Genomic DNA, 49,522 nt, shown 5'->3' on the forward strand with positions numbered 1-49,522 from the left:
CAGATAGGATTTGATATCTTTTGAGGCTTTCATGGATTTAAACTGCTCCAACTGCCTGTACTCCTCTGAGTTTTTAAACTTGGCCGTTTTCAGGAATTGCACTTTCTTTTCAAAGTCTCCTGAATGAACCAGTTGATCCAATTCATTATATCGTCTTAATGTTTCTGATTGATCCAATTCGTTGAATCGTTCAAAATCAACTTTTTCCTTAATTAGTTTTGATTCAAATTTTTTGGTAGAGCCAAATTTGCTTCCAAACTGAATTCCAAATATTATTGCCATTCTTTCGAGGTTTAAAAATCAATGGGTTTAGTTTGTTACGAAAATAAAAGCAAAGAGTTTTTATTTTTACCGTGGAAAATTAAGAAAAAAAGATCAAATAATTGTATTCATAAAGAAATAGATGATTTTATGAATCTATTAGATCTTTGTATTTTTAATTATTAATATTAGTTTGTGGATTGAAATGTGTTGAAAATAACACGATTAGGTGCGGAATTTTGGATTGACAACCAATTGGTTGTCAGCACCTGATCTGCCTCATTTTCTAATTTTCTAAAAATCTATTGCTCTCTTACCATTCGTAATCTTAAAAAATTATATATTTGCAACCGCGAAAGCAATAGATATTGCCCAGATGGTGAAATTGGTAGACACGCCAGCTTGAGGGGCTGGTGCCGGTTTTCGGCGTGCAAGTTCGAGTCTTGTTCTGGGCACAAAAAAAGGAAGTCGTAAGACTTCCTTTTTTTTATTTTTTGAATTCTTCAAAATGAATTCTATTATGCAGGAGGGCATTGTCTGCATATGGCTCCCTCTCTCTCTCTTTGTAACCAATGGCAATAATTGAGGCAACTTCTAAACATTCCGGGGCTTTGATGATATCTTTCACATAATCGCCAGCAGATAAATTTTCATCATGTTCTCTGCGTCGAATCTGAATCCAGGTTGAACCCAGCCCCAGGTCTTCTGCTACCATTTGAACCAAAATGGCTGCAATGGAGCAATCTTCAATCCAAACATCACTTTTTGTTGGATCGCCCAGAATGACGATGGCAAGTGGTGCTCCTGAAAGAAAGGCAGCTCCATGTGGTTTGCATTTGGATAGCTGTTCCAGGGTTTGTTTATTTTCAATAAAAACAAACTCCCACGGGCGATTGTTTTTGGAGGTTGGCGACCAGAGTATTGCTTTTATGAATTGCTCTTTAATATCATCTCCAACTGGTTGTGATGTGAACTTGCGGCAACTTCTGCGATTTTGAATCTGTTCAAGCATTGATTTTCTCATAGAAATTATCTTTTAACCATTCTCAGAAAGTTGAGCTATTTTGTGAATCTCTTCCGATTCAATAATGTTACAGTGATGTTTATTTATGGCAATGTGAGCCATTACTTTAGCAAGTGAAACGGCTTTAATGGGTCTGTATTTTCGCAGTGGCCCTATGAAAATTGCTTTTAAAGGCTTTAAAACCATTGAGGCCAATTTCTCCGCGATTCGATTTTCACTTCTTTTCCCTTCAATTAATGATGGTCTGACGATATACAAATTAGGGATTTTCAGTTTAAGAAGAGCTTCATCGGTCTCTCCCTTGGTACGGATATAGTAGTTTCTGCTTTTGGCGTTGGCACCAATGGAGCTGATAACTACAAAGGTCTCAATTCCTTTTTGAGCAACTCTGCTTGCCAGTTCCAGAACAGCATTGTGGTCAACTTCTCTGAATTTTTCAACTGAACCTGCTTTTTTCAATGTCGTTCCCAGGCAGCAAAAAACCACATCTACATCTTGTGGAACATGAATTTCTCCTATTTTAAGATTGAAGTATGATACATGATCGGGCAAATCAGTGATGGCTTTTCTTGCTGCTAGGTATAGTTTCCCAACACGTGGGTGTTGGGAAAGAATTTTTGCCAGTTCTGACCCGGTTAATCCGCTTGCACCGTATATCGCGAAATTAATCATTGATGTTGTTGATTAGTTGATCCATCCGTGCAGCTTCAGGCCTCATCTCAAGTCTTCGGTAAATGTTTCTTAGATATTGCATGTAAGTTACGTTCCCCGGTTGCATTTCATGCAGCTCCACGAAAAGGTCTCTTGATTTTCTGAAATCGGCTGAAATAAGTCTTAACTCCCTTCTCAGGTATGCATAAGTAGTATAATTGGGATTCCGGTTGTATTTTGTCATTTCATCCTGATACCAGTTTTCAGCTTTATCGTAATAGAACCTGGCTTTCCAGAATTTAGCTGGTTCAAAATCCGGATTTTCGGCCAAAATCTCACCGGATAGGGCCAAAGCTTCGTCGGCTCTGTCCGTTTTCTCCAATATCTGAAGCTTTTTAAACATGATGTCAGGTTGCTGATTATCTGGAATTCTGTTCCAGGTTTGCAGAGCTGATTCATAATCTCCGGAACTTTCTTCTATTTCAAAAATCCGAAGCATCACTTTTCTGCGGCTGTCGGTTAGTTTAATTTTATCAATGTGATTGATCCAATGCTGGTATTCCTGCTGTTGATTTCCAGTTTGTTGGTAGCTTTTCCCTTTTATCAGAACTATGTCAGGGTTATTTTGCCAGATCTCTGTTTTCTCAAAATAGCGGTGTGTTTGGTCATAAAAACCGGCATGCCACGCCGCTTTCCCTGCCAGAATAGAAACAGGCTGGCTGATGGTGTCATTGCTGTTTCGTGTCATTATTTCAAGGCGGTCATATTCACTCAAGACCTGATTATAATTCCCTTGTTGATATAATTGTGTGATATTTGATTCCAGATTGGTGAGTTGTCTTCCGGGTGCGCATGAGGCGATGATTAAAATAACGAGTAGTGTTGAGAAAATAAACTTCATTTGATTAATATTTATTGGTTATTTGATGTTTCGATCTCCTTCTGTCACAATAAATGAGCCAGAGTTAAAATGCAATTGTGCCATACCACAAAAATACCGAGCCTTCTTATGGGAAACAAGTGAGTTTGCTTTTTTTAATAAGTTGCTCTTTTTTTTGAATAGCATAGCGATGAGCATCAAATGTTTAAAACTATAATTTTAAAATAATATCGGAATCGTTATTAAATATTAGGCAAATGTTCTATTTTTGCAGCCGTAAACGTGATTTAAACACGGGTGTAGCTCAGTTGGTAGAGCACTGGTCTCCAAAACCAGGTGTCGGGAGTTCGAGTCTCTCCTCCCGTGCAAAATTGAATCAATTCAACCGGAGAGGTGCAGGAGTGGTTGAACTGGCTCGCCTGGAAAGCGAGTGTGCGCCAAAAGCGTACCGGGGGTTCGAATCCCTTCCTCTCCGCAAAGGGACTGTCTGATTCAGACAGTCCCTTTTTTTGTTGAATGATTTTAGAATTGTTCGATTAGTTTATTAATTTGTAAAATATACAAATCTGTCTGGGGGGGGCTGTTAATATGCTTTCAATCAGCTTTTTGAGCTTGTTTGGTGTTCTTAGAATATACTGTTTTAAACTTCACAAAATATGAGAGTCCATTTTTTTCAGCACGTCGAATTTGAGGGGCCGGGTTATATAGAAATCTGGATGAAGGAAAACCAGTATCAAATTTCTTCAACTCATTTTTATAAGACGAATTATAAACTTCCTAAAGTAGAGGAGATAGATGCTTTAATTGTGATGGGAGGGCCAATGGGTGTTTATGATGAAGCTTCTCACGCATGGCTGAAAGAAGAAAAGGTTTTTATTAAGGAGTGCATCAATTCAGGTAAGAAAATTCTGGGGATTTGTCTTGGAGCACAACTTATAGCGCATTGTCTCGGAGCAGAGGTTTCACAGGCAGAGCATAAAGAAATTGGTTGGTTTCAGGTATTGCCAACAGACGAATGCACAGGCTTACAATGGTTTTACAAATTATTCTGTGGAAACCCAATCGTATTTCACTGGCATGGAGATCAATTTGAAATTCCTGAAGGTGCCATCGATTTACTCTCATCCAAAGCAAATAGAAATCAGGCATTTTATGCACAGAACGGCATCATAGGTTTGCAGTTCCATTTGGAATGCACCGATGACAGTCTTGCGCAGATGCTGGAAAACGGGTTGGATGATCTGTCTGGCACCGGCACTTATGTTCAATCTTCAGATGAAATTTCATCTAATATTCAATTTGCTCCGCATTGCAATATCCTGATGAAGGAAATTCTTCATTATTGGATTTCAGAGTAAATGTAGAGACAGAATTATATCACTCAATCACCTCAATTTTTACATATATCAACCCTTTCCTTAAATCATTGATGGCCGAAAAAGAAGACCTTGAAAGGTCTATGATTCTTTCACCCACAAATGGCCCCCGATCGTTAATGGTGACTTCAATGCTGTTTTTCGTCTCCATGCAAGTAACCAGCACCCTACTGCCCAGTGGTAACGTCTGATGCGCTGCTGTTGGTAAGTGGTGGTAATATATTTCACCCGATGCAGTAGGCCTTCCCTGAAAAAGATTGGCGTAATAGGAGGCAATGCCGAACTCAATGTATGATGGTGTTTCTGTTTCAGCGGTTTCCGGATTATTCTCTGATGGCCAAATGGATGCTACAACAGCCATTATGAGCAATATAATCAGAGTTTTTTGCATAACAGGTGTGCCAAAAACCTTCTCTCGTATGTGCATGAAGTCCTTTAACATTGAGCTGTTTTAGAATCTATTGAGCACTATATATTAACTCTCAAATTTACAAAATATCTGCGAGGAAGCCCCGGATAATAATATCTTGGAGCAGTATTCCCAAACGATGGGGCATTGACCAGCACCATGGAAGCATGACGACGATCCAAGAGATTTTGTACACCTGCTGTAACTCTTAAATCTTTTATCCATCCGTTTGTGTATCGATAGTTCAATGATAAATCGATGAGTTCGTGCCCTGAATAGGTTAAAGTGTTGGCATCATTCAGAAATTGGCGACTGATATGCTGAAGGGAGGTATGTAAACTGAGGTTTGTAAGCAACGTATTGGTCATTGTGATATTCAGTGAACTACCGGGTAATCCCGGTAGCTTTTTGTTGCGAAAATCTTCATCTACCTGCTCAAAACGCTTGAATTTATTTTGCATAAGGGTATGTGTAACCCTGATTGAATGCTCAGGTAAAATGAAGGGATTGGTAATGTGAAAAAATGCAGAGGTTTCCAATCCGTAATGGACGGTTTTCCCGGCGTTTTCTCCGTAGAAGACATCCTCGGCATCCCTGCGTGTCATCAGCAAATTGCGAATGTTTATCCGGTAGGCGGTTAAATCAAGGTTCAATCGGTTCGATATAATGGAACTTCTGATACCACCTTCGTAATTTATTCCCTCTTCGGGTTTAAGTTCCCGGTTGATGCCTCCATCTGGAAGCAGCGCTTCTTCGGGCGAAGGTGCTGAAAATCCGTGTCCAACCGAAGCAAAAAGATAATTTCCCGGCCACAACCTCTGGTTGATGGCCAGTCGTGGCGAGATAACTGGTGAATATCGATGTTTCTCTTCCGGTTCGTTTTCAGGGAAAATAATATTGGTGCGATAAAAGAGTTGGTGCAGATTGACGCCTGCCGTTACAATGGTTCCGGTTTCAAACTCCTTTTCTGCGTGTGCAAAGATGTTATAGTAATTTCTTCGTTCCTTGCTGTTGAATTCCTGTTCTCCTCTTTCTTCACCTATTGTTTCAAAGATTTTCCACTGATAGGTTTCAGTGAAGAATTCGCCTCCAAAAGAAAAGGAAATGTTGTTGCCTGTATACAAGATCTGTTGGCGAATGCCAAGGGTTTTGGTTAGTTCATCCAGTGTGTTGAATGGGCGTGGTTCATAAGCATCGTTGTATATGCCGTAAATGGCGATGCGATTATTGAGCAGGGGGGTGAGTTGCGATTGCAATGAAACTCCGGCCTGCCATTTTTTATAGCTTTGGTAACCGCGGATGGCGAGCCAGTTTGCAGCGGCACTTCGCGGGTTGTTTAAATATGCTTCACGACTGATGGAACTGGGGATTTGAGCCATCAGGTCCACATGGTTGACTAAAAACGAAAGTTTGTGAGTACTTGTTTGCGAATCCTGAAATGAATTCAGCGAAACCCCTCCTCTGAACATGAGGTTGGTGCGCTCGTACCGGCTGTTTTGGCGGTAGCCATCCATGGTTGTTCTGTAAAATGCACCACTTATATAAGATGCAGAATCTCTGTGGGATATCGAAGTACCTCCTCGCAACAAATTAAACGAGCCTGTTTCTGCCAGTGCAGAAGCATTCCAGCCATGTGGAACGGGTGCGGGGCGAATGACGATGGTTCCACCCAGTCCGGATCCATATAGTGCCGATGAAGGGCCTTTAATGACTTCAATTCTCCCCATCTCGTTTATTTCCAGGTCTTCAACAATGGTTGCTCCATCGCCACTGGTGAGAGGGATATCATCAAAATAGGCTTTAATGCGATTGGAAGCGTAGGGCGTTCTGCTCCCTATTCCTCTGATGGTCAGTCTGGCCGTATTAAGTGCCCCGGCCTGCATTTGAATGCCGGGGATTTGTTCAAGATATGGTTTTATATCCGTTTGCTGTCCGGATTGGAGGATTTGCCCCGATAAAACAGAGATGCTTCCCGGAATGGCCGCTGTGGTTCTGTGAAACGGGGTAGCAGTCACCAGTACTTCATCCAGTTGGCTCTCAGTAGGGGTTAGAAAAATGGCTTGGTTTGGGACGATGCTGTCAATTACGATCCTCTTGTTTTCGTATGATATGTGTGATAAAACTAAAACGGAACATGAAAATTCTGAAGGAATACCAATTTCTCCGCGATGGTTGCTCACAGCAACCTGACGGCCGCTACAAAGCAAATAAACAGCCGGTATCGGCTGTTTATTTAATTTATCCTGAACCACAACTGTCCTTTGTCCCAACGAAACCGTTGTCCAAAATAACAATGTTAAAAACAATATAATTTTCATCAATTCTATTCATATTTATCACCTAAGGTGACTCTTTTCAAGAAATAGTCAATAGATTTACCTGTTTTAGGTTTAATGTTCTAGGTTCTAAGTTCTAGGTTTTAAGTTCTAAGTTTTATCTTAACTAAAACCCTTAACTAAAACCCTTAACTAAAACCCTTAACTCAAAACCATCAACTCAAAACCATCAACTCTCAACCCCAAACTTCTAACTTAAAACTTCTAGCATAGTTCAATCCCCAACCGGCACCAGTCTGAAAATAACACCCGGATTTTCAACAGCCACATAAACGTAGCCATCAGGTCCCATTTCTACATTCCGTACGCGACCTATTTCACGCAACAATATCTCCTCATGCACGACTTCGTTTCCAACTATCTCGTTTCTAACCAGGTACCTGAAACTTAACGATCCGGACAAAATGCTGTTTTCCCAAGCTTTAAATGGCTCTCCGGTTACAAATGTCATTCCGCAGGGTGCAATGGAGGGAGTCCATTCAATCACCGGTTGCTCCATGCCTTCTTTTTCGGTTTTTTCGGTGATGATGCTGCCATCGTAATTGATGCCGTATGAAATCACCGGCCATCCGTAATTGAGCCCTTTCTCAATGATGTTGAGTTCATCGCCTCCTTTTGGGCCATGCTCATGCGACCATAAAACACCCGTTTCGGGGTGTTTTACCAACCCCTGAGGATTCCTGTGTCCGTAGGACCAGATGGTGCCCATGGCGCCAGGTTCGTTGACAAATGGATTGCCCTGCGGTATGGTTCCGTCCTCTGCAATGCGGTGTATTTTTCCGGCGTGATTGGTCAAATCCTGTGAATTATCCCAGTTACCACGGTCGCCAATGGAGAAATAGAGATAGCCGTCGTCTCCGAAAACCATACGTGAACCAAAATGCACACCATTCCGTGTATCAGGTAGTCCTTTAAACAGCTCTTCTTTATCAACCAAACGGTTATCCTGCAGGCGGGCACGCATGATGGCCGTGTTACCACCTTGTGAGGGGCCCTGTGGTCCGTAGGTAGAATAGGCCAGATAGAGCCAACCGTTATTTTCGTAATCAGGATGGAGGCGAACATCCATTAATCCTCCCTGTCCATGAACAAAAATGGGGGGGAGGTCTTCTATCATACTCACAAAAACACCGTCTCTAAAGCGGAACAAATGACCGCTTCGCTCGGCCACCAGCATATCTCCATCTGGAAGCCAGGTTAGTCCCCAGGGAACCTCCAGACCTGTTGCAACAGTATCCAAACGGAAGGTGACTTTTTCCGATTCATGAATTTCCCCTATGCTGGGTCGGTAATCATGACTTTGATTGGCCTCTTTCATATCGGTGAGAATGTAAACAGCCATGTCATTGATTTCTCTGGCGCTCATTGATTGTCCAAAGGCAGGCATTCCCGACTCAATATCTCCATCCCTGATGATGGCGATCATATCCTCCAGAGGCATGTTAAACATGGCTTCGCGGTCTTCGCCGGCAAAGCGTTCCATGTTAAGTCCGTGACAAGAGGCACAATAACGTTCGTAATTTGAGATGGCCAGAGATTTGTCCGAGATGTCCATATCGAAAGAGACTTTTTTTGAATCGGAACATGTTGAAGCTGTAACCAGCCAAAAAACGGCCATGGATAATGAAAGAAGTAAAAATGTAAAGAGATGTTTGAAATTCATGATATAGGTTTTTTTTAGGATATATAATTATTTTGAATGTAGTCCACACATCAATTGGTAATATAAATAAATTTACTGCTTCTTTATTTATAATTCAAGTTGTTAACACTAAAATAACATGTAAGATGTGATAATGTTTCGTGTTTTTTATGAAAGCAGACCAGAAGTTATTTTCGTTGTAAACAAGAAGCGATATCGGTGTGGAGATATGTATCGTGGTTGCAGTAACTTTTAAATCGTTACCAAACTACCGGGGTTCACGTGCAGTGTGATGAGAAAACTTCGGTGTTTGATGTTCATTGACCTTCCTGTCTGTTTTTTCAGTTGATTCAGGAATATAAGTTGGGAGCGTAAAGCAGATTTTTGTTCCTTGTTGGGGTTGGGAACATGCCCAAATAGTTCCTTTATGAATTTCCACAAACTCTTTGCATAGAATTAGCCCCAAACCTGTCCCGCCGGCGTCAGCTGATTTTTGCAGGAAGAATGTCTCTTTTTCAGTGAAAAGGCTTTTAATCTGTTCGGCTGAAATTCCTATACCTTGATCTTCAACGGATATTTCGGCAAAACCGGAGTCAATATTTATTTTTGCCGAAACAGTTATTCGCGTGTTGCTGGTTGAGAACTTGATGGAATTGGAAATCAGGTTGCGCAATATTGTCTTGAGCATCTGTATATCTGCAAACACATATATATCTGTTGGAACAGCAACTTCAAAATTAATATTTTTTTGGTTGAGAGATACATTCAATAAGTTGATAACCTGCTGTACAACCGGTTTTAGCTGGATTTTATCGGGAGAAAAATGTATGCTTCCTTTCTGACTGTTGCCCCATGCAAGAAGATTCTCCAACAGGTAATAAAGAGATGTTGAGGACTCATGACTCATCTTTAGATAGTCCTGTATTTCTTCTTCCGTTTGTTCGGGATTTACGGCATAATAGCCGGATAAATCACGCAGACTCCCGATGGGACCTCTCAGGTCGTGACCAATTATGGACAAAATGCGGTCTTTTGCCAAATTACTCTGATTAAGTTCCACATTAATTCTGTGAATCTCTTTGTCACGCGATACCAGTAGTTTATGTGATTTCCGAATGCGCTGTTTTTGCCTGTAAAATATCACTCCCCCTGCTAAAAACAACATGGATATAACTACAATAACGATTAGTAAGATTTGGATGTTCCTGAATCTGGCTTTTTGCAGTTCATCTTCTGTTTTTAACAATTCAATCTGGCGTTGCTGGTTTTCGAACTGATACTGTTTTTCCAGTTTCAAAATATGAGCAGATTGTTGGTCGTTCCAATTAGCAATGTTCAAATCAATATATTTATCCAGATAGATTAATGCAGAGTCTGGTTGTTTTAGGTTTATGAATGTTTGTAACAGGTTATAATACACGTTAATTAGCATTTCTCCATTGTTGGAGCTTTTTGCAAATTCTGCCACTGAATAGAGGTTTTCAATGGCTTTGGGATAGTTCTTTTGTTGAATATAAATATGAGCCAGATTGTTTTTAACATTGCTGATGCGCATTGAATCATTAAGTTCTGAGAAAATTTCAAGGCTTTGATTAAGAAAGTCAATTGCTTTATCATATTTATTGTTTTGAAGATATATGGAAGCCATGTTAAATGTGGCACTTCCATATTGGTTGATAGGTGTTTGAGGGTGATTCATAATTGAAATGAACTGCTTTTTAGCATTCAGGAAATCGCCATCCATTCGAAATGTTGCTCCAATTGCAGATTGTATAGATAGTTTTAATTGGGTATCCTCGGTTTTATTGGCTTTTTCATAAGCCTTTTCCAAATGCTCCATGGCCTGAACGATGTTTCTTAATTGCATATATACACGACCCATAAAGAGGTATGTTTGTGCAAGTCCATGGGAATCATTATTCGAAGAGTATAAATCTAAAAGTTTGAGACAGATTTTCTGACACTTCTCAAGTTCATGATTATTGAGATATAGATGAAAGAGCGTGTTTAGTGAGTAGGTGTAAATCTCTTTTTCGGTTTTTGGTGAGGATATTAGTTCGTTGTAGCGATGAATGGCCAATTCTGTTTGTTGATTTTTCTCATAATAAATGGCTGCATTCAACAGTAGAAAGGTTTCAAAATGTGGGTTGTGGGTTATGTGTTGGTATAAATTGATGGAGTCATTCTTGCTTAGCGGATAAAATAGGGAGGTCGATTTGGCCAATTCAATTATTTCAGAGTTTTGATCGTTGTTATAGTATTTGATGTATTGATGAAAAATAGAATCTGAATAATTAATTGCCCCATTAATGTGGGGACAAATAAAAAGCAAAACAATAATTCCCAAAAACTTGAGGATGGAGGTTGACTTAATGATATGATGAACTGAAGAAATCATAAACTCCCACTTAAAAGACTTTTGAAAAGAATGAAAGTGACCTTTCGTTAATATATTTTATTGAAAAGCAAAGGTGTATTAACACCTTTGCTTTTCATATTTTAATCATAGTATTCTCTACTATGGCCATCCATATTCTACTATAACACCTCTTTTCCCGCCATCCATAACAACATCAACAGATATTGTAATTTCATCTTCCATTTCCGGTTGAATGGTATTCACATCGTCTTCTTTGCTGCATGCGGCAAACAAAACAAGCGCAAACATCGTAAGAATTAAATATTTAATATTAGACATAGGATAATTGTTTAAGTTGTTAATTAATAGTTATTGATAGGTTATTAAAACCCATGTTTCATGTTATAAGAACGGCCATTCTACTATGGCCATCCATAATCTATAATAACACCTTTTTTACCGTGATCTTTAGCACCTGCTTCTGCTAATTCCACCTTAATGCCTCTCTCCAGCAGTCCAATGTCTTTTCTTTTGATTTTAATTTTAAAATCAAATTCTTTAAGTTCTTTTGAACCACCGTTATAATCAATTGTGATTGGGCGGTAATGTTTATCGTCACTGATTTTGCCATCGCCTGATATTTTTGTTTTACTATCATCAGGCAGCATAGCCGAAACATTCAGGATGAACTCGTTCAAATTCCCCGAATTGTCGTTTTCATAGCCGAGGTTAACATAGGGTACTAGTTTTTCCATTTGATTTTTTTTTGGGTTAAATTTTAAAAATATCACGTAAATATAATAAAATTTGACTTTTTGTTATCATAAGTTAATTTGCCTTGATGAATAAACTTGACTAATTGATGCTTTTATTTGATTAATAGTCTTATATTTCAATATAACTGAGGAAGAAATTAAACGCAATTAAATCCTGCGCTAAAGTCACGGATACTGGAAGACACTAAGCTATTAGTAACTGTTTAAATTTAGTTGTGTGCGGGCATAAAATATTACTAAGATGCCAGAGCTACGCCCCTAAAACCATTAGTAGTGACTATTTCTACGAAGATATCAGGGCTACGCCCCTATTTATATACGTTAAGATGAATTCAAGGGGCGTTAGCCCTGTAATCTTAGTAGAAAAACATTTATTGACAGAACATTCGGTGCTTAGCCCTGACAACTAAATTTTTGAAAAAACCCGATTCGGTATTATTTTTGGATAAGACATAGTACTGTTTGCTCCATTTTATTAAATTTGAAACAAATATTTTAACCCTAATGGTTCGTTGTTGTTATGTATATCGCTGTTTTAATGGACTTGTGCTTCATTAAATAAAAAATCAATCATTAGTAAATCATTTAACATCTAAAACCTTAAACTCTAAACTCATACAATCTATTATAACCCTTAATATTAATATAGACATTCATGAAAAAGTTTTTGAAAATATTTTTTGGCGTTTTGGCGGGAATTTTCCTGCTGTTATTAATTCTTCCTTTTTTGTTTAAAGGAAAGATAGAAACCAAGGTCAAAGAGATCATCAATGAGGAGGTTCACGCAACGGTTTCATGGGACAAGTTCTCTTTATCGCTGATACGTAATTTTCCAAACCTGCGCTTGGGACTGGATGGCCTCACCATCATCAACGATGCTCCCTTTGAAGGCGATACGCTGGTTCACGTTGGAAGTTTCTCGTTGGCAGTTGATGTAATGAGTGCCATCAGAGGAGATGCCATCGATATTCGGTCAGTATTGGTAAATAAACCCACGATTAATTTAAAGGTTAACAGTGATTCAATAGCCAACTGGGATATTGTACCTGAATCGGACGCACCTGCACCGGTTGCTGATGACGAGGACGCTGAAATGCCGGCTTTTAGCATTCAGCTTCAATCCTTCGAAATTCGTGATGCTGCACTCTCATACAGTGATGCCACCATGAACTTAAAAACCTCTTTGAAAGGGTTTAATTCCAGAGTTCGTGGAGATTTTACTGAATCGCACACTACCATTAATTTGGTAAGCAATGTGGAAGCCTTTGATCTGGAGATGGACAATATCCGCTACCTTAACAAAGCCACCATTGATTTGAGAGCCGATGTGGCAGCTGATTTGGAGAACATGGTCTTCACGTTTGAAGACAATGAATTGATATTTAGTAGGATTCCTCTTTTCATGGAAGGTTATGTTGCCATGTTGGACGAAGGGTATGATATGGATTTACGAATGGCTGCACGTCAAACCGAATTCCGAACGCTTCTGGCACTGGTGCCTGAAGTCTTTATGCAGGATTTGGAAGGATTGCACACCGAAGGTTCATTGACGCTTGAAGCTACAGCCAAAGGGAAGTACATCGATGAAGACAACCTCCCGGCCTTTAATGTTCTTTTGGATGTGAAAAATGGTATGATTCAGTATCCTGATTTGCCTAAATCCATCAACAATATTCAAATATTTTTTCAGGTTGATAACCCGGGTGGCTCAATGGATAATACCATAGCAGAAATTCGTACTTTCCACTTTGAACTGGACAACAATCCGTTTGACGCGAATCTGCACATCTCCACACCCATTTCAAACGCCGTATTTAAAGGAGCCATGATAGGATCTATCGACCTGGCTTCGCTGTCCGATGCCATTCCAATGGACAGTATTGACCTAAAAGGCCTTATAACCTCAGATCTCACGCTGGATGGCGATTACAACATGATTGAAAATGAGCAGTATGAGGATATCAAGGCCAATGGAAATGTCACTCTGACCAACTTCGAGTTCCGAAGTCCGGATTTCCCAATGGGAGTGACCATCAGCGAGGCCGATCTCTTTTTCTCACCACGTTATCTTGAGTTGAGATCTTTTGCCAGCAGGGTAGGAGAGAGCGATTTTGGTCTTACCGGTCGACTTGAAAACTATCTGGCATTTGCTCTGAAAGATGGAACCCTTAAAGGGCGTCTGGATCATGTAAGTCAGTTCATTAATACCAACGAACTGATGGCATTGGCCGGAGACGAGCCATTGGATGCCGATCAGGAGGTAGAGCCATTACAAAAAGTATTGATTCCGGGTAACATTGAATTCAACATGAGTACCCGTATTGACCGAATTTTGTACGACAGGTTGGATTTAACCAACACAACCGGAAATCTGCTAATTAAAGACTCTCGTGTGGTGATGAATGCATTAAGAACGCATCTCTTAAATGGAAATATGGTGATGAATGGAGAATATAACACCCAGGATACCATTCGTCCGTTTGTGGATTTTGACCTGGCCATAAACTCTTTTGATATCAATATGGCTGCGCACTCATTTAGCATGGTTGAATCTTTTTTGCCTGTGGCAAAAAATGCTCAGGGACAGGTATCTTCTTCCTTCAAGTTTAATACCATTCTTGGAGATGACATGAGTCCGCTTCTCAATACATTTAATGGAGGCGGGAATCTTCGCTCAAATAACATTGAGGTGAGTGGTTCAAAAGTACAGGATGCCATGGCTACCATGTTGCGTGATGAAAAGTACAAGGTTGCCAATGCCCGCAATGTGAGGGTCAACTTTACCATCGAAAATGGAAATCTAACCGTTGAGCCTTTTGATGTTGAGGTTTTTGGTAAATCGGTTAACATTGCAGGAACACAGAGCCTGGACCAGCAAATGGACTTTACCATGCGCATGCCGGTGAGCCGAAGTGAAATCAGTAACGTGGCAGGGTTGTTGGGTGGAAATATTTCGTCATCGGGTGGTGACGTGATGCTCGGTATAAATATTACCGGAACTCCATCTGATCCTAAGCTCGCTATAAATGCAGATGACTTGCAACGTGCTGTGCGCGATGAGGTTCGTCGTGAGGTAGAGCGTGCCGCCGAACGTGTCATAGAACAAGGAGTGGAAGAGATTCTCAAAGATGAAAATGTGCAGGAGAAAATTGAAGATGCCGGAAGAAGACTGAGAGATAGATTCAGGTAGGATGAATCAGATGATATGATATAACAAAAAACCGTTCATCAAAAATGATGGACGGTTTTTTAATGTGAAAAAGGAAGATATTGTCCTTAAATTCTTTTTTCCTTAATACGTGCTTTTTTACCTGTAAGTTCGCGGAAGTAGTAAATTCTTGCGCGACGAACTTTACCTTTTCTGTTCACCTCAATTTTATCAATAAAAGGCGAGTTAATTGGGAAAATACGCTCAACACCAACGTTGTTTGACATTTTCCGTACTGTAAACCTTTTACTAACGCCTGCTCCTTTTACCTGGATAACAGTACCACGGAATACCTGAACACGTTCTTTGGCACCCTCTTTAATTTTGTAGTGAACAGACACAGTATCACCAGCTCCAAACTGTGGAGTTTCTACACCTGTGTTAAAGGCCTCTTCAGCAACTTTCATCAAGTCCATTTTCTTTTGCTTTTGAAGATTAAACTTAACCGTGCAATATTGTCTGACCCCTATGTTCAGCAAGAGATTACACGAATGAGCCGCAAAAGTACACTTTTACTTTTAATTATGGAAGAGAATTTTGTTTTATTTTGGGTCATAAGGATAAGACAATAGATCGTTAGAGGATAGACAAGGACTTATAAGTAAATTGTGTATGTATAATGCGGGTTTACATATATCTGAATCGCAATACCATTTCAATGTTAATGATTTTAAGATGCCAGGGCTACGCCCCTTGGATTAACAGGGGATATTTTATTGCTACGAAGAGGTCAGGGCTACGCCCCTACGAAAACTTGACATGCATAATGTTACGAAGTTACCACATTTACACCCATGTTTATATGTATTTAAATAATTTTTAGGTTAGCCCTTAAATCTTCGTAGAAAAAAATAATTCAATCAAACGGAGGGGCGTTAGCCCTGAAATCTAAAAACAACATCAAAAAAAAATCCGACGACTTAAACATTCGTAAGCCATCGGATCTACTGAAATATTATTTTAAAAACTGTTGTCCTCTGTTCCCCTTTTTTCGTTCTTCGTTCCGCAGGACTCCACCCCGGGCTATGATATTACACCCCTTTGGGGCTTGTGATAACTTCATTCCGGTTACCCTATTACCCTGTTACCCTGTTACCGTGTCACCCTATTTCCCTGTTACCATTTTACCTCCGGTTTTCCGTTAATTCACTCTCACATCATAAGTCGCTTCCCGTTCTCTGGCAGCTTCCAGCCATTGAGGAACAACCGTGTTCAGGAATTTTTCCTTGTCGGCCTGGCGCTTAGGAATATCGAGACCAATATATTCCTGTGCTTTGGCTTTGGTTGAGATATCCGGCATGGGAACAGGTTCGGTATGTCCAAGAGAAGCAATTAAGCGGGCCAGTTTTACACGAGCATCTTGCGCCTTTGTCTTTCCTGTTGAGATCATCCTGCTGGTTTCAAGTGGGTTGTGGAAAGCATTTCCATGTCCTGCAGCTGCAAAATCCCAGCGCCATTGTGCATGACGAATATCCATCAAAATATCCTGCATTTGATCCTCTGAGGCACCCAAATCCCATGCGAATGCTGCTTCTATGTGCGCTTTTACCAGTTGATCTTCTAACTGGGTGCGAATTTCATAAATTTTGTCCTGTCGGTCGTACACATTTTGTACCAACCGGGCAGTCTCCTCACGGTGACAAACCTGACAAGAATTGGCCACATTGTTCAAGGGGCTCTGTATGTGGTGATCGGTAAATTTCATACCACCTTCGCTTTTGTAGGGCATGTGGCAATCGGCACAAGATACACCACGATCGGCATGAATTCCTGTGGACCACACTTCATAATCGGGGTGCTGAGCCTTTAGCATGGGGGCACGGCTTAGGCCGTGTACCCAGTCGGTAAACCCGATTCTGTCGAAATAGGCTTCTATGTCGTCAAAATTCATCCCGTCATCCCATGGAAATACCAGATAGTTCACATCTTCCACCACATTTTTACTGAAATAGTACTCAACATGACATTGGGCACACACTAGGCTGCGCATCTCCTGATGGGACGCTTTGGTGATGTCTTTGCCCTGTCGCTCGAAGGCTTCAATCAGTGCCGGACGGGTAATGTGAAGATTCATGGTTTCTGCATCGTGGCAATCGGCACAGCCGATGTGATTCACGACTTCTCCGCCCCACATTTCCCAGGTGCCGGCATAAAATTCGGCGATACCATGTTCCTGCATCAGGCGTGGAACATCAGAACTTTTACATGTCCAGCAAGTATTGGGTTGAAAAGATTTCTCTCCATCCATAGGCGAACCAACACGAAGCGTGTTGTAAACATCTGTTACTGCGTAATAATGTCCTCGTGGCTGGTTGTAGTCCATGGAAAAAGCATATCCGCTCCATAGAATTACCATGCGTGGATTATCGGCTAATGCATCACGCAAACCGGATGTGTTGTACTTGCTGGAAAACGTTGTGTCAGCGGTATTCATATACGACTGATACTGGCGAGGAAAATTCTGACCCCAAACCTCGTTACGAGGTTCGTATTTGTCGTGCTTTACCTGCGGAGTATAGGCAAAAACCGCCTCGGCACGTCGCTCAACAATGGTTGCGGCGAATAGGCCAAGTACGAAGACCACTATTATGGTGGCAAAGAAAATAAGCCATCCCATCCAGGGCTTCTCTTTTATGATTTCACTGATTGGTCTCATATGAATGGATTTAATTTAGGTTGCTATTTAAATTCTAAACGCAGAGGCGCAATGACGCAAAATTTTAATAAGATATATCTCGATTGTAATTCAATGTTACTAGCAAAACAACTAATGATTGAAAAACTTAAAACTCTAAACTCCTAACCATAAAACTATTAAACTATAAACCCAAAACTTCAAACCTTCCACATTTTCCAGTCTCCGGTCTCCGTTTTCCTATCACCTTCCCACCTTTTGACCTTTCTTCCTTATTTCGTCAACGAACGTAACCACTCCGGCACCGGACTTGTAGGAACCGGCACCCTGGCATCGGGCACGCTCGAAATACTGTTGACTGTTCCATGCGGTACATCCCTGTGACACTCTATGCAATATCTGTCGCCTATGTTGGGATGAAAATCAGGTCGCATGGTATATAGTTTGGTATCGTGTATTTGCTGGGTATGGCACCGGATACAGTTATTCTGCACCACATCTTTTCCCTCCTGATGGATGGTGATAACCTGTGGCTCAAGACGGAAAGTAAATACATAAGCATGATTCATTCCGGCTTTTGCTTTAAAAAGATAATGGTTGAAAATATTGTCATGTGGCATGTGACAATCGCTACAAGTAGCTACCTCACGATGAGAACTGTGACTCCAGGTGGCATATTGCGGAGCCATGATGTGACAGTTGACACAGGTCTCCGGTGTGTCGGCCAAATATGATGGAACTTTTGCGATATGTATCACAAAAAATCCTAAACCTGCAAATATTCCCAGAAGGATAATTACCGGGAATTTCCACTGATCTGGTGGTATAAACCACTTGAGAAAGGGGATTCGCATAGTGATTGGTTTGGTTGTTTATAAAGTAAAGGTATTAATAAGTACTTAATTTCTGAATAAGGAAGTGTGTTTTTTTGTTAATTTATATTTAGTCTAATTATGGTTTTGAAACATATGGGGAGACAGGAAATCGGAGACCGAAGACCGGAATGATCTTTTTTGATGGAAATTAACTCATAATTAAGTATTTAAAAACACTAAAAACAGTGGGGGGAGTCGCCGTAGGTGACATATGTTGATAGAAAAGAGACAACCATCTGACTCGCGGCACGCCGTAGGTGTGCTATTTCACCACATAAGACACATAAGGTTTTAACCACAATGGACACAAGGTTATCACAATGAACGCAATGGATATAGTGAACTTCGTGTACTCTTTGTGAACGTTGTGGTTATTCTTCAACATTTAAGACATGTAAGAAACCAGCGTGTCGCCGTAGGTGACAAATATCGGTAGAGCAGCGTATCCACCATAACCAACAACACGCCGTAGGTGTGCAATATTTAAATCTTAACGGGGGGTTGGAGAGTTTAATTGTTAATAAGGTAACCACAAAGAACACAATGTATCCACAAAGGACACAAAGAGAAATCACTGTGTGTTTTGTGTTTTCCTTAGTGCCCATTGTGGTTATAAAAAAGTTATGGAAAGCGATTATAAATTGGTAATTCAAAACGCAATCCTACGGCTAAATAATCCTAATTAGCAACCTTTAACCAATTATTTTGACCGTTTCATCAATATTTTCAATCATTTCCGTATCTATTTAACACTTGTTTCCGTAAAAATCATTATAATTACTTGTATTTTTGTAGTTCTTTATTCCTGAGTCCTATACCCGGGAGTATAAGAACTTTTTGTTATGTTTTAATGTTTAGTTTTTAAGCAAAATAGGAACCTACTCAAAACAAATAATATACGATTATGAAGAAAGTTTTACGGAAGGTGAGTGTGATGGCAGCCTTTTTTCTAATGGCTGCTGGGGTGATGGGGCAGGTTTATAGTCCTGAAATCGATGAGACTGGGGTGTCAATTAATATAGAACTATCAATAGAGTTTATTGATGAGGTCAGTTTAGAACCAGGAGATATTACTGTTTATAACTCAGGTTATTCATCATTTTATACAATATCAACAGGGAAATCATTTCCACCATCCGGTCCTGATTCGAGAATAACTATCGATGGAAATAAGTTGATTATTGATTTGACTGGATCTAATTTAATGTTTAATGAAAGATACTGGGTATATTCGAGTCAAAATGCAATTAAAGTCGGTGAATCTTATTGGAATGTATTAAACACATTTGATCCAGCACCTGAATGGACTTTTGTAACTGAAGAAGAAATCCTCTCCCCTGTACCCTCAGCCTATACCCCTGGAAAAAACACCACAGGTGTTTCCATTTCCAATAATTTGTCGTTGGAGTTTGATATGGATATATTTGAAGGCATCGGAAACATTGAAATTCTTGAATACAACACCGAGGATTCATGGGCATCTTATGACGAAACCGATTTTGGAACCAGCCTTAATATTGTAAATGATAATACCCTTACCATTACACTGCCTAAAGACTTTGATGAGGGAGAAAAATACTACGTTCTGATAGATGAAGGCATGGTGAAATCAGATGATGATGTTGACTTTGCCGGTTTTTCAGATAAGGACGATTGGGCATTTACCACCGAATGGTTGCCACTTATGGCTAATGCTTTTTCTCCACCACAAACAGCGCCTGAGGTGCCTGAAGTGCCTCGTGATGTCGTTTTGGAGATTGCTTTTAGTGATGATGTAGCCTTTACAGGTAATGGTAATATCGAAATTTTTGATGGCGCATCACAGATTAGAATTTATAATCAGTCTTCTTCTGTGGTAAACATAATTGATAATCAATTAATATTAGATTTATCATTAGTCCCTCTGCCTGAGTATAATAGATTATACGATGTTCGCATATCATCTGGATTTGTAAAAAGAAAAGACATCACACCTGATATCACTTGGGAAGGATTAACTGCCAACCAATGGCAATTTACCACCGAACCAGAGCCATTTGTATTTGAATTGCAAACCCTTTCTCCAACCATCGGAGCAACAGGTATTGCCACCGATGTTGTTTTAACTGCAACCTTTGATCAGGACATTCAATTTGGAACAGGTGCCGAAGTTGCAATATATGAGTATATTGGTGATGTGCTTGTGCAAACGCTTAACCCCGGTGCGGGATTAGCCATTGTTAATAATAACCAGCTGCAAATTACTCCCACACCAGAATTACAATCTGGCAAACAATATTATATCATTTTATCTGGAGGAGCCATAGAAGCTATCATAAACAATGAGCCTTTTGTTGGGTTGACAGATAAGTCGGAGTGGAATTTCACAACTGAATTCTCCATACCAATAGTTCTGGAATATGATCCTGAGGAGCCTGATGATGTCCCAATTGACAAGGTGTTTAGTTTAACTTTTAGTGAGGAAATTAAGTTTAACCCAACTGGAACATATTTTATCGAAATTGAAGAAGTTGGAGGTTCAGATAATCCAATTTCCACTCGCAGAATTCAAAATGGAGGAGGCCAAACAGGTTTAAGTGTATCAGGTTCAGTTTTGACAATCGATTTTCCTGTAAATTTAGCTTATGACACCCAATACTACATCACCATCCCCGCCAACGCCATTCAATCGATTAATAATGTAAACTTTGCCGGTATTTCTGCCAACCAATGGCAATTTACCACCAAAAAACGCAAACCCCGACTGGCTGATGTTAACCCGCTTTCACCAGCCAATGGTGCGGTGAATGTTGCCGTAGATGCAGAGTTGACTGTAACTTTTGATATTGATGTTCAGCTGGGAAGTACCGGAACCATTGAGATAAGAGAAGACGATGGAGATCAGGACGAGTTGTTACACAGTTACGATGTGAGTTCACATGGGGGATTGTTGTCAGTAACTGGTGGTAATCAACTGACCATCTCACTGCCCGCAGAAACCACTTTTAAAAATGGTACAGATTACTACGTTACCTTCAGCAGTGGTGCAATAGAGTCTCTGGAAGGAGAACCTTTTGAAGGATTGGCAGATAAGGGTGGCTGGAGCTTTACGACCATCCCTTTGCCCACTCCACAAATCGTAACGCTATCCCCGGAAACAGGCGCCACCGGAATCGATACAGATGTGGAACTCTCTATTGAATTCGACATTCCCATGCAATTTGGAACGGGAAGCATTTTTATTCGCGAGTACGATGGTGATGCGACCTCTCATGAGTTTGATGTAACGGAGCCTGGAACATCACTTACATTTGATGCTGAGAATAAAGTTCTGACCATAACACTACCTTCAAATCTTGAAGAGTCCACTCAATATTATGTTGTTATTGAAAATGGCGCACTGCAATCAACCGATGAGATTATATTCCCGGGGTTGGGCACTGTGGATAAAGACGATTGGGAGTTTACTACAAGGGTTATGCCGCCGGCGGTTATTTCTACTGATCCAGAGCATGAGGAAACGGAGGTTCTTTTAAACTATAATTTAAGTGTTACTTTTGATAAGCCTGTTGTATTTCAACCCAATGAAGAGCAAGGATTTTTGGTCAGAATTAGATTTAATAATGGCAACGGAATACAAAATTTTAGAGAGTATTCAATAAGAGGTTCTGAAACTGATCCACTATTGACTTTGTCGAATGAGAATCAAACACTAAATATAGTAGTAGATAAAACATTTGAACCAGATCAAGAATATTTCGTAACAATTGCAGCGGGAGCACTGCTGTCGCAGGCCGATAATCAACCATTTGGAGGAATCAATGCCATGGAATGGGTTTTTGAAACATTGGAGGATCCCGATATTCCTACCTTAATTGATACAGATCCATACTTTCCTGTTCCTGAGTCTGAGGATTTTCCCATTGACGGCACTTTGACACTTACATTTGAGAATGACATCACTTTCGGTGTGAATGGAGGTACTATGTTAATTGTTAGACGCTATGATGACAATTCTTCAGCTAGGTTTTTTTCCCGCACTTCAGATGGAATTACAATTTCCGGTAATGTATTAAGCGTAAACCTTGGTGTTTCTCCTTTAGGATATGGCAGGAGATATTATGTTGAGATTCAGCAAGGCTTTATAGCATCGGCTGAATCTGGTGCTGAGTATTTAGGATGGTCTGAAACCGATACCCGCTGGAATTTCACAACCCAAACGCAACCACCTGCCTGGAGTGAAGGTTATCCTTTTACAGAAAATCAGAATCAAACAGGATTGGAATTAAAAGTTCAGCTTGATCTTGCAGAAGAATTAACTGCAACTACTTATTATGTAATAACAACCAATTCAATACCTCCATCAAAGGATCAAATCATTGCAGGAAATAGTGCAAGTGGAAGTCCTGCAGTTAGGTCTGGTTTTATTGACGAAATGGAAAATGGTATTGAAGAGCTGGAAGAAATTACTTTTGGAACTGCTCCAGAAATTCCTTCAGGTCAAATGTATTACATCCATTTGGTTGCCGAAAGCAACAAAGGGGAACGAAGCGAACGACGATCACTGGAGTTGGATCGAAGACCACCCTCTTTGATTCCATTGGCATCCAATCCGCGCAACGATTTTAACGCCTTCGATATCAATAGCCCGATAACTTTGGTGTTTAATAAACCATTGTATCATTTGGATGGAGTTGTTTTGGAGCCTTTAACAGAAATTACTGCAAGTAATTATTTCACTTTAGCTTTACAAGGAGGGGGTGGGTCATTGGATGTTAGCTTTCATATTTCTGAGGAGGGCGATACTGTTACCATCACTCCAGTTGCGACATTGTTAGAGAATACTGCATATGTGATTACCATAAACGGACTGAGAGATGAGTTCTATAATCAAATAACGGAAGCAATCACCCGAAATTTCTCGACTGATATTCTTCAGATTTGGACGGGTGGATTTAATGCTGATTTTACTAATCCTTCAAATTGGACAGGAGGCCAATATTATCCTGAAAAGAGCGTAAGGATACCATTTGATATAAATGGAGGTAGTTACCCAGTAATAGAGAGTAATCCTGGACCTGATCAGGTTCACAATCTAACAATTGAAGCAGGAGCTCATCTTACACATAATTCAGGAAATTTAGTCGTTACCGGTGATTTTGTGTTGGAGTCTTCTGTGGACGGTAATGCTTCTTATTTACAAAAGGGAGGAAATCTTAATGTTGACCCACAAAGGGTGCGAATTGAGCAGATTGTAACTTCGAATAATAAGAATTACTATTCATCATCATCGGTTAGTGGGGCTACAAAGAGTTCAGCTGGTATAGATTACAGGACTTATTATTATGAGAATCTAACCAATTCATTTTTAGAATATGAAGATGATGAAGAATTCCTTGTTGGTTTTGGAGTGCTATTCAGTAGCGAACCGGGGACTGTCATTTTCTCAGGAGTTCCAAATAGTGGAACGTATTTGAAGAGTTTGAATCGAACACAAAAAGGAAGAGGTTGGCATATGCTGGGTAATCCTTATCCTGCTGCAATAGATTGGGAATCTTTGGAAATTGAAAATCTTGATGACTCATTTTGGATCTGGTTAAATGAAGAAGAAAAATATGGCGTTTATAACAACTTAATAGGTGTGGGACTTGGTATGGATGAAATTTCAGGAAATATAATACCTTCTCATCATGCATTCTGGGTTAGAATTCCTATTGGAGACGATTTAGATGTAAGTACCGGTAGCGGGTCATTAATATTCAGTCCTGATGCAATGGTTCCTAACACCAATAGCTATTTGAAGAGCAACAGATCTCCGCGCTATCCATTGATTAAGCTGGAAAGTAACTTAAATGGATTTCGTGATGAAACAGCCATAGCCATTGTTCCAGATGCTAAAGAAAAGGCTGAAGATAAATACAATTCCCACAAGAAGTTGAGTTATAATACTAATTTTCTGGAATTGTTTACTCTCTCAGATGGGGAGCGATTGGCAATTAATAGTTTGCCATTAACAAGCAGTGAGATGACCATACCGTTAGGTTATTCTGTTCGAAAGGCTGGTAACGTTGAAATATCAATAAATATGTCAACTTTACCGTATGATTACACTGTAATTTTGAAGGATAAACAAACCGGAATTGAAACAGATCTGTATGATAGCAGTTACATGTTTTCTGTTGATGGCGCAGCTGTAAATCACTCTCGATTTGAAATTATGTTAAAATCTGGTGTTGTTACTGATTTATCAAAGCTTGACAGACGTGATATTCAAGAAAACATAATTGTCTATACTTTTGAATCAAAAATATATGCGTATATTAGCGAATTAAATCGTCCTCAATATTATTTGTATGATTTACAAGGTCGCTTGATAGATAGTGGCAGATTATACAATGACATTAATAATGAAATACTAGTTGAAAACAAAGGCTTGTTCATTTTTGTTATACAGAGTGGCGATGGAAAAGCTGAATACAAACTTGTATTCTAACCCAAGAATTAAAATTGCAGATTACAATGCAGACAAATAAAACCAAAAGAGAGTATAAGCCACCATATCTTGCTGTTGTTGAAATAGATAATGTTGTATCAATGCAAATGGGTTCAGCAAGTGAGGATGGACCACCCATAGGGCCAGGTCCAGGTCCTGGACAGTCATCCTCTTTTGATTCGGCTGATCACTATGATTCTAAAGAATCTATACAAAAAAACAGCTTTGACGATAATCCTTTCAGGAGATAGAGTTACAACAATAAGATAAAAAACAAAAGGGAAATTCACTGAATTTCCCTTTTTTGATTTTATCTTCTCATCACCACCCCAACCAGATGGTTTTCAGGTACAGGCCCCCAGTATCGGCTGTCGAAGGAGTGGGGACGGTTATCACCGTGCACCCAGTAGTAATTCATTTTGAAGGTATAGCGGCTGATGGGAATATTATTGGAAAAGAGGAAATTTCCCTTTATTTCTATGGGTGTATTTTCGAAAACCTCAATCATTCTGCGGTAAAAATGGATGTTGCCCGGGTTTATTTCAATGGTTTCTCCTGCACGGGGAAGATATATTGGCCCCATATTATCAGAATTCCATCCCAGATTCCGTTTGAACGGAAACACGTGCGGATCGGGAATGCCTCGCCGTAAAACATCACGTGATAACAATTCTGCCGGAGCATCCATCTCTTCCATCTCTTTTAGGGAGAGGTTAAGAAAGTAGCGGTTGTTGCGCTTAACAGGTGTTTGCGAAATATTGTTCTGTTCAACAAACCAGTTGAACTCATCCCGGGGGCCTGTCCACTGCCATGATGAGACCGAACTCCCGGCTTCAACAGCTGGACGGCTGTTGATAAACAGCTGTCCCTGGGAAATAGACACCGTGTCGCCCGGAAGACCTTTCAACCTCTTCAACATCCGTGGTCTTCGGTTTACTTTTAAAGGGATCAGCTCACCCCAGAACTCTTCCTTTAAAGAGTCTCTGAAAGTTGGATGTTGTCGTTTTAACAGGTAGTAACTTTCTCCCGGCTTGTTGGCCAAAACCGTATCTGCTTCGGGAAAGTTAAAAACCACCACTTCATTGTACATTGGTTCCCTGTTGATTCTCCAACGACGATATTTGTCGGGGTTGTTACTGAAAAACCTGGGGCCGGGAATGAGTTTGTTAACCAATACGTATTCACCGGCATAAATGGATTTCTCCATAGAGGAGGTTGGAATTTCCAAAAGCTCAAAACCATAACGGTAAGCCAAATCGGAAATTACAAGGCCAACCACTATCCAAATAAAAATTCTAAAAACAACCCTCTTTTTCATTAAATATTAAAGGTTATGGTGTTTATAGTTTTTGGTTTGTAGTCCATTGTAAAACTATCAACCTTAAACTATCAACCTTAAACTATCAACTACTAACCCTATCAACCCAAAACTAAAGTTTCAATCCCCTTTCACCACCTTAAAAAACCTGTTCCACCTTATGTTTGACGGGAAGCCTTTGTCTTTGTTTAGTGAGAGCCATACCAAAATTGGGCGACCAACAATGTGATCTTCCGGAACAAAACCCCAGTAGCGTGAGTCGGCAGATTTATGCCTGTTGTCACCCAGCATGAAATAGTAATCCATTTCAAAGGTATACGAATCGGCCGGTTCGTTGTTTATAAATATGGTTCCATTGGCAACATGGAGCGTATTTCCTTCGTATGCCGTAATAATTCGCTCATATAGCAGCAGATTTTCCAGCGTAAGTTCAACAGTTTCTCCTTTGGCGGGAATGGTTACAGGACCATAATTATCCCTGCTCCAGGGAAAATGTCTGCTGTATGGAAACACCTGCTCAATGCCTCGTGTGTTCCTGTGCTCATCAATACTAATGCTTTCAACAAAATTGTAAGTTTCAATGGCCTCCACCATTGATTCTGTTAAGGGCAGGACGTAGTGAGGACCAATGCCTCCATCCCGCACATCGTCCTGTGATATTTCAAGTCGCTCAAAGAAGCGTTGGTTCAGTCTGGTTCCGTCTGTTATTACATGATGATTGTGTTGCAGGGTTTCGGGGTTTTCAACCGGCTCGCCGTTGATGTATATCTGGTTGCTTCGAATTTCAAAAAGATCACCCGGCAACGCCACGCATCTTTTGACATAATTGTCACGACGATCAACAGGGCGGTATAGAACCTTTCCAAATTCCGATGGATTATTATATACAATCTCCCTTCCCAGATCATTGATAAACATCCGCAACTCATATTCAGAATCAAACTGTCGTCCTTCCAGAAGAGATGGGTTCTGGTTTATCTGATTACGACCCAGTTCGTAAATGGTTATGTAATAGTCTGGATTGGTTCGATAAACGGCTACCGTATCTCCGGTGGGAAAATTAAACACTACGATGTCGTCTCGTTCAACTTTTCCAAATCCTTTCAAGCGCTTATAATCCCATTTTGGCCACTTAGTGAACGAAGGCGAATTTACAATGGGGAATGTGTTCTGCACCAACGGAAAGGCGATGGGAGTCATGGGCATCCTTGGGCCGTAAGAGAGTTTGCTCACAAAAAGGTGATCGCCAACCAGCATGGTTTTTTCCAACGAAGATGTTGGTATTTTATAGTTCTGAAACAGAAAAATATTGATGATGTAAACCGCCACAAGCGCAAACACAAGCGCGTCTATCCATTCCAGCCAGGCAGCAGGTTTTTTGCCATCTTTTGTTTTCTTTAAAAAGTCCCACGGGACTTTTTTCGTGATGTATATATCAAATATCACGGCTAATCCAAATAGAAGCCAAAAGTTTCCTATCCAGATAACTGTTAGAAGGTAAACCACAACTGCTATGGCAAACCTGATTTTACGGGCCAAAGGAATATTTTGCATCATTTTTTTAAGAGTTAGAATTTTAGCATGTCCTTCATGGTCAGAAATCCTTTGTTCTTAGCTGCAAATTCAGCAGCAAGAACAGCACCAAGAGCAAAACCCTGTCGGGTTTTTGCGCTGTGATGTATGATGATTTCATCCACTTCTGATTCATATTTAATGGTGTGTATTCCGGGAACATCACCTTCACGTTCGGCTTTTATTTTGATGGCATCATTTGATGTTTGTTGATCAAGCTCCCATTTCTTTTTTCGGTCGATGTTCTCAATGATGTCTTCGGCCAATGAAATGGCTGTGCCACTTGGCGCGTCCAGCTTTTGAGTATGGTGTACTTCTGTCATCTCCACATTGTAACTGTCCTGAGTGTTCATTAGTTTGGCCAGATGCCTGTTGAGTTCAAAAAAGATGTTTACCCCCACACTAAAGTTGGATGCATAGAAGAAAGTCTGTCCTTCATTTTTACATTTCTCTTTTATGGCTGGCAATTTGTCCAGCCATCCTGTTGTTCCCGAAACAACAGGAACATTGTGTTTAAAGCATTCCATATAGTTGTTGTATGCTGCGTCGGGCATGGTAAATTCAATGGCCACATCGGCTGTGGGTAATCCCGGTGCCGAGAAATCTTCTCCGCTAAACGGATCAATTCGTGCCACAACTTCGTGTCCTCGTGATTCTGCAATTTTTTCAATGGTTTTACCCATTTTTCCGTATCCAATAAGTGCTATTCGCATAAATTATTTATTTGATGATTTCAACAAAGATATAAAAAGAAGATAAATAATACTTGTAGCCGGCCTTTCATATTATAGAATATCCTGAGAATTCAATGAGGAACAATGATTTTGTAAAGGCGGGGTTGTAATTTCTATTCCAGTACTGCAACTCCTCCGTAAAAAATGTGCATTCATCGAAATTCCTTATGAATTGTCTTCATATTGAAATAAATTTGCTGACAGTAATTCCGGATGAAACATTTCTTGAATTAAGATTTATGAGATGGGTTATCTGTATCGAACAAAAACCTTCAGATTTAATCTGATTAAACTAATTCTTTACCGTTTTTATCCAATAACCTATTGCTTGCTGTTAAACCTTAGTTCTTTATTTCTTATCAATTGGTCAGGAAATATACCCGACCCAAAATAACAATTCATGAAATTTTATTATTTATTATTATTCATCATTACATTCACTGGTCAACTTTTTGCCGGGTTGGATGATACCGGTTTGGAGCGCCAACCTGTCATCAGCGGGCACATAAGAGATGGAAGCACCGGTGAAACGCTTATAGGCGCGACCATGCAAATTAAAGGAACACACCGTGGAGTAGCTTCAAATCAGTATGGTTTTTACAGCATAATGGTTCCTTCCGGTGAGAATACGTTACTGTTTACTTATCTGGGATATCAGACAATTGAGAAGGTCGTCAGAGTCAATTCAGATTTGGTTCTTAATGTTGAACTACTTCCTGTAACAGCAGAGTTGACTGAAGTTGAAGTTATAGGGAACAGCACGAGAACCCGTTTGGATGATCCGGTTATGGGTGTTCAAAAGTTAAACTCTGCCACCATAAAAGAGATTCCTGCCTTCATGGGAGAGGTTGACCCCATTAAAGTTATTCAACTGATGCCGGGCGTTCAGGCTGCCAGCGAAGGTTCCAGTGGCTTTAGTGTGCGTGGTGGAAATCCCGACCAGAACCTGGTATTGCTGGATGAGGCCATTGTTTATAACGCAGGTCACCTCATGGGATTCTTTTCTGTGTTTAACAACGATGCTATTAAAGAAGTCAATCTTTTCAAGGGAGATATTCCGGCGCGTTATGGTGGTCGTTTATCTTCATTGCTCGATGTCAGAATGAAAGATGGTAATAGTCGTCGCTTTTCCGGGACAGGAGGTGTTGGTACCATTTCATCCAGGTTGATGCTCGAAGGGCCGGTTTTTTCTGAGAAGACCACATTTTTGGCAGCAGGGAGAAGAACCTATGCCGATCTGTTTCTCCCTTTTTCAAGCGATGAGGCGGTGAGGGATAATCAACTGTTCTTTTATGATTTTAATGCAAAACTAAACCACACTTTCAGCGATACGGACAGACTTTTTGTGAGCGGGTATTTTGGTCGTGATGTGATGGATAATACGGTAAACCGCATTGAATTTGGCAATAAAACTCTTTCTGTGAGATGGAATCATGTGTATTCGCCGCGTCTGTTCTCAAATTTATCATTCAATTTCAGCAACTACGATTACCTCCTGGGAGCCAGTGAGGACGATACCGATGGGTTTTTATGGACTGCCGATATGGAGAATTTTAATCTGAAGGCCGACTTTAACTATTACCCGGTGTATAATCACTCCATCACTTTTGGGGTTCAGTCGTTGTTTCATAACATCATGCCGGGGCATGTGCGTGGAACAGGTTCCACAACCATGTTCAACGAATTGAGGTTGGCAAGAAACCGTTCCATGGAACATGCCGTTTATGCTGAAAATACCCAACGCATTGGCGACAGATTTACCCTCCGATACGGATTGCGATTCTCCCTGTTTCAGAATGTGGGTAAAGGAACTTCATTTGGTTTTGATGAGAATTATGATGTGGTTGACACCACTCATTACAGCAGGGGAGATGTGTTTAATACTTATCACGGTTTTGAACCTCGTGCCGGCTTTACCTGGATGCTTAATCACAACACATCTGTCAAAGGAAGTTATTCAAGAACATATCAGTATCTGCAAATGGCGTCCAACTCCACCGGAACAATGCCATTGGATATTTGGTTTCCGGCATCTCCAAACATCAAACCACAAATGTCTGACCAGTTTTCTGCCGGATTGTTTCGTCATCTTTGGGGAGGATCGTTGGATGTGGGTGCGGAGTTGTTCTATAAAAATATGAAGAACGCCATAGATTTTAAAGATTATGCTGAGCTTCTGCTCAATGAATTACTGGAAGGTGAACTCCGGTTTGGAAGAGCCTATGCATATGGCTTTGAATTACTAGCACAGTTCGATTATGGTCGTTGGAACGGATGGGTTGGTTATACTTACAGCCATACCCGCAGGCAAATAGACGGAATTAATGAAGACCTCTGGTATCGTTCACCTTACGATCGACCTCATGATGCTTCTTTGGTCATCATGTATAATCCGGGGCAACGGACTTCATTGGCTGCCAATTGGGTCTATCTGTCAGGATCTCCGGCAACTTTTCCGGTAGGGAGGTTTGAGTCTGGTGGCAGCATCATTCCCATTTATTCAAGACGTAACGCCGAAAGATTACCTGATTATCACAGGATGGATTTATCATTTACTCTGAAAAACAGGCAAAGACCCGATCGAAGATGGCAAGGGGAGTGGGTCTTCTCTGTGTATAATGCCTATGCGCGCAAAAATGCATGGGTCATCAATTTTGAGAAAGCTGATAATGAGGTCTACAGAACCAGGGCTATGAAAACCTATCTGTTTTCGGTCATTCCTGCAGTTACCTATAATTTTAAATTCTAAGTTATGAGATTTCTGAATATATCAACTCCGCTTTTATTCATCGTCCTTCTGTTTTCTTCATGCGAAGAAGAGATTCATCTCAATTTAAAGAGCGATGCTCCCCGGTTGGTGGTGGATGGAATTATAACGACTGATACCATGGCGCATCGGGTGAGACTGACAACATCCGGCAGTTACTTTGAAAATAAGCCAATGCCCGGTGTGAGTGGTGCTTCTGTATCTATTTCAGATGGATACGAAACCATTTATCTCGAAGAGTCGGCTGATTCTCCCGGCGACTATTTCACACCCGAAAATTATTATGGCCGACAAAATCATTTATACACCCTCACCATAACCAATGCGGAAGTTGATGGCAGAGGAGGGGAGGTGGTTTATTCAGCTTCAAGTTTTTTGCCACCAATTGTTCCAATGGATTCTATTAGGGTTGATTATTTTAGCTTATGGGACATATGGAGAGTATTCCTTTATGGTCAAGATCCACCGGATGTGAAGAATTTTTATTGGTTCAGGCTTAAAATAAATGATTGGTGGCACTCTTCCGAATATAAATATTCTGCATTTTCTGATGACACATTTTTTGACGGGAATTATGCCGATGGTGTCTGGTTGTTTTGGTTCAATTCTGAGGATGAATATAACTTGGTACCGGGAGATGAGCTGATGGTTGAAGTCTGGATGGTTGATGAACCCTTTTTTGAATTCATCAGGGGTGCATACATTGAAACAGAATACCGAAGTCCCATTTTTTCGGGGCCGCCGGCCAATGTTCCCGGAAACATTAGTAATGGTGCGTTGGGAATTTTTTCAGCCAGTTCGGTTGTGAGACTATATACTACCAATACCTTTTTGCGGCAATAGCATTATTCCTCACAATAAAAAACGCTCTTGAATTTATTCAAGAGCGTTTTTTTATTCTTTTGTCAATGGTGTTAAGCCATTGCTCTTTTTACTACAGCTTTAAAAGCATCGGGATGATTCATGGCCAAATCGGCAAGAACCTTACGATTAATACGGATTTCATTCTTGTTCATCAATCCGATTAACTTGCTGTAAGAAATTCCTTCCAAACGGGCTGCAGCGTTAATACGCTGTATCCATAAACTTCTAAAGTGTCCTTTTTTCTTCTTTCTGTCTCTGTATGCATACTGCTGACCTTTTTCCCATGTGTTTTTGGCAACAGTCCACACATTCTTCCTTCTACCGAAGTATCCTTTGGTAAGTTTTAAAATCTTTTTTCTTCTTGCTCTTGAAGCAACAGCATTTACTGATCTTGGCATTTTTTACTGTTTTTCGAATGGTTAGCGTTCCTTTGGCGGGAATCTTTTCAGCTAATTCATTCAGGTTAATAATTCTTTAATCTGATGATTTGACAATTATTTCATTGCCAACATAATCTTCACATTGTTGAGGTCTGTTTTGTCAACAAGTGTAGCGTAAGTCAGATTTCTTTTTCTTTTGGTTGCTTTTTTTGTCAAAATGTGACTTTTAAAAGCATGCTTGCGCTTAATTTTTCCGCTTCCAGTGATGGTGAAACGCTTCTTCGCACTGGAATTCGTTTTCATTTTTGGCATTTTATATATATTTATTTAGTTGATAATAAGCAACTATTTTGATTTTGCCGCTTTGGGTGTAATGAACATGGTCATGCGTTTACCTTCTAATCTGGGTAACTGTTCTACTTTTCCAAGTTCTTCCAAATCCTGGGCAAATTTCAATAACAGGATTTCTCCTTTTTCCTTAAAGAGAATGCTTCGTCCTTTAAAGAAAACAAAGGCCTTTACTTTAGAGCCTTCTGAAAGGAATTTCTCAGCATGTTTCAATTTAAAGTTGTAATCATGTTCGTCGGTATTGGGTCCAAAACGAATCTCTTTTACAACCACCTGAACAGTTTTTTGCTTAAGCTCTTTCTGTTTTTTCCTTTGCTGATACAGAAATTTCTGATAATCAATAATTCTGCATACGGGCGGATCGGCTTTGGGGGAGATCTCCACCAGGTCTAGCTCCATTTGGTCTGCCAGCTTCATTGCCTCAGAGGTAGAGCAAACCCCCGGATTTTCTATGTTATCGCCTACTAGACGTACCTGAGGCACGCGGATCTGGTTATTGATCCTGTAATTGAATTCATCTTTGGGGTTTTGTCCCGGCTTACTTCTCTGTCTTATAATGCAGTCCTCCTATACTTTAATTAATAATTTGGTTGATTAACTCTTTGTATTTAAGTGTTTTAATCGGATTTTCCGGTTAAAAGCGCTGATTTTGACGTCACAAATATACGCAAACGTGTTTAATTCATGAAAATAGTTATTCCAATTTTTTTTGAAAACTGCCTATTATTCATCAATTTCCTGCAACATTTGGTCAACCTGATCATTTATAAATGATGCAAATTGATCTATTTTCATGGTTCCCTGATCTCCTTCTCCCTGCTTTCTAACTGATACTTCACCGTTTTCGGACTCTTTTTCTCCAACAATCAAAAGGTAAGGTATCCGCTTTAATTCGTTATCACGAATTTTTCGGCCAATTTTTTCATTTCTGTCATCCAGTATGGCACGAACTTCTGAATTTTCAAGTTGCTTCTGGACTTTTTTGGCGTAATCGTTAAACTTTTCACTGATGGGCAAAACAACTGCTTGTTCCGGTGTCAGCCAAAGTGGAAATTTTCCGGCAGTATGCTCAATCAAAACGGCTACAAAACGCTCCATGCTTCCAAACGGTGCACGATGAATCATAATGGGGCGATGGGCTGAGTTGTCTTGGCCAATATACTCCAACTCAAACCGTTCGGGTAAATTGTAATCCACCTGAATGGTTCCCAGTTGCCATTTTCTTCCCAATGCATCTTTTACCATAAAATCAAGCTTAGGACCATAAAATGCCGCCTCGCCTTTTTCAATTACCGTGTTTAATCTTCTCTCACTACATGCTTCTATGATGGCGTTTTCTGCCTTTTCCCAATTCTCATCTGAACCAATATACTTTTCGGTATTTTCGGGATCGCGAAGCGAAATTTGAGCGATGTAATCTTTAAAGTCCAGTGCTTTAAAGATGTAAAATATGATGTCGATTACTTTTTTAAATTCATCTTTTAACTGATCGGGGCGGCAGAAAATATGCGCATCGTCCTGCGTAAATCCACGCACTCTGGTCAATCCATGCAACTCACCGCTTTGTTCATAACGATAAACCGTTCCGAACTCGGCAAAACGGATGGGCAGATCGCGGTAGGAGCGGGGGCGCGCCTTGTATATTTCGCAATGGTGCGGACAGTTCATTGGTTTCAGAAGAAACTCTTCACCTTCGGCCGGTGTGTTGATGGGCTGAAATGAATCGGCTCCATATTTGGCATAATGGCCGGATGTTATATACAGTTCTTTCTGACCGATATGCGGTGTAATAACCGGTTCGTAACCATATTTTACCTGTACTTTTTTCAGGAATGTCTCCAAACGTTCACGCAATTTTGCTCCTTTGGGCATCCACAGGGGCAATCCTTGTCCAACTTTCTGACTGAATGTAAACAGGTCAAGTTCTTTTCCAATCTTTCGGTGATCACGTTTTTGTGCTTCTTCAAGTTGAATCAGGTACTCTTCAAGCATTTTCTGCTTGGGGAATGTGATTCCGTATATCCTGGTAAGTTGTTTGCGCTTTTCGTCCCCACGCCAGTATGCACCGGCCAGGCTCAATACCTTAATGGCTTTGATGGGCTCGGTGTTGGGAAGGTGCGGACCGCGGCATAGGTCTGTAAATTCCCCTTGTTGGTAAAAACTGATGGTTCCGTCTTCTAATTCACCAATCAGTTCTACTTTATAAGGATCGTGATTAAAGAAGCTCAACGCTTCATTTTTTGGAACCTCTCGCCTGTTGTATTCATTTTTTTGACGTGCCAGCTCCAGCATTTTCTTCTCTATTTTTGGTAAATCTGCTTCAGTGATAACAGCTCCGTTTCCTGGTTCTACGTCATAGTAGAACCCGTTTTCGATGGCTGGACCAATACCGAACTTGGTGCCTGGGTATAACTCCTGAAGTGCTTCTGCCAAAAGGTGTGCTGACGAATGCCAAAAAGCATGTTTACCTTCATCATCTTCCCATTTATGTAGATTAATGTTTGCATCCGAAGTTATGGGACGTGTGATGTCCCATAACTGATCGTTCACAGTTATGCTCAATACTTCCTTGGCCAGCCTGGGGCTGATATCTTTTGCTATTTCGTAACCTGTTATTCCTTCAGGGTATTCACGTACCGATTGATCGGGGAGTGTTATCTTTATCATTGTAAACTATATGGTTTAAAACGTAAACTCTTATAAAAATCACGCAAAGATAGCTATTTTAGCTATGAAGTAAAAGTTTCGATCATCTTTTCATATATTTCAATAACCTGCGGAGTTACCAGTTGTTGATCGTCTGCATAAATGATGTAATCACTCAATGGGATTCGCTGATCGTCGGCCCATTGGTTTTTGATGCGGTTGGTCACTTCTTTTGGGGTAACTCTGTCACGTTTTACAACCCTTTCTATGCGCAATTGTTCAGGTGCGATGACAGAAATTATTTTATCCATTTGCTTGTAGCTGCCGGATTCGAAAAGAATGGCGGCTTCGTTTATGACTGCCGGGCTGGTTTGCTGTGCAAACCAGCGGTTAAAATCATTCCTGACAATGGGGTGTACAAGGTTCTGAATTTCAATCAACAGCTGTTTTTCGTTGAAAATTTTATCAGCCACTAGTTTTCTGTTTAGAATACCATCTTTATATACATCTTTTCCGAACAAATTAATGTACCCTTCAATAATATCGGGATGGTTGTGAATCAGATGCATGGCCTGTTGGTCTGAACTGTAAACCGGACAGCCGAGGATTTCAAATATTCTGCAAATGGTGCTTTTGCCGCTGCCAATGCCGCCTGTTACACCTATTTTAAGTGGTTGTTTTTTTGTCATTTTTTAATAAAAAGCAGATTACCTCCTTCGTTCAATCAGGTATTCAACAAAAAGAGGAGAGTAGTCCACCGAGTAAACATTCTCCGGGGTTTGTTCCAGGCGCACACGCAACCTTTGCGGACGATCAGGTCTGAGTGCTACGCTGCCATCAACTGTGGCAATAAAATCCGAAAAGTGAATTCTCTCAAATTGGCTGAGGCCTGCTCGAAACGTCACTCTGATTTCAGGAGGAAAGGTTTTAATTCTTAATGTATCGGGCAGGCCGGTTATATGCAGCGGAACGCTCATGGTTTGCTCGGAGAAAGGTTCTACAGGAATGGTTACATTTGTATGCTGTAAGTTGTATTGTAGTTGGTTAATGGGTTTTAACCCCACTCGCCGACTGGTGGTTTCTCTTAAACGATCTGCATTAAAAGGCTGAGTGGGAACATGAGTCAAAGTATCGAGAATCTGTTTCGGACCGGATACTTTTACCGAATCCGGATTGAATATTATATTCCCGGCTATTAAAAACTGTTTCTCCAGTTCAATTTTTCCATTCATGCGAATGGGAAAATCTTTAGTCACCAATTGATCAAGTTTAATAAAGATCGTATCGGGCTCTATGCTTAAAAGTTCTATTCCCACCAGCAACTGATCCCGAATCAGACCTTGTTGTTCACGGGCTAAAATAAAAGAGAACTCTTCTCCACGTCGGTTTGTTCTTCGCAACTGTGACACATCATAATTCATCGGTACGCGCGTTCCGCCTAGAAATTGACGCAAGATGGCATAACCATTAGCTCTGATTCTGAAAATGACCTTATCATTGGAGGCTTCGGTGATGACTTTGTTCTCTGGAAGGTTAACAAATCGAACGGGGTAGGATATTTCTGTGGTATAGTCGTCGCGCAGAGCATTGAAAAACCAAAATGCGGTGGATATAAAGAGAAATATAAGAAAAATCAGGGCATCCTTATTTTTTTGTATTTTCTTAAGGGAGGTCGGCCATTTTTGTATATAGTGGCCAATCATGGATTTTATTTTTTCTATATATGGTAACTTCATTGTTTCGAGGGATGAACTTGTGCTTATTCTGTTTCTTCGGAATAAATCTCCTGAAATTTAAGGTTTTGTGTTTAACCGTGAATTTCCCATTTATACTTTTCGTAAAGTTGCGAAATCGATTTTGGTTTTCCAATAATCGTGATTACATCTTTTTCTTGAAGTACTGTATTCCCGGTTGGAGCAAAGGTCTCGTTATTACGCTCAACCAGGGCAACAAGAACATTGGACGGAAGGTTTAACTCTTTTAGTTGTTTTCCAATCATCTCTTGCTGCTCAGTACCTTTAATCAATTTTACTGTGATGAACCTTTCATTGTGAAGCAAATACTCTTTTATCGAGCGATGTCCGTCATGTTTCATCATCTCTTTAACAAAATCTTTTCGTTCAATGATGTCAACCAATCGGGACAACATTCTGAGTTGTTGACGTGCCTCTTTTGCAGGGTTTACCAGAAAGAAGAATACTTTGATGTAATCTTCGGAAGAAACCCCTCCTTTACTCACAGGTTTACGTATGCCTTGTTCAGTTATAATGATGTTCAATGATGGGTGATCGATGCCATCATGCTTAGCATAAAGCAGCGATACCTCGGGGATTATGAGTGCCGGTTCGATGGGGGAGGTGGCCATAAATTCCCTGATCAGCTCATGTTTGCGAATGTGCATTTCGGTGGCAAAGGTGTCGGAAACATCTTCAACCAGTTTTTCAAAACTGGTTGTTTTGTGTATGTGGGTTATCCTTGAACGAATGATGGTTTCATCAAAAGGATCGCCGTGACGAAGTCCTTTCTCCTTCAGAATGGTCATAAACTCGTTTTCAAGTTCGGGGTGCTGGTATTTTCCTAATAAAGCAAACCAGTGAAATATGGCACCTTCGCGTTGAACCCTTATTCTCACATAGTATTTATACCATAATACCGCCACCAGTATAATGAGGGTGCTGAAAATGATGGCCATCCATCCCATATAAATGATTAAAATAAAGGAGATGATGATTCCTGCAATTTGCATGGCAGGATAGAGTGGGGAGTGATAGCCGGGATCGTATGATTCAATTTTACTTTTTCTGAATACAATAACAGAAAAGTTAATCAGCATAAATATAAACAATTGGAATGTACTGGCCAGTTTGGCGATTCCCTCCTCCGACAAAACCAGAATAAAGAAAAGTATGAGCGATGCGGTAAGCAATATGGCCGGAATTGGCGTTCCCAGTTTACTCACCTTTGAAAATCCACCCGGAAAAAGCTTGTCCCTGCTCATGGCAAAAGGATAGCGAGAAGAAGAGAGTAAACCTGCATTTCCTGTTGAAGCAAAAGCGGCCATAGCCGCCGCTGTCATAATGTAAGCGCCGCTGTTGTTGGGTAGCCATCTGAACAATTGACTGGTGGCAGTGGCTGCAGGAGCCAGGTCTCGTGCAAAATCTTCCGGATTGATCAGTGAAACCATTACGAATACACCTAAAAAGTAAACCAAACCTGTTACTATTAGCGAAATAAGCATTCCCAGTGGTATGTTACGCTCAGGGTTTTTTATCTCCTCGGCAACACTGGCAATTTGAGTCAGTCCAAGATATGACACAAACACAAAACCAACTGTGGTAATGACTCCCTCAAAACCTTCACTAAAGAATGGTGTAAAGTGTTCCTTAGTTGGAGCCGGCTCAATGATGTCTGTTAAATAGATGCTGACAATGCCATCTATTATAAATGTACCAACCACCAGAAGAAGAAAAACTACCAGGAAATTTTGCATCCCTGAGGTCTTTTTGGCTCCAATCAGATTAAGGATTGTAAAAAAAAGTACGGCCATAACGGCTATGGTACGTACAGGAACATCCCAAAAGAATGAGGCATAAGCGCCAATCCCAATGATGGCAAATGCCGTTTTAAACATCAAAGCAAAGTAAGTCCCAAGTCCTCCAATGGTTCCAAAAAGTGGGCCAAGGCTTCTATCCAGAAAGAAATATGCTCCACCGGAACGGGGCAGAGCTGTTGCTATTTCAGCCATACTAAACATGGCAGGCATAATCAATATTCCTGCTATAAGGTAGGCAACAAAAACCGATGGCCCTGTGTATTGAGAGGCAAGTCCGGGCAGTAGAAAAAAACCGGAACTGAACATCGCCCCTGTACTGATTGTGAATACATCAAATAACCCCAGCTCTTTATTTAGTTTTTTCATTTCACTCATAAGCTACAGAATATTCTGTTTGCAGACATTTTTATGCTATGTTGTTTCCAAAATGATGGGTTGGGCAAAAAAAATCCAATTGTTTTTTACCTGAGCAAATAATTTTTTCAGCAATAAAGTTAAGATTTTTGATGTAAAAGCCTAATTGTACCATCATGTTCTAATATGGCAGGTGGTTGATCTGTTTCAATTACTGTTGTTGTTTGATGCAGTATTTCAGATTTTTATGCCTGTTAATGGTTTTGTATATAGATTTTTGGTAAGAAGGTTTTGTTATAAACAAAGCAGGCTGTTTCATAAGAAACAGCCTGCTTTAAAAACTTATAATGTTGATTTTTCTGATTATATATTCAATATCAAACAAAACCAATTTTGAATGAAATCATGTTACTATTTTCTGACAGCATCAGACATATCCATGATAACAGCTGATTTATCAATTCTGATTTTTACATCATCAGCAATTTCCATGATGATTTGGCTGTCTTTTACCTCAGTTACACGGCCATAAATACCACCGGTGGTAATTATTTTGTCGCCCTTTTTAAGAGCCTCACGGTATTTGCGCAACTCCTTCTGTCTTTTCATCTGCGGACGAATCATAAAGAAGTAGAAAACCACGATGATTAGTAAAAACGGCAATAGAGACATTAAAGGGTTTGGCGCATCGGCCTGGGGTGGTAATGATAAAAATAAACTATACATATTTATCGAATTAAAATTAATTTACTATTTGAATTTTGATTTATGCAATTTTAGTGACAATAAACGAATTTACAAAGAATTATCTAACATTTGCTCTTATAACCAGAAGGATGGATTCTTCACTGCCATTTGAGTATACTCGAACGGCTTGTCGCTGATTTCCATGCCTTCCCCGGGTGTCGAAAGTTACTTCAATGGAACCTCTCTCTCCGGGTGGAATCGGGTGTCGTGGATATTTAAGGTTGGTACATCCGCATCCGGCTTTTATATCCTCAATAATTAAAGGGGCATTTCCATTGTTGGTAAATCCAAAAATAGCGGCCACCTCCTCGCCTGAGGTCAAATCGCCAAAATCGTGTTCTGTTTTATCTGGAACCAATATTGTTTTCTCTACTATTTGGGCACTGTTCTCCGAGTTGTCATCACCAGTGGATAAAAGCTGACAACCTATAACATATGGAATCAATATAATAGATGGTAGCAAATAAAGTTTCATCTTGATTTCCTGTTTTACTCAATCAAACCGCGACCTTGCTTTTTGATTTTACCTTCTTCCTTTAAATGGTTGGTAATTTTATCTAGTATACCGTTTATAAACAGACCGCTTTTAGGCGTGGAGTAATGTTTTGCGATTTCAATGTACTCGTTTAACGATACTTTTATCGGAATGTTAGGAAATTCCTGAATTTCAGCCAATGCAATCTGCATAAGCACAATATCCATGAATGCAACGCGCTCCAGATCCCAGTTTTGGGCAAAGGTTTTGATTAATTCTGTGAATTCCTTCTGGTTGAGTAATGTTTTTCTGAAAAGAGTTTTAACAAACTCTTTGTCATCTACATCCTTAAACTCTTTTTGTAAGTCTTGCTCATTGCCTTTTTCTTCGGAAAACTCTTTCAGAGTTTTTATCACCATACTAACAATGAACTCACATTCATCATTCCAAAAAATACTCTGTTCTTCGAGTGCAGTGTAGAGAGGTTCGTGTTGAGCAATCACTTTTTCTGTGAGCTTTACAATAAATCTTTTTTGGTAGTCGTAACTAAAATCTTTGGCCACCATGTAATCATTATACATATCGGAGTCAATGATTTTAGAGAAGATTCCTTTGATGATTTCCGGATGATTGCTCCATGACAATCCTGTAGTTTCCTGAAATTTTACTCGTACCGGATTTTCAATCAGTTGTTTAAGGACAGCATTATCAATAAACCGTGTGTTTGGGTTTAAATCCTGGGGTGAAGGAACTTTTTTGTTCTTTCCTTTTTCAATTCGCAGCTCTGCATAATGATGTAGTTCCGTTAGGAGCATCAGAATGAGATGATATAACTCGTAGGATTTGGATATGCTGTGAAATAACTCTTTTTCCATCTCCTGAATGGAGGCATCGCCTCGTTTGCTATAGGCGTATGCCATTTGTAACACCTTAACTCTTAGCAGTCTTCTACTTAACATTATTGAAAGAACTTTTATTATGACAATCTTTAGTGAACATGGCAAAAATAGCCATTTTTTTAATTTCTACAATTATATATTAATGCAATATATTGAAAATGTTATAATACATTGTTAATTAGTCGTTGGTTCGCACATCAGGGAGGTTTCATTTTAAACATGGACTGCCTGTCTGACTGTTTTATACTATGTTGCTTACTGATTGGAGTCCGATAAAAATGAATTAATCCAACGCAAAAAACCAAGAAAGCCTTGTCGCTTCGATTAAAGGGCGAAATCTCGAAAGTTGTACCCGACAACATTGATAAATATACAATAACAATAAATTCTTCATATTCCCTCGGTCACCTACTAATGCAGTATTTCGTATACTTGTTTCTCTATTGTAAATGGATAAATAATTTAAACATTGAAAAATTTTGTAAACAAATCTTGGGATGTTAAAAAAATTATTCCCATTTTTGACTATCGAAACCAGATGTGTTTTAATTTAATAAAACTTTTATTCGAGATGGAAGGATTCGACAAACAAGAAGATTTTGAAAAGCGAGACAAAGAGGAAATCTTTTCGAAAGCTGTAAGAGCAGGAAAAAGAACCTATTTTTTTGATGTTAAAGCAACCCGGAGAAACGATTACTATCTTACTCTGACCGAAAGTAAAAAGCGTTTTGAGGATGATGGTCGTTTTTACTTTGAGAAACACAAAATATTCCTCTACAAGGAAGATTTTGAGAAGTTTAGCGATGGCCTTCAAGAAGCCATCGATTTCATAAAAAAAGTTAAGGGTGATGAAGTGGTTGAAAAAGAGCCGGATCAGCAGGGAGAGCTTGAAACGGTTGATTCCAGTGGATTTACCAACATTGAATTTGAAGATCTGAATAAGTAGAAAAAAAGGCTGTCGACGACAGCCTTTTTAATTTTCTATTACAAGCAAATGAAATTCTTCTCCATCAAGAAATATATTTACCGGTTTTATCTTCAATCAATACAGCATTGTCCCTGCTGCTTTCTATTTTAATAAAGCATATTATTTTATCGGCTCCTGCTGTATAGCAAACCTCTTGTACCTGTTTAACAATTTCCATTAATTGGTTGTAATCTCCTTCCATTACCGTTTCAAACGGCGTTACCTGATATTTTACGCCTGAATTTATGATCACTGAAATGGCTTGATCAACAATTTCGTAAAGATCATGATTGGGTGCCACAGGAATTACCTGTACAGCGACATTAACAGATTGATTCATAATTTATTGATTGTATTGATTTTGTTTTAATTTGAATTTGCACCTATTTTTTAGGATATAATAAACTAACTCAGCGACCAACACTAAATTCTAAACTAATAATAATTAATGTTCTACCGTTAATATTGCACACCTAAGGCGTGCGGGGTTTGGTATTACTCTGTTTTTCTATCGACATTTGCCACCTACGGCGGCACTCCAATTGTTCTTCTATAATGTTTGGTTTCCATTCTCCTGTTCAGTTTCCGCTTTGCGGAATTCCATTAACTACGCTCATTCCACCTCTTTATATGTCTTAAATGGTTCAAACATTACACACCTGCGGCGCTCGGGGTTGGGCATTACACTATTTTCTATCAATATTTACCACTTACGGCGGCACTCCAACTGTTTTTAAATTGTTTGGTTGATATTAGACTTTTTCCGCCTTTCGGAATTCTGTTTCGCTTTATCTCCGGTCTCCGGTCTCCGGTTTCCCTTCTCCTTTCTAAATCTATCTCTTAACCTCAGCGATAAACCCTCAACTCAAAACTCAAAACCATCCAACCCTTTACACAAAACCCCTAAAAATAGGGATTGTTTAATCTATAAGGTTAAACTATTTTTGTCGGTTAAATCAGAAAATGCAAAAACTATGGTATTATCAGAGCTCACCAATGGCCAGGAAGCTATAATAGTAAAGGTTAAAGGATATGGAGCTTTCAGAAGACGAATTCTGGAAATGGGTTTTGTTAAAGGTAAAAAAGTTACCGTCATAAAGAATGCGCCTTTAAAAGATCCAATCGAATATCAGATTCTTGACTATAAAGTATCCCTGCGCAGAAGTGAAGCGCAACTTATAGAAGTCGTGACAGTTGAAGATGCCTTGCAAACCAGTGAGGAATCATATCATGGAACACTGAACGAGGAAATTCTTGAAATTGCAGTTCGTGAAAAGCGAAAAGACATAAACATTGCTCTCGTTGGTAATCCAAATTGCGGTAAAACCACCCTTTTTAATCACGCCAGTGGTAGTTACGAACATGTTGGAAACTACAGTGGGGTAACCGTTGATGTTAAAACCAGTACGTTTAAGCATAACGGATATAATTTCCACCTTTCTGATCTACCCGGAACTTATTCACTATCCGCCTACAGTCCTGAGGAAGTTTTTGTGCGCGAGCATATCAGTCAGCATATGCCGGACATCGTTATTAACGTGGTTGATGCTTCAAACCTAGAGCGAAACTTATATTTAACCACGCAGCTGATCCACATGGACGTTAAGGTGGTGATTGCATTAAATATGTATGATGATCTTCAAAAGAAAGGCGATTCGGTGGATTATGATCAGCTGGGATTGCTGCTGGGAATGCCTGTTATACCAACGGTCAGTTCAAAGGGGAAAGGGATCAAAAAGCTCTTCGATAGGGTTATTGAAGTTTATGAAGATCGGGTTACTGAGGCCAGGCCTGTTAAAATTAATTTTGGAGAAACTTTGGAGAGAAGCATCGGGAAAATAGAAGAACACATTAAACTCCATGATGAACTTAAATCCCGAATCAGTCCACGTTTTCTTGCTATTAAATTGTTGGAAGGCGATAAGGCCTACAAAAAGATGGTAAAAGGGGGGAGTTATTCAGATATCCTTGTTGAGACGCATAAACAGGTTGATAGAATTGAAGATCTTCTGAAGGAGGATATTGAAACCATCATTACTGATGCACGATACGGATTTATTGCCGGAGCCATGCGTGAAACATATAAGGAAAGTCCTGTAAAACGTCGCAGAAAAACCGATGCCATTGATTCTGTCCTGACTCATAAACTCTGGGGATTTCCCATATTCTTCTTCTTTATGTGGCTGATGTTCCACACCACATTTACGCTTGGTCATTATCCCATGGAGTGGATTGAAGATGGTGTGGAGTGGCTTTCAGGATGGCTTGGTGGAGTAATGACTGATGGTTCATTTAAGGATTTGCTGATAGATGGAATTATTGCCGGTGTTGGAGGGGTTATTGTTTTTTTACCCAACATTCTGATTCTCTTCTTTTTTATCTCTTTTATGGAAGATACGGGATACATGGCGCGTGCAGCATTTATAATGGATAAGGTTATGCATAAAATTGGGTTGCACGGAAAGTCTTTCATACCTATGGTAATGGGATTTGGTTGTAACGTACCTGCCATTATGGCTACCCGAACCATAGAAGATCGCAACAATAGGTTGTTAACCATGTTGATCAATCCTTTCATGTCGTGTAGCGCGCGTTTGCCGGTTTACATCCTATTTATTGCTGCTTTTTTCCCTAACTATCCGGGAACAGTTTTATTTGTACTCTATGGAAGTGGGATTCTTATGGCAGTTATTGTAGCAAAACTATTTAAGCGATTTGTGTTTACAAAAACCGATGTCCCATTTGTAATGGAACTTCCGCCATATAGAATTCCTACATTAAAAAATACCACTCGACACATGTGGTTTAAGGGACGCCAGTATTTGCAAAAAATGGGAGGGATCATCCTGATTGCCTCCATCATCATCTGGTTTCTGGGTTACTTTCCGAGAGAAGGAAGCAGTGCCGATGTATATCGAAATCAGATTGAACAAATTGCTCATAATTACTCTTTAAATGATATAGAGGAAATTGATGCCGAAGCACTTGAACAAATGACGAGTGCCGATTCTGAAGCGATTATTGACCTTAAAGAGAAAAAGCATCGGGAGCAACAGGAGCAAAGTTACATCGGCCGTTTGGGGAAATCTGTAGAACCGGTGATTCAGCCTCTTGGTTTTGATTGGAAAATGGGGGTTAGCCTTATCAGTGGCATAGCAGCGAAGGAAATTGTCGTGAGTACCATGTCGGTTCTTTACCAGTCGGCCAGAGTAGATGCAGAGGAAGATGCCACCATGTTAATTTCAAACATGAAGGCTGATACCTATGAAGATGGCACGCCTGTTTACAATCCGGTGGTGGCTCTCGCTTTTTTGATGTTCATTCTGATATATTTTCCATGTATTGCTGTAATTGCGGCAATAAAAAAGGAATCAGGATCATGGAAGTGGGCTATGTTCACAGTATTCTATACAACAGGATTGGCATGGTTAAGCTCATTTGCTGTTTTCCAGATTGGTAGCAGGCTCTTTTTGTAATGGCTTACTGCTCTTTATTTATATTGTGCCAAATGGAACTAGATTTTAATGATTTGGGATTTTTTGCTTTTAATTTTTAAACGATGATACAGGATATCTTGACATATACCACAGTAATCTTTGCCTTTGCCATAGCGGCAAAGGCAATTTGGAAAACTTTTTTCTCTGAAAATAAAATTACCGCTTGTTCAGGCGGTTGTTCAGGTGGTTGCAATACCAGGGCAGAATTCCTGAAAATGTTGGAGTCAAAGTAACTTAAATCTACATCTTTGCTTGTCGGATGATCTTCAATGCAAATGATGGTTCATTAGCTAGAATAATAAAAGCCGTTAGTAGAATTACTAACGGCTTTTGTGCCCAGAACAGGACTCGAACCTGCACGTACTTGCGTACACTAGTCCCTGAAACTAGCGCGTCTACCAATTTCGCCATCTGGGCCAACCATAAATCAATTTTGATTTATTTGAGGATGCAAATATAAGAACTTATCGGTTTTGCAACAATGATGTTCAAATATTAATTTTTCAAATTTCTTTCAAGAAATTCAAATTTCATGTGATAAAGATGATTTCGTGTATTACCACCAATCAGACTGTGCGCCCGGTTGGGATATATAAACATGTCAAACTGTTTATTGGCCTGAACCAACCGGTTGCTGTATTCCATTATGTTTTGATAATGCACATTATCGTCAGCTGAACCATGTATGAGAAAAAGGCGACCATGCAAACTATCTGCAAGGTTTAATGGCGAGAAATTAGCATAACCAGATGGATTTTCTCTGGGTGTACGCATATATCTTTCGGTATAGACTGTGTCGTAGAACTTCCAATCTGTAACGGGTGCCACCGCTATTCCGGTTCTGAAAATCTCACTCCTGCTCATGCTTAACGCTGTGATGTAACCTCCGTAACTCCATCCCCAAATCCCTATTCTGTCGGCATCGACATATGGTCGTTTGGCCATATATTTTGCAGTTTCAATCTGGTCTTCACTCTCAAACCTGCCAAGTTGCATGTATAGCTGTTTTCTGAAATCTTCTCCTCGGGCACCTGTACCGCGACCATCTACACAAACCACTATATAACCCTGCGTTGCTAAAAAGTATTCCCATCCTGGTTCCCATCTGTCTAATACCCTTTGTGAATTAGGACCACTGTATTGTGTCAGTAATAAAGGGTATTGATTTCTCTCTGAAAAATCAAGAGGTCTGATAATATAGCCGTTAAGTTCTACATTTTGAGAGTTTTTAAACGAAAAGAACTCTTTGGTTGGTTTGGCATATTCTGCAACACGCGATTTCAGAGCTCTGTTGTCTTCTATGGTTCTAATTAACCGGTTATTGCGGTTAAAAATCTGGTAAACCGGAGGCGTTGTTGTATTGCTGAATTCATTGATAAAGAAACTGAAATCACTGCTGAACCATGCCATATTTGTTCCTTCGTTTTCGGATAAACGCGTCAACCTGGTACCATCCATTCTAATAGAATATATTTCGCGACGAAGCGGCGAAACAGCCGCTGCCTGGAAATAAAAGAGTCTGTTTCTGTTATCAAATCCCAGGTAATTGGTTACATCCCATTCTCCCTTTGTGATCTGTCTAATCTTTCTACCGTCCATCCCAAAAAGATGAATGTGATTAAATCCGTCAAGTTCTCCAACATAAACAAAATGTCGACCATCTTCCAAAAAGTGTATGTTGTCAAGTACCGAGTAGTCAACATATCTTTCATTTCTGTCGGTAAATATGGTTCTTGCAACACCCGATGACGGGTTGGCAATGTATAAGTCAAGTTGATTCTGACGTCGGTTTAAGGTTACTATGGCAAGTTGATCAGGTTGTGTAGTCCATCGAATTCTTGGAATATAAATGTTATCACCACCAACTTCCATCTCTTTGGTGGTTCTGTTTCTGAGATTAAAAACATGAACGCTCACTTTTGCGTTTCTCTCACCGGCTTTTGGATATTTATAACGATATTCACCCGGATACAATTCAAATTCCGACTGATTTGGCGATGACCCCATATACAAGGGGAAGCTGAATTCTCTTACATGGGATTCGTCGAATCTCATAAAAGCAAGCTCCCGGCCGTCGGGTGACCATTCAAAAGCTCTGTTAAAGCTAAATTCTTCTTCATAAACCCAATCCGGAACTCCATTTATTATGTGGTTCTTTTCCCCATCTGAGGTGATAGCAGCTTCTGTGCCAAATCTCAAATTTTTAATGAATATGTTGTTGTTTCTGACGAATGCCACCGCATGTCCGTTGGGAGAGAAAGTGGCAGCTTGTTGTGCCCCATTTTCAGACAAAGGTTCTATCTCTCTTCGGGCAATATCAATGACGTAATAATCTGCAATAAAGGAGTGTCTGTAAATGTTTTGCCGGTTGGTATAGACAAGTATTTTTGTTTCGTCATCGCTGAACTCATAGTCCAGTATCGATTTTATTGGAGTATCCTTCAAGTTTGGGATATCGGCAATCACACCTGTTTTTTCTCCCGTGGCATAAGAATATCTTACAATTTGAGTTCCGTTTGCTTCTAACACGGAATAGGAACTCCCGTCTTTCATCGGACGAAGTCCCTGAACTCTTTCGGCCGCAAATGTTTGAGCTGATACAAAATCGTCAAGACTCAATGCCTTCTTTTGTGCGTTGATATTTAAAATAAACGAAGCAAGTAATGCTAAAATTAAGATTCTCATATTATTAACTATTTATTTATCGTCTATGTCTAATTATTATATATTATTATGATGTCAGTTTTTTTAACAATAATCCTGCCTTAATTGAATAAAGCAGATTCGTAAATTCTCACGAATTTACTTTTTCCTGATTAATATTGAAATTTCTGCATTGAATTCTTATCGAAAAATGGCATTTTTTTTGCAACATCTTAAGTAATTCTTTGCAGTATTCAGGATTATTGTATTTTTGCAGCCTAAATAAATTATAACTATGGTAAAAGATATTCTTGCTATTTCCGGATATTCCGGGCTTTTTAAGCTGGTTTCTCAAGCAAAGAACAGCGTAATTGTTGAGTCTCTTACAGACGGAAAAAGAATGCCTGCGTACGCAACTTCAAAAATTAGTGCGCTCGAAGACATCTCTATATACACAGAAGATGAAGATGTCAGATTGTCAGATATTTTTGTAACCATTTTTGAGAAAGCCATCGAAGTTGATCCTAAAGCAGACGCAGGATCATTAAAAAAGAAGTTTGAAGAGATTTTACCCGACTATGATAAGGATCGTGTATATGTATCCGATATCAAGAAAGTATACATGTGGTTTAATCTCCTAAAGGAGAAAGGTATTATAACCGAGGAAGCCATCTCAAAATACAAAGAGGAGAAAGACAAGGAGGAAGAATCAACAGATTCAATCGACGAATCTGAAAATAAATAACCTCATTACCTGAGGTTTGTAGATTGTGTTGAAAACCTTTTGCTATTTTATTTGGAATATCGTTTTTAACACTCTACTTTTGCAGCCGCTTCTTAAGAAGGTTAAGGGG

The 49,522-nt window shown here is 39.9% G+C and carries 37 protein-coding genes and 4 tRNA genes (1 of these 41 cut by a window edge); 12 read left to right on the plus strand and 29 right to left on the minus strand.

Going from position 1 to position 49,522, the window contains the following annotated elements:
- Nucleotides 1–282, minus strand: partial view of a glycoside hydrolase family 16 protein gene (locus B5X70_RS10170; RefSeq protein WP_232468348.1) — the beginning only. Its footprint begins 1,176 nt before the window's first position; 282 of the gene's 1,458 nt are visible here — the first part of the coding sequence; the start codon lies at nucleotides 280–282; its stop codon lies beyond the left edge, outside the window.
- Between the two features lie 349 nt (nucleotides 283–631).
- Between B5X70_RS10170 and B5X70_RS10175 the strand changes: the two genes are divergently transcribed.
- Nucleotides 632–716 (plus strand) — tRNA-Leu (locus B5X70_RS10175).
- Nucleotides 717–748: 32 nt separating this feature from the next.
- Here the strand turns inward: B5X70_RS10175 and B5X70_RS10180 are convergent.
- Genes B5X70_RS10180 through B5X70_RS10190 form a run of 3 tightly spaced genes read right to left on the minus strand, consistent with a single transcriptional unit; the run spans nucleotide 749 to nucleotide 2,837 of the window.
- Entirely contained in the window at nucleotides 749–1,285 is a 537-nt protein-coding gene (locus B5X70_RS10180) for a nitroreductase family protein (protein ID WP_232468347.1), read from the minus strand.
- Nucleotides 1,286–1,297: 12 nt separating this feature from the next.
- On the minus strand, nucleotides 1,298–1,957 hold the full coding sequence (locus B5X70_RS10185; protein WP_079557798.1) for a Rossmann-fold NAD(P)-binding domain-containing protein: 660 nt from the start codon (nucleotides 1,955–1,957) through the stop codon (nucleotides 1,298–1,300).
- Nucleotides 1,950–2,837: a tetratricopeptide repeat protein gene (locus tag B5X70_RS10190; RefSeq protein ID WP_079557799.1), complete on the minus strand. Its 888-nt coding sequence runs from the start codon at nucleotides 2,835–2,837 to the stop codon at nucleotides 1,950–1,952. The genes B5X70_RS10185 and B5X70_RS10190 overlap by 8 nt, the downstream gene beginning before the upstream one ends.
- Nucleotides 2,838–3,109: 272 nt before the next feature.
- Here B5X70_RS10190 and B5X70_RS10195 point away from each other — a divergent pair.
- From B5X70_RS10195 to B5X70_RS10205, 3 genes are all read left to right on the plus strand, one after another.
- Nucleotides 3,110–3,182 (plus strand) — tRNA-Trp (locus B5X70_RS10195).
- Nucleotides 3,183–3,203: 21 nt separating this feature from the next.
- Nucleotides 3,204–3,291, plus strand: a tRNA-Ser gene (locus B5X70_RS10200).
- Nucleotides 3,292–3,472: 181 nt separating this feature from the next.
- Nucleotides 3,473–4,174: a type 1 glutamine amidotransferase gene (locus B5X70_RS10205; RefSeq protein WP_079557800.1), complete on the plus strand. Its 702-nt coding sequence runs from the start codon at nucleotides 3,473–3,475 to the stop codon at nucleotides 4,172–4,174.
- A gap of 19 nt (nucleotides 4,175–4,193) precedes the next feature.
- On the opposite strand, the gene B5X70_RS10210 is transcribed toward B5X70_RS10205, so the two are convergent.
- From B5X70_RS10210 to B5X70_RS10235, 6 genes are all read right to left on the minus strand, one after another.
- Complete coding sequence (locus B5X70_RS10210; protein ID WP_088328821.1) at nucleotides 4,194–4,634, minus strand: septal ring lytic transglycosylase RlpA family protein; 441 nt, start codon at nucleotides 4,632–4,634, stop codon at nucleotides 4,194–4,196.
- A gap of 26 nt (nucleotides 4,635–4,660) precedes the next feature.
- On the minus strand, nucleotides 4,661–6,919 hold the full coding sequence (locus B5X70_RS10215) for a TonB-dependent receptor (RefSeq protein WP_079557801.1): 2,259 nt from the start codon (nucleotides 6,917–6,919) through the stop codon (nucleotides 4,661–4,663).
- A 232-nt stretch (nucleotides 6,920–7,151) separates the two neighbouring features.
- Nucleotides 7,152–8,600, minus strand: a complete 1,449-nt coding sequence (locus B5X70_RS10220) for a PQQ-dependent sugar dehydrogenase (protein WP_079557802.1) — start codon at nucleotides 8,598–8,600, stop codon at nucleotides 7,152–7,154.
- Between the two features lie 247 nt (nucleotides 8,601–8,847).
- Nucleotides 8,848–10,977 carry an ATP-binding protein gene (locus tag B5X70_RS10225; protein ID WP_079557803.1) on the minus strand — a complete coding sequence of 710 codons (2,130 nt, stop codon included), beginning with the start codon at nucleotides 10,975–10,977 and terminating at the stop codon, nucleotides 8,848–8,850.
- Between the two features lie 120 nt (nucleotides 10,978–11,097).
- Nucleotides 11,098–11,277, minus strand: a complete 180-nt coding sequence (locus B5X70_RS10230) for a hypothetical protein (protein ID WP_079557804.1) — start codon at nucleotides 11,275–11,277, stop codon at nucleotides 11,098–11,100.
- A gap of 83 nt (nucleotides 11,278–11,360) precedes the next feature.
- Nucleotides 11,361–11,693 (minus strand): hypothetical protein, encoded by a 333-nt coding sequence (locus B5X70_RS10235; RefSeq protein ID WP_079557805.1) that lies wholly within the window; start codon nucleotides 11,691–11,693, stop codon nucleotides 11,361–11,363.
- Nucleotides 11,694–12,369: 676 nt separating this feature from the next.
- Here B5X70_RS10235 and B5X70_RS10240 point away from each other — a divergent pair.
- Nucleotides 12,370–14,904 carry an AsmA-like C-terminal region-containing protein gene (locus tag B5X70_RS10240; RefSeq protein WP_079557806.1) on the plus strand — a complete coding sequence of 845 codons (2,535 nt, stop codon included), beginning with the start codon at nucleotides 12,370–12,372 and terminating at the stop codon, nucleotides 14,902–14,904.
- Nucleotides 14,905–14,990: 86 nt separating this feature from the next.
- On the opposite strand, the gene rplS is transcribed toward B5X70_RS10240, so the two are convergent.
- The 3 genes from rplS to nrfH form a co-directional block, all read right to left on the minus strand.
- On the minus strand, nucleotides 14,991–15,338 hold the full coding sequence (gene rplS / locus B5X70_RS10245; protein WP_079557807.1) for a 50S ribosomal protein L19: 348 nt from the start codon (nucleotides 15,336–15,338) through the stop codon (nucleotides 14,991–14,993).
- A gap of 725 nt (nucleotides 15,339–16,063) precedes the next feature.
- Entirely contained in the window at nucleotides 16,064–17,578 is a 1,515-nt protein-coding gene (nrfA, locus tag B5X70_RS10250) for an ammonia-forming cytochrome c nitrite reductase (RefSeq protein ID WP_079557808.1), read from the minus strand.
- A 251-nt stretch (nucleotides 17,579–17,829) separates the two neighbouring features.
- The gene (gene nrfH / locus B5X70_RS10255) at nucleotides 17,830–18,411 is read right to left on the minus strand and encodes a cytochrome c nitrite reductase small subunit (RefSeq protein WP_079557809.1); all 582 of its coding nucleotides are present in this window, start codon (nucleotides 18,409–18,411) and stop codon (nucleotides 17,830–17,832) included.
- Nucleotides 18,412–19,336: 925 nt separating this feature from the next.
- On the opposite strand from nrfH, the gene B5X70_RS10260 reads away from it, so the two are divergent.
- Both B5X70_RS10260 and B5X70_RS10265 read left to right on the plus strand, forming a co-directional pair.
- Complete coding sequence (locus B5X70_RS10260; protein ID WP_079557810.1) at nucleotides 19,337–24,904, plus strand: Ig-like domain-containing domain; 5,568 nt, start codon at nucleotides 19,337–19,339, stop codon at nucleotides 24,902–24,904.
- Nucleotides 24,905–24,930: 26 nt separating this feature from the next.
- Nucleotides 24,931–25,155, plus strand: coding sequence for a hypothetical protein (locus B5X70_RS10265; protein ID WP_079557811.1), 225 nt, complete (start codon nucleotides 24,931–24,933; stop codon nucleotides 25,153–25,155).
- A gap of 59 nt (nucleotides 25,156–25,214) precedes the next feature.
- Here B5X70_RS10265 and B5X70_RS10270 read toward each other — a convergent pair whose 3' ends face one another.
- From B5X70_RS10270 to dapB, 3 genes are all read right to left on the minus strand, one after another.
- Nucleotides 25,215–26,222 carry a S26 family signal peptidase gene (locus B5X70_RS10270; protein ID WP_079557812.1) on the minus strand — a complete coding sequence of 336 codons (1,008 nt, stop codon included), beginning with the start codon at nucleotides 26,220–26,222 and terminating at the stop codon, nucleotides 25,215–25,217.
- Nucleotides 26,223–26,342: 120 nt separating this feature from the next.
- Entirely contained in the window at nucleotides 26,343–27,779 is a 1,437-nt protein-coding gene (locus tag B5X70_RS10275; RefSeq protein WP_232468346.1) for a S26 family signal peptidase, read from the minus strand.
- An 11-nt stretch (nucleotides 27,780–27,790) separates the two neighbouring features.
- Entirely contained in the window at nucleotides 27,791–28,507 is a 717-nt protein-coding gene (gene dapB / locus B5X70_RS10280; protein ID WP_079557813.1) for a 4-hydroxy-tetrahydrodipicolinate reductase, read from the minus strand.
- A 421-nt stretch (nucleotides 28,508–28,928) separates the two neighbouring features.
- Here dapB and B5X70_RS10285 point away from each other — a divergent pair, with 421 nt between their 5' ends.
- Nucleotides 28,929–31,277 (plus strand): TonB-dependent receptor, encoded by a 2,349-nt coding sequence (locus tag B5X70_RS10285; protein WP_079557814.1) that lies wholly within the window; start codon nucleotides 28,929–28,931, stop codon nucleotides 31,275–31,277.
- A 3-nt stretch (nucleotides 31,278–31,280) separates the two neighbouring features.
- The gene (locus tag B5X70_RS10290) at nucleotides 31,281–32,138 is read left to right on the plus strand and encodes a DUF4249 domain-containing protein (RefSeq protein WP_079557815.1); all 858 of its coding nucleotides are present in this window, start codon (nucleotides 31,281–31,283) and stop codon (nucleotides 32,136–32,138) included.
- A 71-nt stretch (nucleotides 32,139–32,209) separates the two neighbouring features.
- Here B5X70_RS10290 and rplT read toward each other — a convergent pair whose 3' ends face one another.
- The 10 genes from rplT to nusB all read right to left on the minus strand — a co-directional run bounded on the left by rplT (nucleotide 32,210) and on the right by nusB (nucleotide 41,621).
- Complete coding sequence (gene rplT / locus B5X70_RS10295) at nucleotides 32,210–32,557, minus strand: 50S ribosomal protein L20 (protein ID WP_079557816.1); 348 nt, start codon at nucleotides 32,555–32,557, stop codon at nucleotides 32,210–32,212.
- A 96-nt stretch (nucleotides 32,558–32,653) separates the two neighbouring features.
- Entirely contained in the window at nucleotides 32,654–32,842 is a 189-nt protein-coding gene (gene rpmI, locus B5X70_RS10300; RefSeq protein ID WP_449353819.1) for a 50S ribosomal protein L35, read from the minus strand.
- Nucleotides 32,843–32,884: 42 nt separating this feature from the next.
- A complete protein-coding gene (infC, locus tag B5X70_RS10305; protein WP_317045064.1) occupies nucleotides 32,885–33,445 on the minus strand; it encodes a translation initiation factor IF-3 in 561 nt (186 codons plus the stop codon).
- Nucleotides 33,446–33,610: 165 nt separating this feature from the next.
- Nucleotides 33,611–35,554 carry a threonine--tRNA ligase gene (thrS, locus tag B5X70_RS10310; protein ID WP_079557819.1) on the minus strand — a complete coding sequence of 648 codons (1,944 nt, stop codon included), beginning with the start codon at nucleotides 35,552–35,554 and terminating at the stop codon, nucleotides 33,611–33,613.
- Nucleotides 35,555–35,616: 62 nt separating this feature from the next.
- Nucleotides 35,617–36,222, minus strand: coding sequence for a dephospho-CoA kinase (coaE, locus tag B5X70_RS10315; protein ID WP_079557820.1), 606 nt, complete (start codon nucleotides 36,220–36,222; stop codon nucleotides 35,617–35,619).
- Between the two features lie 18 nt (nucleotides 36,223–36,240).
- Nucleotides 36,241–37,269 carry a CdaR family protein gene (locus B5X70_RS10320; protein WP_079557821.1) on the minus strand — a complete coding sequence of 343 codons (1,029 nt, stop codon included), beginning with the start codon at nucleotides 37,267–37,269 and terminating at the stop codon, nucleotides 36,241–36,243.
- Between the two features lie 71 nt (nucleotides 37,270–37,340).
- Nucleotides 37,341–39,461, minus strand: a complete 2,121-nt coding sequence (locus B5X70_RS10325; protein ID WP_079557822.1) for an amino acid permease — start codon at nucleotides 39,459–39,461, stop codon at nucleotides 37,341–37,343.
- Between the two features lie 390 nt (nucleotides 39,462–39,851).
- Nucleotides 39,852–40,166, minus strand: coding sequence for a preprotein translocase subunit YajC (yajC, locus tag B5X70_RS10335; RefSeq protein ID WP_079557824.1), 315 nt, complete (start codon nucleotides 40,164–40,166; stop codon nucleotides 39,852–39,854).
- A 79-nt stretch (nucleotides 40,167–40,245) separates the two neighbouring features.
- A complete protein-coding gene (locus tag B5X70_RS10340; protein ID WP_079557825.1) occupies nucleotides 40,246–40,662 on the minus strand; it encodes a DUF1573 domain-containing protein in 417 nt (138 codons plus the stop codon).
- A 14-nt stretch (nucleotides 40,663–40,676) separates the two neighbouring features.
- Nucleotides 40,677–41,621 carry a transcription antitermination factor NusB gene (gene nusB, locus B5X70_RS10345; RefSeq protein WP_079557826.1) on the minus strand — a complete coding sequence of 315 codons (945 nt, stop codon included), beginning with the start codon at nucleotides 41,619–41,621 and terminating at the stop codon, nucleotides 40,677–40,679.
- Nucleotides 41,622–42,132: 511 nt separating this feature from the next.
- Between nusB and B5X70_RS10350 the strand changes: the two genes are divergently transcribed.
- Nucleotides 42,133–42,507, plus strand: coding sequence for a DUF3276 family protein (locus tag B5X70_RS10350; protein WP_079557840.1), 375 nt, complete (start codon nucleotides 42,133–42,135; stop codon nucleotides 42,505–42,507).
- A gap of 64 nt (nucleotides 42,508–42,571) precedes the next feature.
- On the opposite strand, the gene B5X70_RS10355 is transcribed toward B5X70_RS10350, so the two are convergent.
- Nucleotides 42,572–42,868: a thiamine-binding protein gene (locus B5X70_RS10355; RefSeq protein WP_079557827.1), complete on the minus strand. Its 297-nt coding sequence runs from the start codon at nucleotides 42,866–42,868 to the stop codon at nucleotides 42,572–42,574.
- 634 nt (nucleotides 42,869–43,502) lie between these two features.
- On the opposite strand from B5X70_RS10355, the gene feoB reads away from it, so the two are divergent.
- Nucleotides 43,503–46,004 (plus strand): ferrous iron transport protein B, encoded by a 2,502-nt coding sequence (gene feoB / locus B5X70_RS10360; protein WP_079557828.1) that lies wholly within the window; start codon nucleotides 43,503–43,505, stop codon nucleotides 46,002–46,004.
- A 354-nt stretch (nucleotides 46,005–46,358) separates the two neighbouring features.
- Here feoB and B5X70_RS10365 read toward each other — a convergent pair.
- Both B5X70_RS10365 and B5X70_RS10370 read right to left on the minus strand, forming a co-directional pair.
- A tRNA-Leu gene (locus tag B5X70_RS10365) sits at nucleotides 46,359–46,442 on the minus strand.
- A gap of 78 nt (nucleotides 46,443–46,520) precedes the next feature.
- Entirely contained in the window at nucleotides 46,521–48,710 is a 2,190-nt protein-coding gene (locus B5X70_RS10370; protein ID WP_079557829.1) for a S9 family peptidase, read from the minus strand.
- A gap of 253 nt (nucleotides 48,711–48,963) precedes the next feature.
- Between B5X70_RS10370 and B5X70_RS10375 the strand changes: the two genes are divergently transcribed.
- Nucleotides 48,964–49,413 (plus strand): DUF5606 family protein, encoded by a 450-nt coding sequence (locus B5X70_RS10375; protein ID WP_079557830.1) that lies wholly within the window; start codon nucleotides 48,964–48,966, stop codon nucleotides 49,411–49,413.
- Nucleotides 49,414–49,522: the final 109 nt, after the last annotated feature.

Origin of the sequence: Alkalitalea saponilacus (genome assembly GCF_900168165.1) — a bacterium.
Lineage (GTDB): Bacteria > Bacteroidota > Bacteroidia > Bacteroidales > Marinilabiliaceae > Natronoflexus > Natronoflexus saponilacus.

Coding starts and splice junctions, on each gene's coding strand:
- B5X70_RS10275 (WP_232468346.1), bottom strand. CDS start 27,779: ATGATGCAAAATATTCCTTTGGCCCGTAAAATCAGGTTTGCCATAGCA.
- B5X70_RS10240 (WP_079557806.1), top strand. CDS start 12,370: ATGAAAAAGTTTTTGAAAATATTTTTTGGCGTTTTGGCGGGAATTTTC.
- B5X70_RS10320 (WP_079557821.1), bottom strand. CDS start 37,269: ATGAAGTTACCATATATAGAAAAAATAAAATCCATGATTGGCCACTAT.
- B5X70_RS10265 (WP_079557811.1), top strand. CDS start 24,931: ATGCAGACAAATAAAACCAAAAGAGAGTATAAGCCACCATATCTTGCT.
- B5X70_RS10270 (WP_079557812.1), bottom strand. CDS start 26,222: ATGAAAAAGAGGGTTGTTTTTAGAATTTTTATTTGGATAGTGGTTGGC.
- B5X70_RS10205 (WP_079557800.1), top strand. CDS start 3,473: ATGAGAGTCCATTTTTTTCAGCACGTCGAATTTGAGGGGCCGGGTTAT.
- B5X70_RS10355 (WP_079557827.1), bottom strand. CDS start 42,868: ATGAATCAATCTGTTAATGTCGCTGTACAGGTAATTCCTGTGGCACCC.
- B5X70_RS10370 (WP_079557829.1), bottom strand. CDS start 48,710: ATGAGAATCTTAATTTTAGCATTACTTGCTTCGTTTATTTTAAATATC.
- B5X70_RS10285 (WP_079557814.1), top strand. CDS start 28,929: ATGAAATTTTATTATTTATTATTATTCATCATTACATTCACTGGTCAA.
- B5X70_RS10190 (WP_079557799.1), bottom strand. CDS start 2,837: ATGAAGTTTATTTTCTCAACACTACTCGTTATTTTAATCATCGCCTCA.
- rpmI (WP_449353819.1), bottom strand. CDS start 32,842: ATGAAAACGAATTCCAGTGCGAAGAAGCGTTTCACCATCACTGGAAGC.
- B5X70_RS10260 (WP_079557810.1), top strand. CDS start 19,337: ATGAAGAAAGTTTTACGGAAGGTGAGTGTGATGGCAGCCTTTTTTCTA.
- B5X70_RS10225 (WP_079557803.1), bottom strand. CDS start 10,977: ATGATTTCTTCAGTTCATCATATCATTAAGTCAACCTCCATCCTCAAG.
- dapB (WP_079557813.1), bottom strand. CDS start 28,507: ATGCGAATAGCACTTATTGGATACGGAAAAATGGGTAAAACCATTGAA.
- nrfA (WP_079557808.1), bottom strand. CDS start 17,578: ATGAGACCAATCAGTGAAATCATAAAAGAGAAGCCCTGGATGGGATGG.
- nrfH (WP_079557809.1), bottom strand. CDS start 18,411: ATGCGAATCCCCTTTCTCAAGTGGTTTATACCACCAGATCAGTGGAAA.
- B5X70_RS10185 (WP_079557798.1), bottom strand. CDS start 1,957: ATGATTAATTTCGCGATATACGGTGCAAGCGGATTAACCGGGTCAGAA.
- B5X70_RS10290 (WP_079557815.1), top strand. CDS start 31,281: ATGAGATTTCTGAATATATCAACTCCGCTTTTATTCATCGTCCTTCTG.
- B5X70_RS10325 (WP_079557822.1), bottom strand. CDS start 39,461: ATGAGTGAAATGAAAAAACTAAATAAAGAGCTGGGGTTATTTGATGTA.
- feoB (WP_079557828.1), top strand. CDS start 43,503: ATGGTATTATCAGAGCTCACCAATGGCCAGGAAGCTATAATAGTAAAG.
- rplT (WP_079557816.1), bottom strand. CDS start 32,557: ATGCCAAGATCAGTAAATGCTGTTGCTTCAAGAGCAAGAAGAAAAAAG.
- B5X70_RS10210 (WP_088328821.1), bottom strand. CDS start 4,634: ATGTTAAAGGACTTCATGCACATACGAGAGAAGGTTTTTGGCACACCT.
- yajC (WP_079557824.1), bottom strand. CDS start 40,166: ATGTATAGTTTATTTTTATCATTACCACCCCAGGCCGATGCGCCAAAC.
- coaE (WP_079557820.1), bottom strand. CDS start 36,222: ATGACAAAAAAACAACCACTTAAAATAGGTGTAACAGGCGGCATTGGC.
- B5X70_RS10375 (WP_079557830.1), top strand. CDS start 48,964: ATGGTAAAAGATATTCTTGCTATTTCCGGATATTCCGGGCTTTTTAAG.
- rplS (WP_079557807.1), bottom strand. CDS start 15,338: ATGGACTTGATGAAAGTTGCTGAAGAGGCCTTTAACACAGGTGTAGAA.
- B5X70_RS10350 (WP_079557840.1), top strand. CDS start 42,133: ATGGAAGGATTCGACAAACAAGAAGATTTTGAAAAGCGAGACAAAGAG.
- B5X70_RS10230 (WP_079557804.1), bottom strand. CDS start 11,277: ATGTCTAATATTAAATATTTAATTCTTACGATGTTTGCGCTTGTTTTG.
- B5X70_RS10180 (WP_232468347.1), bottom strand. CDS start 1,285: ATGAGAAAATCAATGCTTGAACAGATTCAAAATCGCAGAAGTTGCCGC.
- nusB (WP_079557826.1), bottom strand. CDS start 41,621: ATGTTAAGTAGAAGACTGCTAAGAGTTAAGGTGTTACAAATGGCATAC.
- thrS (WP_079557819.1), bottom strand. CDS start 35,554: ATGATAAAGATAACACTCCCCGATCAATCGGTACGTGAATACCCTGAA.
- B5X70_RS10235 (WP_079557805.1), bottom strand. CDS start 11,693: ATGGAAAAACTAGTACCCTATGTTAACCTCGGCTATGAAAACGACAAT.
- B5X70_RS10215 (WP_079557801.1), bottom strand. CDS start 6,919: ATGAAAATTATATTGTTTTTAACATTGTTATTTTGGACAACGGTTTCG.
- B5X70_RS10340 (WP_079557825.1), bottom strand. CDS start 40,662: ATGAAACTTTATTTGCTACCATCTATTATATTGATTCCATATGTTATA.
- B5X70_RS10220 (WP_079557802.1), bottom strand. CDS start 8,600: ATGAATTTCAAACATCTCTTTACATTTTTACTTCTTTCATTATCCATG.